Consider the following 50,349-nt stretch of genomic DNA (forward strand, 5'->3'; position numbering starts at 1 on the left):
GGACGGCGCCGTCCCCGTGCAGATCCACTCCAGCGGTTACCGCAACCCGGAGCAACTGCCCGAGGGCGCGGTCCTCGTGGTCGGGGCCGGCTCCTCGGGGGTCCAGATCGCCGACGAGCTGCGCCGGTCCGGTCGCAGGGTCTTCCTCTCCGTCGGTCCGCACGACCGTCCTCCCCGCGAGTACCGCGGACGTGACTTCTGCTGGTGGCTCGGTGTGCTCGGACTCTGGGACGCGGAGACGCCTCCCCAGGGTGCCGAACATGTCACCATCGCGGTCAGCGGCGCCCGCGGCGGCCACACCGTGGACTTCCGCGCCCTGGCCGGCGCCGGCATCGAGCTCGTCGGCCTGACCGCGTCCTACGACGACGGCGTACTGCGCTTCGCGCCGGATCTCGCCAAGAACATCGCGGTCGGAGACGCCAAGTACCTCGCGCTCCTGAGGGCGGCCGACGAGTACGTCGAACGCAACGGGCTCGACCTCCCCGAGGAGCCGGAGGCCCACGTCCTCGGGCCGGACCCCGAATGCGTGGCCGACCCCCGACTGGAGCTCGACCTGGCCGAGGCCGGAGTCACCTCGATCGTCTGGGCGACGGGCTTCGCCGCCGACTACAGCTGGCTCGAGGTCGACGCGTTCGACGAGAACGGCCGGCCGAACCAGCGACGAGGAGTGTCCTCCGAGCCCGGCGTCTACTTCCTGGGCCTGCCCTGGCTGTCCCGCCGCGGGTCGAGCTTCATCTGGGGCGTCTGGCACGACGCCAGACATGTGGCCGACCACATCGTGACCCAGCGGGGCTACCTCGCCTACGGCACCCCCGACCGGCCCGGCGCCGCGCCGGCGACCCAGAAGAACTGAGGAGCAGATGATGACCTCCACCAGCGAGGGCCGACCCGTGAAGGCCCCGATCGTCACCGGCGGGCACACCCGGATCCGTCCGTTCAACACACGCGACACCTATCCCGAGCAGAACCTGGACAACGACCTCTGCCAGGCCGTGGTCGCCGGCGACACGGTGTACGTCCGGGGCCAGATCGGCCAGGACCTCGACACCAGCGAGTCCGTGGGCATCGGTGACGCCGAGGCCCAGGCCGAGCAGGCGATGGCCAACATCAAGATGCTGCTCGAAGAAGCGGGCAGCCGCATGGAGCACCTGGTCAAGCTCACCATCTACCTGATCGACCCCCGTTACCGCGAGGCGGTGTACCGCACCGTGGGCCGCTGGACGAAGGGCGTGCACCCGATCTCCACCGGACTCGTGGTCTCCGCTCTGGCCCGCCCGGAGTGGCTGTGCGAGATCGACGCGATCGCGGTGATCCCCGAGGAGGCGCGGCGATGACCTTCTCCCTGGTGGTCCGGGACGGCGAGCGCTTCGGCATCGCGGTCAGCTCCTCGAGCCCCGCCGTCGCGGCCAGGGTCGCGCACCTGCGTCCAGGGGTCGGTGCGGCGGCCTCGCAGAACGTCACCGATCCCACGCTCGGCACGAGGCTGCTGGAGCGGCTGGCGGAGCACGGCGACGCCGAACGCGCGCTGGCCGACGTCATCGGTGCGGCGCGGGACGCCGACGACGCCGGAAACATCGACTACCGGCAGCTGACCGTGCTCGGCCGCACCGGATGCGGATTCGCCTTCAGCGGCACCCGCACTCTGGGCAAGCACGCGTCGGCCACCGCGGACGGCGCGGTGGCGGCGGGCAACATGCTCGCCGGCGAGCACATCCCCGGGGTGCTGCTGGACGCCTACTTCGCGGCCGGCGGCCACCTCGAGGAGCGCCTGCTCGCCGCGCTGCGGGCGGCCCTCGCGGCCGGCGGCGAGGAAGGACCGGTGCACTCCGCGGGCCTCGCGGTCGTCGCGGACGTGGACTGGCGGGTGACCGACCTGCGCGTGGACTGGGCCGACGACCCCATCGACCGGCTCGGCGAACTCCTCGCCGTCTGGCTGCCGCAGCGGGACGACTACGTCCGCCGCGGACTCGATCCCGCGGCCTCCCCCTCCTACGGCGTTCCCGGCGATCTGTGATGGCGTCGCTGAAAGAGGGCGCCCGGCGCGAGGTGGAACGCCACGCCGAGGAGCTGATCTCTCTCTCCGAGCGGCTGCACGCCGACCCGGAGACCGCCTGGGAGGAACACCGGGCCGCGGCCTCGGTACCGGAGTCGCTGGACCGTGCCGGGTTCGAGGTGACCTCGTCCTACCTGGGGCTGGAGACGGCGTTCCGCGCGCGGTTCGGCAGCGGTCCCACCCGGATCGCGCTGTGCGCCGAGTACGACGCGCTGCCGGGGCTGGGCCACGCGTGCGGGCACAACCTGATCGCGGCGAGCTCGATCGGTGCCGCGCTCGGCCTGGCCGCCGTCGCGGACGACGCCGGCCTCACCGTGGAGGTCTACGGCACACCGGCCGAGGAAGGCGGCGGCGGCAAGATCGAGATGCTCGACCGGGGTGCCTTCGCCGGGGTCGATCTCGCGATGATGGTGCACCCGGCGCCGGTCGACGTCGCCGAGGCCCGGCCGTTCGCGGTCAGCCACTCCAAGATCACGTACACCGGGAAGTCCGCGCACGCCGCGGCCTACCCGGAGGCCGGGGTCAACGCGGCCGACGCGTTCACCGTGGCCCAGGTCGCGATCGGGCTGCTCCGCCAGCAACTGCCCGCCTCGGCCCGGGTGCACGGTGTGGTGACGCACGCCGGGGACGCGCCCAACGCCATCCCGGAGCGGACCACCGGCCGCTGGTACGTGCGGGCGGAGACGCTCGCCGAACTGGCCGAACTGGAGCCACGCGTCGTGCGGGCCTTCGAAGCGGGAGCCCTCGCGACCGGATGCGAGCTGGCGATCGAGGCGGAGAGCAAGCCGTACGCCGAGTTCCGCACGGACGAGACCGCCCTCGCGCGCTACCGCGCCAACGCGCTCGCGCTGGGACGTGAGTTCGCCCCGCCCGGTCAGGCCGCACGGATGAACCGGGCCTCCACCGACATGGGCAACGTCTCCCAGGTGGTGCCGGCCATCCACCCCTACATCGGGATCGGTTCGCTGCCCGCCACCAACCACCAGCACGAGTTCGCCGCGTTCTGCGTGGGGGGCACGGCCCAGCGCGCACTGCTGGACGGGGCCGTGGCGCTGGCCTGGACCGGAGTGGACCGGAGCGTGCCGAGCGGGGGAGCGGCGGAATGACCGGGGCCCGCACCGCTCTGGCCCCGGGGCCACGCCGCGTACTGCGGCCGGACCCCGGCGGGATCCCGCCCGGGTCCGGCCCGGCGGCCGTGATCCTCGACCGGTCCGCGGTCGAGACCCCCGGCCGGTGCGACCGGCTGCGCCGCGGGCACCAGCGGCTGCTCGCGGCCTGCCGGCGCAGCGCCGACGCCCTGGGCGTGCCGGTCGGCGCGCCGTCGCTCACCGGCACCCCCGACCCTCGATGAACCGGAGGACACCGATGTCCCGATCTTCCGCGCCGCAGCACAGTGCCGCAGGTATCGGACCGAGCGGCGGGCTGCGCACCGAACACGACATGCTCGGTGACGTCGACGTGCCCGCGGACGCCTACTTCGGGGCGCACACCGCCCGGGCGGTGGCCAACTTCCCCATCACCGGCGAGACCCTCGCCGCACGGCCGCATCTGATCAACGCGCTGGCGGCGGTCAAGCAGGCGGCGGCCGTGGCGAACGCCGAGATCGGCGCGCTGGACCGGGAGAGGGCGGACGCGATCACGGCCGCCTGCACCGAGATCCGCCACGGCGCACTGCACGAGCAGTTCGTGGTCGACCTCATCCAGGGCGGCGCGGGAACGTCGACCAACATGAACGCCAACGAGGTGATCGCCAACCGGGCGCTGGAACTGCTCGGCCGGCGCCGCGGGGAGTACTCGGCCCTGCACCCGCTCGACCACGTCAACCTGGGCCAGAGCACCAACGACGTGTATCCGACCGCGGTGAAACTGGCACTGGACGGGCAGATCGCCGAACTGCTCGGCGCGCTGGGCCCGCTGCGCGAGGCCTTCGAGGGCAAGGCGGCCGAGTTCGCCGACGTGCTGAAGATGGGGCGCACCCAGCTCCAGGACGCGGTGCCCATGACGCTCGGCCAGGAGTTCGGCGCGTTCGCCGCCACCCTCGCCGAGGACGAGCAACGGCTCGCGGAGGCCCGGCTGCTGCTGCACGAGCTCAACCTGGGCGGCACGGCGATAGGCACCGGCCTCAACGCCCGCCCGGGCTACCGGGAGCGCGCCGTGGAGCAGCTGCGCCGGCTGACGGGCATCCCCACTCTGGTGTCCTCGCCCGATCTCATCGAGGCGACCCAGGACGTGGGTGTGTTCGTGCAGCTGTCCGGGGTGCTCAAGCGGGTCGCGGTGAAGCTGTCCAAGATCTGCAACGACCTGCGCCTGCTGTCCTCGGGGCCGCAGGCCGGGCTGGGCGAGATCACGCTCCCGGCACGGCAGGCCGGATCGTCGATCATGCCCGGCAAGGTCAATCCGGTGATCCCCGAGGCGATCAACCAGATCGCATTCGAGATCATCGGCAACGACGTGACCGTCACCCTCGCGGCCGAGGGCGGCCAGCTGCAGCTCAACGCGTTCGAACCGATCATCGCCCGGAGCCTGACCGCCGGCCTCGACCACCTCACCGCGGGCATCGGCGTACTCACCGAACACTGCGTGCGCGGCATCGCCGCGAACCGGCCGAGGCTCGCGGAGATCGTCGCCACCTCCACCGGTCTGGTCACCGCGCTCAGCCCCACGATCGGCTATGAGACCGCCTGCGCGATCGCGCTGGAATCGCACCGCACCGGCCGGCCCGCGCTCGACCTGGTACGCGAACGCGAGCTGCTGACCGAGGCGGAACTGCGTGCGCTCACCAGCCCCGCGTCCCTGACCGGCCGGCCGGCGACCTGAGTGACGCAGACATGCCGTTAGGCCCTGTCGTCGAACTCCCGTCCGCCCCGCGACGACAGGACCCAGCCGCATCCCCACAGCTCCGGTTTCTTCCGCTCACCTGCCCGAGGAGGGGCGCATGCCCACCCGCAACACCGAAGTCACCACGGCCCAGGAGTCCACCGACCTCGTCACCCTGCGCAGAAGCGTCGCCGCCGGAGCGGTCGGCGTGTTCGTGCACTGGTTCGACTGGGCTGCCTACGCCTATCTCGCCGGCACCGTCGCGTCGGTGTTCTTCCCGTCCGAGAACGGCACCACCGGACTGCTCGCCGTGTTCGCGGTGTTCGCCGTGTCGTTCGGCATCCGCCCGATCGGTGCGCTGGTGTTCGGGCCGCTCGGCGACAGGATCGGCCGCAAGCGCACACTGTCCCTCGTCATCTTCATGATGTCCGGCGCCACCCTGACGATCGGCCTGCTCCCCGGCTACTCGTCGATCGGGGTCGCCGCCCCGACGCTCCTGGTGGTCCTGCGCCTGCTCCAGGGGTTCGCGGCCGGCGGCGAGTTCGGCAGCGCGGCGAGTTTCCTCGCCGAGAGCGCCCCCCGGCGCCGCCGCGGATTCGGGGTCAGCTGGCTGGAGGCCGGCTCCCTGCTGGGCTTCCTCGCCGGATCGTTCGTCTTCCTGCTGCTGTCGACGGCGCTCAGCGACGACCAGCTGTCGTCCTGGGGCTGGCGCATCCCCTTCCTCGTCTCCGCGCCGCTGGGAGTCATCGGATTCGTCATCCGCACCAAGATCGAGGACACGCCCGAGTACAAGGCGCTCGAAGCCAACGACGCCGTCCCGAGCAGCCCCGTGAAGGAGCTGCTGCGCTGCAACAAGAAGCAGCTGCTCCAGGCGGCGGGCCTGATGACGGCCATGCACGTGCCGTTCTACGCCGTGCTGACCTACCTGGTCACCTACGAAACCGATCACCTGGGGCACTCGGCCGGCAACGCCGCCCTGCTGTCCACGGTGATCTCTCTGCTGGGGCTGGTGCTCGTGCCCGTCTTCGGCCTGCTGTCCGACCGCGTGGGACGCAAGCCGGTGTTCGTCGGTGCCACGGCCGCCCTGCTGGTCGTCTCGACCCCCGCGTTCCTCCTCATGCGCACCGGCCTGGTCGGCACCTGGATCGCCGGTCTGCTGTTCGGCGTGATCCTTGCGGCGATTCTCGGCACCTACGCGGTCTGGTCTGCGGAGATCTTCCCCACCCGGACCCGGCAGTCCGGACTGTCCATCGCCTACAACGTCACCGCCGCGCTGTTCGCCGGCACGGTTCCGTACCTGATGACCGTACTGATCTCGGCGACCGGCAGCACGTTGGTACCGGGCCCGTACCTGATGGTGGTCGCGGCCGGCGGACTCGTCGCCGCACTGTCCCTGCGCGAAACGGCCGGCGATCCCCTGCTGCGGGCGGAGGACCTGCCCGCCGCGGATGCCCGGCCGGTTCCGGCCCGCACCGAATAGGGTCTGGCCAGAACACGAATGATCAGGTGCAGGGGTTCGACATGACATCGCCGGTGGGCTTCACGCTGGTTCAGCTCCGCTACTTCCTCGTCGCCGCCGAGTGCGGTTCGATGACGGAGGCGTCGGCGGAGCTCCACATCGCGCAGTCCGCCGTGTCCGCGGCCGTCTACAACCTGGAGCGGGACCTGCACGTGCAGCTGTTCATCCGCCGCAGGGGCCGGGGCCTGACCCTGACGCCTGCGGGGGAGAGGCTTCGGCAGCAGGCGCGCGAGCTGCTGGCCCGCGCACGCGAGGTCGAGAGGGAGGCCCGGGGAGACGGCGAGACCATCTCCGGGCCGGTGGCCGTCGGCTGCTTCGTGACCCTCGCCCCGCACTACCTGCCGGCCCTGTTCGGCGAATGCACCAGCCGCTATCCGGGCATCGAGATCGACGTCGCGGAGTCGGAGACGGATCAGCTCATCGATGCGCTGCGCGCGGGACGCATCGACTTCGCCCTCACCTACGACCTCGGTCTGCCCGGCGACCTCGAACTACGCAGCGAGACGATCGCCCGGGCCCCCGCCTACGTCATCGTCCCGGCCGACCACCCGCTGGCCGGCCGGGACTCCGTGGAGCTGACCGAGCTGGCCGCGGAGCCCCTGGTCCTGCTCGACCTGCCCCACAGCCGCGACTACTTCCGCTCGCTGGTGGCCGCCACCGGCACCGCGCCCGACGTGCGCTACCGCACCCAGAGCTATGAAACCGTGCGCTCCCTGGTGGCCCGAGGACTCGGATACTCCGTGCTGAACCAGCGCCCGGCGACCAGCCAGACGTACGGCGGCGGCGAGATCGCGGAACTGGAGCTGCGGGACGAAAGCCCCGCGCTCGAGGTCAAGCTGGCCTATGTGGAGGGCATGACCCAGACCGCCCGCGCCCAGGCGGTCATGAGGCTGCTGCGGGAGATCGGCGCCCGCCGCGCCGCGGCCTGAGTATCGGCGCTGCCCGCGCCGCGGGCCTGGGTATCGGCGTTCGCCGCACCACGGCCTGAGCGGGGACCGTCTCACGCCCACGCCGCTCCACGCGCCCACAGCTCCACGCGCACACCGCCCGAGCCGCCTGCCTCGCGCCCTCTACAGCTCGGCGCAGCCCGTCACAGCACGCGCGTGGGCCAGGATCAGCTGACGGGCTCTGTCGGGCCGCAGCGCCGCATTGTGGCTGATGATGTGCAGGCCGTAGCCGTCCTCCATGGCCACCAGTCCGTGCGCCAGGTCGTGCGCGCTCGCGGCGAGGGCGAACGCGCCGGTCGCGGCGCCGACCTCGAGCGCGGTCGTGTAGAGGGCGACCTCCCGGGCGAAGAGGGAGGTCATCAGTTCGGCGTGGCCGGGGCTGCGGCCGGCGCGCCGGTGCAGCTCGTAGAGCAGCCCGTGGACGGGGTCCTCCGTGGTGCCGGGCAGGCCGCTGTCGAGGAGAGCGCGCAGTCGCCCGGCGGGATCCTCGGCGGGCGCCCCGTCGTAGGCCCGCTGCCGGGCGGTCAGAAAGCTCTCCACCGCTTCCCGGTGCACCTCCAGCACGAGATCGCCGAGCTCGGGGTAGTAGTACAGCACCGAGCCCTGTGAGACGCCCGCCGCGTCCGCGATGTCCTTGATGCGCAGTCCCTCGAGTCCGCGCTCGGCGATGGCACGCCCCGCCGCGAGGACGAGCGCCTCCCTGCGAGCCGTCTGGTTGCGTGGTCTGCCAGCTTTCCCCATGACGGTCGATTCTCTGTTACTCGGACCAGTTTCAGCAAGAAGTTTCTGTCGAGAGCATTGACGGCCGGTTCACCAATTGTTTGAATCTCGACTCAAAGAAACCGGCGCGAACCTCGCTGCGGGCCGCATCGCCCGCTCCCGCGCCCACTGTTTCGACCCCAGCCCTCTGTCTGAGACGGCCCAGGCCGCACGCGATCCCGACGGGCATCAACGCACCCACGTCACACCACGCAATCGAAGGCCACAGCATGACGACGTACTCCCACTGGCGGCAGCGCGCCGCCGACCTCGCGCCACGCACGCGCCTCTTCATCGACGGAAAGTGGACCGATCCCGCCGACGACACCTGGTTCCCCACGGTGAACCCGGCGACCGGCAGGACCACCGCCCATGTGGCGGCGGGCTCGGCCGATGACGTCGACCGCGCCGTGAGGGCCGCCCGCGCCTCCTTCGAGGACGGCCGCTGGTCGCGCACCGCGCCGGCGGAGCGCAAGCGGGTCCTGCTGGAACTGGCCCATCTCATCGAGGCCCACGGCGAGGAGCTCGCGCTCTGCGACACCCTCGACATGGGCAAGCCCATCGCCGAGTCCCACGGCACGGACGTGCCCGGTGCGGCCGGCGTGTTCTCCTGGTACGCGGAGGCCGTCGACAAGCTCTACGACGAGGTCGCCCCCGCACCGGCCGGCAACCTCGCCCTGGTGCGCCGTGCCCCGCTGGGCGTCGTGGGCGCGGTGGTGCCCTGGAACTTCCCCCTGGACATCGCGAGTTGGAAGCTGGCACCCGCCCTCGCCGCGGGCAACAGCGTCGTACTGAAGCCGGCCGAGCAGTCACCGCTGTCGGCGCTGCTCCTGGCCGAACTCGCCGCGCAGGCCGGCCTTCCGGACGGCGTGCTGAACGTCGTCCCCGGCCCCGGCGAGGTGACCGGGCGGGCCCTCGGCCTCCATCCGGACGTGGACACCCTGGTGTTCACCGGCTCCACCGCCGTGGCCCGGCACTTCCTGGCGTACGCGGCCGAGTCGAACATGAAGCAGGTGTGGCCGGAGGCCGGCGGCAAGAGCCCCAACCTGGTCTTCGCCGACGCCGACCTGGAGGCCGCCGCGGAACGCGCCGCCTGGGGCTTCGTCTACAACTCCGGGCAGGTCTGCTCGGCCAACACCCGGCTGCTCGTCGAGGCCTGTGTCGCGGAGGAGTTCACGGCCAGGGTGGCCGAGCACGCCCGCACCTGGCTGCCCGGCGACCCGCTCGACCCCGCGACCCGCCTCGGACCACTGGTCGACGAGGCCCAGGTGGAACGCATCCTCGGCGCGCTCGCGACGTCCGGCGGCACACTCGTGTGCGGCGGTACGCGCCCAGGCCGTGAGGGCGCCTACCTCGATCCGGCGGTCGTCACCGGTCTCGGACCGGACGCCCCGCTCGTACGGGAGGAACTGTTCGGGCCCGTGCTCACGGTGCTGCCCTTCCGGGACGAGGCCGATGCGGTCCGGTTGGCCAACGACTCCGCCTACGGTCTGGCCGCGTCCGTGTGGACCCGGGACCTGGGCCGGGCGCACCGGGTCGCCGACGCCCTGCACGCCGGCACCGTGTCGGTCAACACCGTCGACGCGCTGAGCCCCTTCACCCCCTTCGGCGGTTTCAAGCAGTCCGGCCACGGCCGCGACCTCTCCCTGCACTCCTTCGACAAGTACACCGGCCTCAAGACCACGTGGATCGCCTACGGCTGACCCGCGCGGGCGGTGCACAGCCACCGCCGGCCACAGCACCCGCCATCGGCACACACCAAAGGACCCATCACCCATGACACTCAACGCCGCAGACCTCACCCGCCTGGACCGAGCGCACATCATCCACCCCTACCTGCCCGGCAGTGCCACGGAGCGGGTCGTGATGACGGAGGGCTCCGGCTGCCGGCTCACTGACTCCGAGGGCCGCAGCTACCTGGACGCCACCGGCGGCCTGTGGCTGGCCCAGATCGGGCACGGACGCACCGAACTGGCCGACGTCGCGCACGAGCAGATGAAGAAGCTGGAGTACTTCACCAGCTTCTGGGAGTTCTCCAACGACCGCGCCATCGAACTCGCCTCCAGGCTGGCCTCCCTCGCCCCCGAGCCCCTCAACCACGTCTACTTCACCTCCGGCGGCTCGGAGGGCAACGAGGCCGCCATCAAGATGGCCCGCTACTACCACCACCGGCGCGGCGAGAGCAGCCGTACGTGGATCCTGGCCCGCCACAAGGCGTACCACGGCATCGGCTACGGCGGCGGCTCGGCCACCGGCTTCCCGGTCTACCACGAGGGCTTCGCCCCGATGATGCCGCACGTCTCCCACCTCACCCCGCCGTGGCCGTACCGCTCCGAGCTCTACGGCGACCGGCCGCTGAGCCCCGAGCAGGTCACCGACTTCCTCGTCCGGGAGCTGGAGGAGCGCATCGCGGAGATCGGCCCGCAGAACATCGCCGCGATGATCGGTGAGCCGATCATGGGCGTCGGCGGCATGCTGGTGCCGCCCGCCGACTACTGGCCGCGCGTGCGCGAGGTCCTCGACCGGCACGGCATCCTGCTGATCTTCGACGAGGTCGTCACGGCCTACGGGCGGGTGGGGGAGTGGTTCGCCGCCCAGTACTTCGGCGTCACCCCCGACATCATCGTCACCGCCAAGGGCATCACCTCCGGCTACGTCCCGCTGGGTGCCCTTCTGGTGGGCGACCACGTCGCCGAGGTGCTGCTGCGCGAGCACGGCTTCCCCATGGGCTACACCTACAACGGCCACCCGGTGGCCACGGCGGTCGCCGCCGCGAACCTCGACATCATCGAGAGGGAGGGCCTGCTCGCCCGCGCGACCAGCGTCGGCGCCGTCCTGCACGCCGAACTGCAGGCCCAGCTCGGCGAGTTGCCGATCGTCGGCGAGATCCGCTCCGTCGGCATGATGCTCGCCGTCGAGCTCGTCGCCGACCGCGCCACCCGTGCCCCCCTGCCCCTGAACCCCGACCGCATGCCGCACGACGTGATCCGGCAGGAGACCGGCGTGATCGTCCGCGACTCCGCGCACAGCCTGGTGCTGTCCCCGCCGCTGATCATGACGGAGGCCGAGGCCAAGGAAGCGGCCGCCGCCCTGCGCGCCGTCCTGGAACGCACCGAGCCCACCGGCGAGATCCGCGGCGCCTGATGTCTCCCGGGAGGCCCGGCCGACGCCGGGCCTCCCGCCCAGCACCACCCGACACGGACCCCACACCGTCGCGGCGCCCCGCACGCGCCTTCTCGCAGTGCACCCTCTCCCCTCCTAGGAACTGCCCGTGTCCTCCAACCTCTCGTCGACCGACCAGCGCGCATCCGACACCGAGACCGCTCTGCGGCGCAGTCTCAGACGCTTCGACATCACCGCCATGGGCATCGCCGCGGTCATCTCCTTCGACACCGTGGGACAGATCGCCACCGGCGGCGGGGAAGCCGCCACCTGGACCGCGGCCATCGCGCTGCTCTTCCTCGTCCCCTACGCCCTGCTGTTCGCCGAGACCGGCGCCGCCTTCCCCCAGGAAGGCGGTCCCTACGTCTGGGTCAGGCTCGCCCTCGGCCGCCCCGCGGCCGCTCTCACCACGCTCTTCTACTGGGTCACCAACCCCGTCTGGCTGGGCGGTTCCCTGGTCTTCCTCGCCGCGGACACCTGGGACCGCTTCGTGTTCCACCTGGGATCGGGAACCTTCGCCGACTACGCCTTCAAGCTGCTGTTCGTCTGGGCCGCCATCCTCACCGCCGTCGTCTCCCTGCGCCGCGGCAAGTGGATCACCACCGCCGGCGCGGCGGTCAAGGTGTTCGCCCTCGCCCTGTTCACCGGCACAGCCGTGCTGTACGGGCTGCGGCACGGCTTCCAGGGCCTGCACGACGCGCACTTCGCGCCGACGACGGCCGGCTTCCTCGCCCTGGTGCCGGTACTGCTGTTCGCCTACGTCGGCTTCGAGGCACCCAACGCGGCCGGCGAGGAAATGCACGACCCGCAGCGCGACGTCCCGGCCGCCCTCGGGCGCTCCGCCGCCGTCGCCGCCTGTTGCTACCTGCTGCCCGTCCTCGCCCTGCTGGCCGTCGTACCGGCACACCAGGTCACCGGCATCGGCGGATTCATGGAGGGGGCCCGCCTCGTCTTCGGCGTCTACGGCCCGGCCGCCGGCACATTGCTGGAGGTCACCGCGGTGATGTTCGTCCTCGCCCTCCTCACCCAGGGCAGCGCGTGGATGATCGTCAGCGACCGCATGCAGGCGATGGCCGCCGCCGACGGCGGCTTCTTCTCCCGCTCGCTCGGTGCCTTCCACCCCCGCCTGGGCACCCCGGTGCGCACCAATCTGCTGTCCGGCGCGGTCGCCACGGTGTTCATGCTCGCCGCCATGCAGCTAGCGGACGGGGACGCCGGCGCGGTGTTCTCCGTCGTGCTCACGGTCGCCGTGACCACGCTGCTGCTGTCGTACCTCGTGATCGTCCCGGCGCTCGTCCTGCTCCGGCTGCGCCGTCCCGACGTGAACCGGCCCTACCGCGTGCCCTTCGGCAACCCCGGCTTCCTGGTGTGTGCGGCCCTCGTCTACGCGTGGATCGTGATCGGGTCGTGGTCGGCGCTCTTTCCCGGCGTCCTGGAAGGGCTGTTCGGGATCGGCTACGTCTTCCACGACGTCTGGGGCGTCTCGCGGCTGTCGTTCGAGGCGTTCACCCTGGGCACCGTGGCCGTGCTGCTGACTGTCGGCGCCCTCGGTGTGCGAGTGGCCCGCAGGAAGGACACCGCGCCGCCGGAAGCGGGCGAAGCCGTTTCATGAGACGGCCGGCGGCCGGTGCCCGGCTCACCGGCCGCCCCTCGGCGTACTCGCTCGAAGCCGCGGCTGTGTCGACGATGTCCCGCACACCTCGATCTGACGCACATTCGCCTCACAGCGGCCACGGTCGCGAGCTGAGGAAACCGACAGCGGCGAGCTTTCGTTCGGGCACGAGGAGGTAACAAGGGGTGTCTACGGTCTCGGCATGACTTTCGACCCCGCTCTCATCGCCGCCAGTTTCGCCCTCGTCGAACCCCACGGCTCCAAGGTGACCAAGTACTTCTACGAGCACCTGTTCCAGAACAATCCCGGTGTCAGGGGCCTGTTCTCCCAGCACATGGAGGAGCAGGAGGACCGTCTCTGGGGTGCGCTCGGCGGCCTGGTGGCCAACCTCGAGGACACCGAGGTGGTCACCCGTATCCTGCGCGGTCTCGGCGCGCGACATGTCGGCTACGGCGCGCTGCCCGAACACTTCCCGGCGATCGGCGCCAGTCTGATCGCCGCCCTCGAACACTTCGCGGGCGAGGCCTGGACCGTGGAGATCGAGAGGTCGTGGACCGCCCTGTACGGGGTTGTCAGCGCCACCATGAGCGAGGCGATGACCGGGGCGGCCCACGGCGTGGCCGACGTGTCCCACGGCACCTGACGACCGAACCGGTGGCCTTCGGCCACGCCGCATCCGCTCGCCCGGCGACCCCGCCCGCAGTGGCGTTCACCAGGTCTCAAGGCCCACTTCGCCGGGCGGTGTGGGGGCGCCCGGAATCTGCACGACGGCCTCGGTCCCCTGGGCGGCGGCGGCCCGCAGTGTCACGGTGCCGCCCGCTTCCTGGACAGCCTTGGCCACAATAGCCAGCCCCAGGCCGCTTCCCGGCAGGCTCCGAGATGTCGGCGAGCGCCAGAAGCGATCGAACACGTGCGGCAGTTCATCGGCGGCGATCCCCGGCCCCTGGTCGCGCACCACGAGTCGGCCGTTGCTGAGCTGGAGGTTCACGACTGCTCCAGGCGGTGAGAACTTCACCGCGTTGTCCAGCAGGTTCACGACGGCCCGCTCGAGAGCGGCGGCATCAGCGAGGACGTACCACTCTTCAAGACTGCTGGTGAACCGGACCTCACTTCCGCGGGGTCTCACACGTTCCATGGCGCGCCGAGCCACCTCATGAAGCGGAACGACACGACGCGTGGCCTCGTCGTGCTTGACGTCGAACCGGGAAAGCTCCTGCAGGTCAGCTATGAGAACGGCGAGTTCCCCGGTTTGTGATTCCACGGAATTGAGCAGGTCCTCCAGTGCCTTCTCCGGGAGCTTCCGGCCCGACCTGAAGCTCCTTGCCAGAAGCTGGATGTTCGCCCGCAGGGAGGTCAGCGGCGTGCGCAGTTCGTGGCCCGCGTCGGCAATCAGTTGCTGCTGACTCTCTCGCGAGAGCGCCAGGGCTTCCGTCATGTCGTTGAAGCTCCTGGAAAGCCGGGCGATCTCGTCAGTGCCCTCGACAGGTATCCGAACGGTCAGGTCCTGAGTGTGAGCGATGTGCTCCGCCGCACGGGTCAGATGCTCCACCGGCTTCAGGCCGCCGCGGCTGACCGCGACACCGGCGGTGGCCGCACCGACGACGCCGAGACCCGCAAAGCCCGACAACCACAGAGCGAGGTTCTTCAGAGGTTTTTCCACAACAGTGAGGGACTGGGCGATCGATACGGCGTATCCCTCGGAAAACCTCGGGGAGGTGTTGGGGCGCGTCGTCGAAACACGCATCTTCCGCCCGTCCTCGGACACCGTTTCGTGTGTCGCCGACCTGAGGAGTCCCCGTGCTACAGCGATGTCGGTCGAGCGAACCTCCAGTTTCCTGTTGCCGGGCGCGACGCACACCGTTCCGTCAGATGTGACGACCTGCACCACATAGGGGGTCGGTGTCTCGTTCCCCTGTTCCGGCGCCGGTAGTTCAGTACCGCACAGGCTCAGCAGTTCCTGCACATATCCGGGTGACGCCTGAACGTTCTTCAGGTTGGAGTCGAGTTGGTCGATCAGCTGCTGCTCGGTGACCAGCCATGACGCTATCGCGACAGCACTGACGGCCAAGGTCACCGCCACAGCGGCGGACAGCCCGAGCCTCAGTCGCAGGCTCAGGCGCCTGAACGCGTTCTTCACGTCTGGTGGCCCCCGGAGGTTCCTCGGTGGCCCCTCGCCCTCGGGCAAGGGGCCACATCGTGACAGTCACCCACTGCGACAGATCGCCGCGACTGCCGGCGCTCGTGCCGGGCGACTCCTGTCTGCACCACGAGTGTGCGCACTCATGATGAGAATCAGCTGAAGTGCCCCGGCCGACCGAGCCGGCTGAGGGCAAGGGCTTCCCGCTGCGACCACCCGCGGACCTGGCGACGTACTTCTGACCTGCTGGCGGACGTCCTGGCCGACCTGCTAGATTTTCGCAGCGCACAAGCCTTCTCGTACGGATTCCGATCCGCCGGGGAGGCTTTACTCATGCCCGGGGCCGCCTCAGCCCGGGCAGTGGTGAACCAGTTTCCAGGGTGCGATACCCGCCACGCCGGGCGAGCCGAACGCGCCGCGGTTCCCCGTTTCCCAGCCCGCAGGAGGAGAGCCGTCTCATGAGCCCACGGACGAACGTCGCAGCAGCCGCCGGTACCTGGCGACTCGGTGACCTGACCGTCAACCGTGTCGGGTTCGGCGCGATGCGCCTGACCGGTACCGCACCCTTCGACCACGGCGTGCCGCGTGACCGCGAGCAGTCGATCGGCGTGCTCCGACGGGCGGTCGAGCTCGGCGTGAACCACATCGACACCGCCTCGTTCTACTTCTCGGCGACGCGCTCGGCGAACGAGCTGATCAACCGGGCGCTTGCGCCGTACCCGGAGGATCTGGTCATCACGACCAAGGTCTGGCCGGGCCGCGATCCCTCGGGCGAGTGGTGGTGGGCCACGCCGTCGCAGTTGCGCGGACAGGTGGAGGAGAACCTTCGCCAACTCGGCCGCGATCACCTGGACGTGGTGAACCTGCGTGTGCCACCGAGCCGCCGGACCGGCTCGATCGGCGAGCACTTCGGCGCATTGGCCGAGCTGCGCGATGCCGGGCTGATCCGGCACCTCGGCGTCTCCAACGTCACGTCCGAGCAACTGGCCGAGGCCTTGGGCATCGCCCCGGTGGTCTGCGTGCAGAACCCCTACGGGATCGGTGCGTCGGAGCAGGAGCGGGCTCTCCTGCGGCTCTGCGGTGAACTCGGCCTCGCCTTCGTCCCGTTCTTCGCGATCGCCGGCTCCGGGCGCGAGGCGGGTGCGGCGGCCCGAGACGGCGAGGAGGCGCACGCCGTCGCCCGCGCGCACGGTGTGTCCGTCGCACAGGTCCGCCTGGCCTGGACCCTGCACCAGGGGCCGCATGTGCTGGCCATCCCGGGGACCGCTGATCCGGACCACCTCGCACAGAACGTGGCAGCCGGCGCGCTGCGGCTGACGGAGGAGGAGATGGCACGCCTCACCTCACCGCAGCCGGCCGGCGACGCTGCGTAGGCCGTCACCTGGTCGCGCCGATCGCCTCGAGCGGATTGCACAAGCCGTTCGTGAGACGTCGTGTCATGCTGTCCCTGCCGGAACAGTGGGAGGGGCGGATGGCGGGGGACATCGGTGGTGCGGCCGGGCTCGGTGCGCGGCCCTGGTACGCCGTCAACGAGGGCCTGGCGTTTCTGCTTGAGCTTGCAGCGCTGGGGTTCCTGAGCTGGTGGGGATTCGGGGCAGGTCATGAGGGCGCCCCCAGGATCCTGCTCGGCGTGGGAACACCCCTGCTGGCCATCGTGGTCTGGGCGTTGTTCGCCGCGCCCCGGGCACGGCTGCGGCCGCGGCTTGCGCTGGTCCTGGTGGTGAAGGCGCTGGTGTTCGGCGGTAGCGCCGCCGCTCTGTACGGAGTGGGTCACGCCGTCGCAGCGGTTGCCATGGCCCTCGTGACGGCGGCCAACACGGCGGTGGCCGAGATCTTCCGTGCCGACCCGCCGACCGCGGGGCGGCACGGGCTCGACGGGCCGGGCGATCACGACTGACCATCCGGTGGCCGGGCGGTTCACGCAACGTCCGGCCGTCCGGCCGGAGTCACGTGAACGGCGCGTCAGGTGGGCAGGGCGGCGAGCCAGTCGGTGAGGAGACGGTTGACCTCGTCGGGGCGTTCCTGCTGGATCCAGTGGCCACAGCCGTCGAGGACGTGGGAGGAGACCAGGCCCGGTAGCGTGACCGGGTACGCCTTGATCGCATCGGTCAGCCATGTCGTCGAAGCGTCCGATCCGCCACCGGCGAACAGGGAGGGCTGGGGGATGGGTGCACCGCCGAAGGCGGCCAGGTCCTCCCAGTCGCGGTCCATGTTCCGGTAGCGGTTGAGCGCTCCGGTGAGGCCGGTGCGTTCGAACTCCCCGGCATAGACGTCGAGGTCGCTCTCGCTGAGCCAGGCGGGCAGCCGGCCGACGGGGAACCGGTCACGCAGCGTCCCACCCTTGCTGACGAAGTGCGGATCGGGGGCGCCGGACGGGGGCATGGTGTCGGCGGACAGGGCGGCGTAGAAGCCCGCGAGCCAGCCGCGTACATCGGGTTCGATCTCGGCCTCGGCGCGACCCGGCTCCTGGAAGTACGAGACGTAGAACTCCTCGTCCCCGCCCATCTGCGCGAAGATGTCGCTGGGGCGGGGCCCGCCGGGCGGGGTGTAGGGAACGCTCAACAGCCCCACCGCCCTGAACACCTCCGGCCTGAGCAGGGCCGAGTTCGCGGCGATGGCCGCGCCCCAGTCGTGCCCGACGACCACTGCCGACTCCTCGCCCAGGGCGCGCACCACCGAGACGTTGTCGTCCACCAGGTCGAGCATCCGGTACGCGTCCCTTGGAGCCGGCTTGGAGGAGCGGCCGTAGCCGCGGACGTCGATGGCGACCGCGCGGTATCCCGCGGCGGCGAGCACCGGCAACTGGTGGCGCCAGGAGTACCAGGATTCCGGGAAGCCGTGCACCAGCAGCACGAGCGGCCCGGTTCCCTGCTCCACGAGGTGGATCCGGCCTCCCGGCGAGGTGACCAGCCGGTGTGTGATCTCCGTGACCTGCTGCGACATGCGCCCTCCTCCAGGACGATCGGCCTGCCGTGGGCCGGGAGGGCGGCCTTCCGCCCTCCCGATGGCTCAACTGCCTCCACGCCGATCATCCGGAAGACCGTGCACGGAGGACGAGCCCGTTTGCCGATTCAGCAAGTCGCCGGCAGTCGGCTCACCCGTCATACATACGAAACGAGCCGTCGCTTCGCGAGAAGGGGCTTTCCGCCCACGGCGCACGGCGAAGAACACGAAAGACATGCCCGAAAGACATGAAAGGCCACAAAAAGCAAAGGCAAGGAGGTTCCTCTCCTTGCCACTCTCAACCTATAGCACAGCGGGGGGCTTGCGGCAAGACCCGTGTCATGCCTCAGGATGGTCGGCCGACCCAAAAAACTGTGGAAATGGGGGGTTTGCCACATGCGTGTGGTGTTGTCGACGTGGGGATCGCGCGGGGACGTCGAACCGGTGGTGGGACTCGCGGTGAGGTTGCGGGAACTCGGGGCCGAGGTCCGGGTGTGCGCACCTCCGGATCAGGAGTTCGTGGCGCTGCTGGCTCGTGTCGGCCTGTCACTGGTGCCCCTCGGCCCGACGGTGCGCTCGGTGGTGGGCCGCGAGCGGCCGCCTTCGGCGGAGGACGCGTTCCGGCTCGCGGCCGAGCTGGTCGCCGCGCGCTTCGACTCGCTCGCCGCGGCGGCAGAGGGATGTGACGCGCTGCTGGCGACCGGCCTGATGCCGGCCGGCGCACGCTCGGTGGCCGATAGCCTGGGCATCCCCTACGTGTTCGCGTGCTTCCATACGCTCGGCCTGCCCTCGCGGCACTTCCCGCCGGGACGCCGGCCGGGCCGGCAGTCCGCACCGGATGAAACCGACCTCGAGGTGCTGTGGGAGCAGGACGCCCAGCGCGTGAACGAGCTGTACGGCGCGGCGGAGAACAGCCACCGGGCGGCAATCGGCCTGCCGCCGTTGGACAACGTCCGGGACTACGTGTTCACCGACCGGCCGTGGCTGGCGGCGGACCCGAACCTGGTCCCGTGGCAGGACATGACCGACCTGGACCTCGTGCACACCGGACCGTGGCTCCTGCCGGACGAACGCCCGCTGCCGGAAGACCTGGAGGCGTTCCTGGACGCCGGCGAGCCACCCGTGTACGTGGGCTTCGGCAGCATGGCCATGCACACCTCGACGGACCTCGCCCGGGCGGCCATCGAGGCGATCCGCGCACACGGCCGCAGGGTCCTCCTCGGCCGCGGCTGGGCCGGCCTGGCCCTGATCGACGACCGGGACGACTGCTTCGTCGTCGGCGAGGTCAACCATCAGGCGCTGTTCGGCCGGGTGGCCGCCGTGGTGCACCACGGCGGCGCCGGCACCACGACGACGGCGGCTCGTGCCGGCGCACCCCAGCTGGTGGTGGCTCAGATCGCGGACCAGCCGTACTGGGCCGCCCGGGTGGCCGAGCTGGGCATCGGCGCGGCGCACGACGGTCCGAGGCCGACCTTCGACTCCCTGTCGGCCGCGCTCACCACGGTCCTGGCCCTTGAGACCCGAGCGCGGGCGAAGGCCGTGGCCGGCACGATCCGCACCGACGGGGCGGCGGTGGCCGCGAAGCTGCTGCTCGACGCGGTCGGCTAGGGTCTTTCGTCTGGATCAGGCCGGATCAGGGAGCGGGGTCTGGTGCGTGCGGCTGCCCAGGGGCGGAAGGCCCGCGCCGCCGACGGCCCTGACGGCTCCGGCGAGGGCTCGGTGGCTTCGGGAAAGCCCAACTCGTCCAGCAGCGCGCTGAAGAGATCCTCCACGAAGAGCTCCCGCGAGCGCAGCAGTTCCTCGACCCGGGGCTGCTGCGCTGGGGCAGGCAGGTCCGCCGCCGCAGCCCAGGCGAGGGCGGCTTCGGCGTCGGCGGGAACCGCCGCCTCGAGCTCCGCGCGCTTGCGCCGTACGGCCTCGTCGAACTCGGGTGTGCCCACCCACAGGCTCACGTCGTCCACGTCCTCGGGCTGCTCGGCGAGAAGCGCCGCGGCGTTGCCCAGGTTGAGCCACGCCTGCCAGCGCCGCCCGTCGGTGCCCAGCCCGGTCACGAGGGCGACGCTGCTGTCGGACACGTCGGCGGCGCACGCCGGTGCACCGGTCCATTCGACCAGGGGGAGCAGGCAGTCGTTCTCCCATATGCCGAGATCGAACTCGAGAGTCTGCCAACCGCCGGGTCGCGGCCACCACGCATGCACGGTGCTCTTCAGTTCCTGATCGAGACTGTCGAACACAGGTGCTTCCAGCAGTGGACGCCCGCTACGGGCAAAGACCAGGTGACCGGAGAATCCCACGCGACTTCCTCCCTCGAGACGTTGCGGGCACCTTATGGGCCACCACCGACACAAAGGGCCCGAGTGCCTGTCGGCATGGGGTTCCGCCGGTCGTCGGTGCCGCGGCGCAAGGAAACGGCGTCCTACTTGCCGCCGGCCTCCGCGAGGGTGTGTGCGACGAGGGCGTTGGCATGGCCGTGACCCAGGCCGTGCTCGGCCTTGAGCCAGTTCACGAGCTCCATGTGTTTGGTCAGCGGGGAGGAGCGGATGAGGTCCTTCCACTCCGCTATCGGGCGACCGTACTTTTTCTCGATGGACGGAAAGTAGCTGGCAGGGCCCTTGACGGTGTCCGTCATGTCGGCTGTGTCCCCTCTGTTCGTGCCCGCTGTTCCTGGACTGCCGGCCACCCGGACATCCGTGCGGCGCACTGCGGTGTCGTCGCATGTATGACGCGTGGGCGCGACTGGAGTCATCGGTCGGCGAAGGTGTCCTGCGTCACACTTCGGATCTTCGACAGCCCTGCCGGTTCACCCGTTCGAGGCAGACGGTGGGGCGGCGGCTCGGGCGGGCGCGCCCAACGTCCGCCCCGGCAGCGCCGGCTGGGCCGTTCGGAGGCACTGTGGTGGCGGCTGCCGCGGTCGGCGCGCACGCTGGAGCCGGATTGCACGCGCCGCCGCGCACCGTGCGGCGGTCATGCGCTGGGAGGACCGTGTGACCGTTTCGTCGCCCGCCGCCGACGTACCGCCGGCCCGGTATGACGACCTGCGCGCCCTGGTGATCAACTGCACCCTCAAGCGCTCGCCGGAGACGAGCAACACCCAGGGGCTGATCGACCGGAGCACCGCCATCATGGGTGCGCAGGGAGTGCACGTCGATGTCGTACGCGCCATCGACCACGACATCGCCACCGGTGTGTGGCCCGACATGACGGAGCACGGCTGGCGTACGGACGCCTGGCCGGATCTGTACCAGCAGGTCCTGGCCGCCGACATCCTCGTGCTGGCGGGCCCCATCTGGCTGGGCGACAACAGCTCGGTGATGAAGCAGGTGATCGAGCGCCTCTATTCCTGTTCGAGCCTGCTCAACGAGGCGGGGCAGTACGCCTATTACGGCCGTGTCGGCGGCTGCCTGATCACCGGCAACGAGGACGGCGTGAAGCACTGCGCCATGAACGTGCTCTACAGCCTGCAGCATCTGGGATACACGATCCCGCCCCAGGCGGACGCCGGGTGGATCGGCGAGGCAGGCCCCGGCCCCTCCTACCTCGACCCGGGCTCGGGCGGCCCGGAGAACGACTTCACCAACCGCAACACCACCTTCATGACGTGGAACCTGCTGCACCTGGCCCGGGCGCTGAAGGACCTCGGTGGCATCCCCGCCTACGGCAACCAGCGCACGGCCTGGGACGCCGGCTGCCGCCGCGACTACGAGAACCCCGAGCACCGGTGAGCGGCGCCACCCCAGTATGGGTGGTGCGTAGACAGGACGGGGGTTAGCATTCGTGCTCCCGTGGCGTTGGTCCTGCCGCTCCCGTGAGGCGGTCCTGCGGCCGTAGCAGCTCCGCAGCGCGCTCGGCGACGGCGTCGATGGTGGTGACACGGTGTTGGCCGTGGGGATGGACGGCAGGACGGAGGCGTCGGCGACGCGGAGTCCGGCGATGCATGGACAACGCAGCTCACCGTCGACGACGGCCGGCGGGTGGTCGCCGATGCGGCGGGTGCCGACGGGATGCATGTACGAGGCCAGGTTCCGGCGCAGGCTCGACCGGATGGCCGACGCTCCCGCGCACTCCTTCTGGAGATGATCTCCGGCAGCGCGGGACAGGGTTCCCCGCACCGGCCATCCGCGCGCGTGCGCCCCACCGGTCCGCACCCGCTTCGGCCGCTCCCGCGGGCGCCTACGCGCCGCTACGGTTCGCGCTCTCCTGACACATACCGGCACAGCGGGGGCTCCTGGGCCAGTACCGCTCCGCATGTCACCGCGAAAGTGGCCGCGGCGGACAGGACGATCAGCCAGGACAGCAGGGGGAGGAGCATGCCGAGGGCCCCGTACTCCGCCAGGGACCTGTTGAGCGCGCCGGGCATGTACAGCCGTGCGGTCAGGCTGAGCGTGGTCGTGGCCGCCGCGGCCAGCAGCGCTCCCGGCAGGAGGGGCGGCCAGTGGACGCGAGCGGCCAGCAGGAGGTGCTGCGTCCACAGCCAGACCCCGATGCCCACCAGGAAGACGAGCGGAGTGCCGAGCCAGAGGCCGACGCCGAATCCGTCCCGCACCGGGCCCTGCAGAATGATGACCGGCACCAGCGTGAGCAGCCAGACCACCCATCGCCAGGCGGCGATCCGGGTGCCGGTCTTCGGCAGACGCCACGCGCGCTCGCAGACCCGGGACATGGCACGGCTGAAACCGGTCGCCGAGATCAGGGCGATCAGCAGGCCGACGACTCCGCTCGTCTCCCGAAAGGTCGTGTCGGTGGACTCGGTGAGGACCTGTCGCACCTGCTGGTCGGCAGCGCCGGTCAGGCCGAACAGGGCGCGCAGCGAATCGCTGAGCTGCTCGCGCACGCTCTGCGGGGTGAACGCCGCGATGGCGAACAGCAGAGGTACGCAGGCCACGAATGCCTGCGCGGCCACTCTGGTGGCCGCGTCCACGAGGTTCGCGGACAGCAGGCGGCCCGTCAGCTCGGTGAGGACGGGAGACGCCGTCCCGAGGTGGCGCGCAGACGTTCCAGTCGCGCCGTCCACGACATGCCGCCTCCCGACTGTGCTCCGTCTCGTCGTACGACAGTCAAAGCGGCCCGCCGCGGGTGGGGCGAACCGGGCTGGACCGATCGGGCGCTCAGGGGGCTGCGGGTTCCGGGATGGGCATACGGCGTGGGTGGTCAGGCCGGACTGGATCCGCCGGGCGCTACGGCCTGGGAACGCCTCCGGTGATGCCGTCAGGTCCGGTCCCGGTCCCCGGCCGACGCGCGCAGACGCTCGATGCAGTCGTCCAGCGCCGCCCTGAGGTGGGTGGAGTCGCCCGTGGACATCATGATGGAGACGCCGCCTTGGATTCCCGCCAGCAGAGCGGCGGAGGCACGCTCGACGTCGAGGGCCGGCGACACCAGGCCGCCCGCCTGGAGCGCGCGCATACCGTCGGCGAGCTGCGCCTGCCACTGCCGCATGAGTTCCGCCACGATGGCGCGGGCCCCGGTACGGGACCGGCCGACCTGCAGGAACAGAGAGCCCAACGGACACTGGTCGCCCTGGCGCTCGTACCGCTCCACCACGACGTCCCGCCACTTCCGCCAGGACTCCCAGGAGTCCAGGCACCCCAGATGCGGCTGCTGGTCCGCCAGGACGCGGTCCGCCTCGAACTGGGCCACCGCCAGCAGCAGTTCGTCCTTGCCTTCGGGGAAGTAGTGGAAGAGCTGGCTCTTGCTCGTACCGGTGCGGGCACGGATGTCGTCGAGTGTCGTGAAGGTGACACCCTGCTCCCGCAGCACCCCGGCCGCACCCTCGACGATGCGCGCCCGGGTGGCCCGGCCCTTGGCGGTCGGCGCGTCCCGCATCCCGGCACCTCCCTCAGTGGACTGAGAGGTCCACTCTAGTCGCCCGGGGTCGTGGACAGGCCCTATCGCCGGCACACCGAGACGTCACCGGTGCGGAGAGCGAGGGCGGAGGCCCAGCACTTTGGACTTGCCGGTCCATTTCTGGTGGCGCACAGTGGGTCCCGCGGTTCCGGCGTGGGGCCGCGGACCGAGCGCGGCCGGCTGTGCCGACCGTCGGGTGCGAGAGAGGAAGTCCACGACATGAGTGAGCGACTGCGCAACAAGACGGCACTGGTCACGGGGTCGACCAGCAACATCGGGCAGGCCATCGCCGAGGCGTTCGCCGCCGAGGGGGCACATGTCGTCGTCTCGGGGCGCGACCGGGAGCGGGGCGCGCGGGTGGTCCAGGGCATCCGGGCGTCCGGCGGGCACGCCGACTTCGTGGCCGCGGACCTCGACGGCAGCGCACAGGCCTCCCAGGACCTCGCCGCACGGGCCCGTGCGGCTCTGGGCGGTCGGATCGACGTCCTGGTCAACAACGCCGGCGTCTACCCCGCCGCCGAGACCGCCACGACCGACGAGAAGACCTTCGACCAGGTCTACGCGGTCAACGTCAAGGCGCCCTTCTTCCTCACCGCCGCCGTCGCCCCGGCCATGACGGAGTGGGGTGGCGGGGTGATCATCAATCTCGGCTCGTGGATCGCCCGCCTCGCGGTCCCGGTCGGCGCGCTCTACAGCTCCACCAAGGGGGCCATGGAGACGCTGACCCGGGCCTGGGCCGCCGAGTTCGGACCGAAGGGGGTGCGGGTCAACGCCATCTCGCCCGGCGTGATCCTTCCTCCGGCGCCGGAAGGGAGCGAGCCCCACCCGGGCCTGGTCATGATGAAGGGCACACCGGCCGGCGACGTCGGCACCCCGGACGCCATCGCGCACGCCGCCGTATGGCTGGCGAGCGACGAAGCCGCCTTCGTGCACGGGACCGTGGTCGACGTCGACGGCGGCCGCACAGGCGTCGCCGTCATCGCCGCCTGACCACGCGCCCGCCCCGGGCGTCGGCACGCTCCGCATGGGAATCGACACCGGCGTCGCCATGCGGGACGACCACTGCGCTCGCCGGATTCCCTCGACGTCGCCGCCCACCCGTATCCGGCCTTCACCGGCAGCGACTTCGTGCACCGCGGCGGCTCCCACCGGGAGGTGACCGAGGTTGGAACCGCACGACGTCGCCCGCACCGTGAAGCTGGACACCACTTAGCCGGGCCTGGGAGCCGGCATGACGGGCGAGTCCCGCGCGGCCTGCAAGGCCGTCACCGAACTGCACCGCGAGGACCTCGCCCTCACCCGGCAGCAGATACTCGCCCACGTCATCGCGGCCATCGGCACCGCCATCCGCGTCGAGCCGGACAACCAGGTGGTCCGGCCGGCGCAGACGGACGGCCCACCCCCGGTCGCGGAGGCCCGTCGGTGCCGCAACCGGTCATGCAGGTCGGTCGTCGACCGGTGATGCGGGCCATCGTCGTTGGGCGCGGGCGCGACGAGGGTGGTGTCCTCGAGGGCCGCCGTCAGACGGACTCCGCCGAAGCCTGCTCGCCGTGTGCAGCCGTCTCGGCGGTGTAGAAGACGGACGTGCCCTGCTTGGTGCGCTGCGCCTGCTTCTTGGCCACGAGCCCTTCAAGGGTGGTGCGCACCACGGTCGTCTTGACGGTGCGCTCGGGGTACTGCCGGCCCAGCGTGGTGGTGATCTCGGCGGCGGAGCGAGGTTCGCTCTGGCCGGCCAGGTGTTCGCGGACGAGGTCGACGAGCTTGGGCTGGGCCGCCTGTGAGCCGGTTGCCGCGTCCGCCTTCTTCTTGGACGGGCTCTTCGCGGGAGCGGACCCGCGGCTCGGCGCGGCGGACTTCTTGGCCCGCGTCTGCTTGCTACGGCTGGGTTCGGTGGCTGCCTTCTTGCGGGGATTGGGGACCGTCACGGCCGGAACATCGGCCGTGGGCTTATGGGGCGCCGAGGTCACGCCGAGCGCCTGCTGAACGCTCTGCAGAACGGCATGGTCATGCTGAAGAGTGGCCAACTGCTCCTGGAGCAGCGCGATTTCACCGGTGATTCGTTCTTGTTCCTTGAGATTGCGCTCGAGGTCGGTGGCGACCTGTGCGGCGTACTGCGTTGTCAGGCCGGTGGCCGTGACGTCGGTCTCGGACATGATCACAACTCCTTCCAGGGGTGCAGCCCATATGCTGCAAGCCCCGCAGAACGTTTGGGGCGCCAAAGGCGGATGCTCTTTTGTACTGGTGCCCGTGCATGCCGCAGCGGTTGCTGCTGCAAGCCCTGTTCCAGTGATAGTACGGAACAAAGCCATGTGGTGCTCTTATTGAGTGGACCTGGTGACCAACTGCCGGAACATGAAAAGGCGATTACGCGCACCTCGAAGTGCGAAACGATGCCGACACCTCAAAGGGTGAGGACCATGTCCTCACCTGCTGCCAGGATCTCGCCGCTGTACGCGGCACCCGCCTCCGCGACGGATCGACGGCGCTCGGCGCCGGGCCAGAAGTGTGTGAGCATCAGGCGCTTCGCTCCAGCGCTCGCGGCCCACTTTCCGGCCTGCGCCGCGCTGAGCAGGTACGGATCGGCAGCCTGGCCCTGGAGCGTCGACCCGGCGACCAACAAGTCCACCCCTGACGCCAGTTCGCCGAGGACCCGGCCGGGACCGGCATCACCGCTGTAGGCCACGGTCAGTCCGGGCGCCGACAGCCGCACGCCCGCGTGCGGCACATGATGCGGAAGGAAACGCCCGTCCAGCCGGAAGGGACCGACGTCGTAGCCGCCAGGCAGCGGATGCGGCCAGAAGACCTCTCGCAGGTCCTCGGTCGGCTCCATCGCCTGTACCCGCTCGAGCACCCCCGGGGGGCAGTACAACGGCACGCGTCCGTCGCGCCCGTCGCCGAGGAGGAGCGCCCTGCACAGCGCGCTCAGATCCGCGCAGTGGTCGGGATGCTCATGGGTGATGACCACGGCGTCGAGCTCGCCGGCCGCGCACCGACCCAGTAGCCGGGGCAGCGTCGCGTAGCCGAGGTCCAGGACCAGGCGGAACCCGTCGGCCTCCAGAAGGAAGCCGCTTGCCGCCCGGCCCGCCTCCGGCCAGGCGCCGCACGTCCCCAGCACAGTCAGCTCACGCACCGGCGCATGCTTGCACACAGGCGGTCGCCCGGGCCATCAACCACAGACCCAGGCCCACGACGGGCGCACCCTCCCGTGAACGCCGTGCGCCGCGGCCCGGCGACTCACTTGCCGTCCGGCGCACCGGCAGACGACGCGGAGGTCCCTGCGGCGGTGACGGCCTGCCGCGGGAGCGGCAGGACCTCACAACAACCGTTTCCTCGCCCGCCTTGGCGATGGCCTCGACCCGGTTGCGGGCGCCGAGTTTGTGCATGGCGGCCTGCAGGTAGGTCTTCACGGTGTTGCGCGCCAGGTTCAGTTCCGCGGCGATCTCCGGGTTCGTACGGCCCATGGCGACCAGGCGCAGCACGTCGTACTCGCGGCGGGTGATGCCGGCCTCCCCCAGGTGGCGGCGCAGGTCGACGTCGTCGGGTGCGGAGAGCCGTGGGTCGAGGAGCCGACGGTGAAGAGCATGGCGCCGACGGAGTCGTGCAGGGCGACGGCTATGCGGCGCCGTTCCGCGTGGGTGTCCGCCTCCCGCCGGGCCTCCACCAGATCGGCGACGGCCAGGGAGAGCGCCGTGGCCTCGGCGATCTCAGTGAGGGCGGCCGTGGCGTCGCCGCCGAAGTCGCCGGGGCCACGGTGTGCGGCGTAGATCATCCCCAGCACCTCGTCGCCGCGCTGGATGGGCGCGCCGAGCATGGCCCGGATGCCCTCCGCGTTGATCGGGTCGTCGAAGTCGTGGGTGATGCTGGGCGACCGTGCGTAGTCGCGGACGCGGCACGGCCGGTTCGTGGCGAGAACCTTGCCGCCCAGACCGAGTCCCTCGGGCACGAGGAGGTTGTGCAGGCCGGCGTGGTGGGTGCCGGCCCAGGACCGCAGCACCGCGACGCCCGGGTCCTCCGGCCGGCCGACCAGGGCCACGTCGGCGCCTGTCAGGGCGCAGACCTGGCGTGCCGCCTCGCGCAGGGCGGCCCCGCTGTCCAGCAGGGCGACCAGGCGCGAGGGCGCCCAGTCGGCTCCGCGGGGTCCGCGCCTGCTGGCGCTCATGCCAACACTGTCGCGCTCAGACTGGCGAAAACGCGAGGAGGGTCTCCAATTGGAGGTGGTAGGCCGTGCGCCGCGGCCCGATGATGACTCCCACCTCCCAAGTCCCCGCACAACGCAGAGCCGCGGAAGGCCCGGACACGGCACGATCGCGCTCCCTTCGCAGGACAGGCGGGCTGTCCACGCGTGCTACCCCGAGGAGTGAGGACGCAGATGGGCGTCTACAGCGAGCAGTACCGGCGCAGCATGACCGACCCCGAGGGTTTCTGGGGCGATGCCGCCGAAGCACTGACCTGGTACGAGGAACCGGTGCGGGCCCTGGACGACGCACAGGCGCCCTTCTACCGGTGGTTCCCGGACGGACGGATCAACACCTGCTTCAACGCGCTGGACCGGCACGTCGCCTCGGGCAACGGCGCCCGGACCGCGTTGATCTACGACAGTCCCGTCACCGGCACCCGCGCCACGTACACCTATGTCGCGCTCCAGCAGCACACGGCTCGTTTCGCGGGGGTGCTGCGAGCTCTGGGCGTCGGCCGGGGCGACCGCGTGGTGATCTACATGCCGATGATCCCCGAGGCCGTCGTCGCGATGCTGCCTGCGCGCGTCTGGGCGCGGTGCACTCCGTCGTCTTCGGCGGCTTCGCGCCACGTGAACTGGCCCTGCGCATCGACGACGCCCGGCCGAAGGCCGTGGTGTCCGCCTCGTGCGGCATCGAGGGCACACGCGTCATCCCCTACAAGCCCCTGCTCGACGAGGCGCTTTCGCTGGCCCGGTACAGGCCTGACATCAGCGTGGTCCTCCAGCGCCCCCAGGCCCACGCCGAGCTGTCCGGGCGCGACGTCGACTGGGACGCCGCGATGGCCTCCTCCGAACCGGCCGACTGCGTGCCGGTCGCCGCCACCGACCCGCTCTACGTCCTGTACACCTCGGGCACCACGGGCCGCCCCAAGGGCGTGGTGCGGGACAACGGCGGCCACGCGGTCGCGCTGGCCTGGAGCATGGCCAACGTCTACGACATCGGTCCGGGCGACGTGTGGTGGGCCGCGTCCGACGTGGGCTGGGTCGTCGGGCACTCCTACATCGTCTACGCCCCGCTGCTCGCCGGCGCCACGACCGTGCTGTACGAGGGCAAGCCGGTGGGCACCCCGGACGCGGGCGCGTTCTGGCGGGTCGTCTCCGAGTACGGTGTGAAGGCGCTGTTCACCGCTCCCACCGCGATGCGCGCGATCAAGAAGGCGGACCCGGAGGCGGCGCTCCTGGCCGGGTACGACCTGGAGAGGTTCCGCTGCCTGTTCCTGGCCGGCGAACGCCTGGACCCGGACACCTACGCCTGGGCCCGCAGGGTCCTCGACGTGCCCGTGATCGACAACTGGTGGCAGACCGAGACGGGCTGGCCGATCGCCGCGAACCCGCGGGGACTGGAGCCGATGGCCGTCAAGCCCGGCTCGCCGAGCGTGCCCATGCCGGGATACGACCTGCGGATCCTCGATCCCGACGGAGGTGAGTGCCCCGCGGGGCAGGAGGGTGCCATCGCCCTGCGGCTGCCGTTGCCGCCCGGCACGCTGACGACCCTGTGGCAGGACGACGACCGCTTCGTGGAGTCGTATCTGTCCCGTTACCCCGGCCACTACCTCACCGGCGACGGCGGATACGTCGACGAGAACGGTTACGTGTTCGTCATGGGGCGCATGGACGACGTGATCAACGTCGCCGGGCACCGTCTGTCCACGGGGGCGATGGAGGAAGTCGTCGCGGCCCATCCCGATGTCGCCGAGTGCGCGGTCATCGCGGTGCACGACGCCCTCAAGGGTCAGGTGCCCCGGGCCTTCGTGGTGCTCAAGGTCACGGCCACGTGCGACACCGACCGGCTGGAGGCGGAGATCGTCCGCGAGGTCCGCCACCGGATCGGCGCGATCGCCTCGCTCAAGGACGTCACGGTCGTGGCGGCCCTGCCCAAGACCCGCTCCGGAAAGATCCTGCGCGGCTCCATGCGCGACATCGCCAACGGGTACGACGCCCCGCCGCCGGCCACCATCGACGACCCCGAGGTCCTGGAAACACTGCGCCGCGCACTGCGCAAGGAGACATCATGCTGAGAGACGACCGGATCCGTGACACCGCTGGGGCGCCGGGCGGCGGGAAGCCCGGCGCACGCGCCGCCACGGCCGCGCACCCCGCGGCTTCGCGGGTACACGACGCGAAGCCGGCGGGCCGGATCATGTCGGCCGAGGAGGCGGCGGCGCTGATCCCGGCCGGCGCGACGGTCGGCATGAGCGGTTTCACCGGTGCCGGCTATCCGAAGGCGGTGCCCCAGGCCCTGGCGGATCGCATCGCCGCCGCCGACGCGGCCGGCGAGCGGATGCGGGTCAATGTGTGGACGGGCGCCTCCACCGCCCCCGAACTCGACGGCGTGCTCGCCGAGGCCGAGGGCATCGAGCTGCGGCTGCCCTACCAGTCGGACCCCACCACGCGCCGGGAGATCAACGCGGGGCGCATGGAGTACCTCGACATGCACCTGTCCCACGTCGCCCAGACGGTCTGGCAGGGCTTCCTTGGGCCGCCGGACGTGGCCGTCGTCGAGGTCAGCGGCATCACCGAGGACGGCCGCCTCGTCCCCTCCTCGTCGGTGGGCAACAACAAGACCTGGACCGAGCGTGCGGGCGCGGTGATCCTGGAGGTCAACTCCCGCCAGCCGGCCGAGCTGGAGGGCATGCACGACATCTACTACGGCACCGCCCTGCCGCCGCACCGCACGCCCGTTCCCATCGCGGGGTGTTGCGGTCGGGGGCGTCGGTCGGCACGACCGCGATGACCTTCTCCGGTCATCCCGGACGGCATGCTGCACCTGATCGACACCGGCAAGACGCCCGGGCGGGGGAGTACCGCGACAAGATCGTGCTGCGGCCGCAGGAGATCAGCAACCACCCCGAGGTCGTCCGCAGACTCGGCTGCCTGGCGATGAACGGCATGATCGAGGCGGACATCTACGGCAACATCAACTCCACCCACGTCATGGGCAGCCGCGTCCAGAACGGCATAGGCGGCTCCGGCGACTTCGCCCGCAACGGTCTCATCTCCTTCTTCCTCAGCCCCTCGCAGGCCAAGCAGGGCGCGATCTCGTCGATCGTGCCGATGGTGTCGCACGTGGACCACACCGAACACGACGTGGACGTCGTCGTCACCGAGCAGGGCCTGGCAGACCTGCGCGGGCTGTCGCCCAAGCAGCGGGCCCGCCGGATCATCGAGAACTGCGCGCACCCCGACTTCAGGCCCGCCCTGGAGGGCTACTACGAGCGCGCCCTCCACTCCTCCTACGGCCGCCACACCCCGCACCTGCTGGAGGAGGCCTTCTCCTGGCACACGCGCTTCCTCACGACCGGTTCCATGCGCTGAGGGCCATCGGCTCCGACCGTGTCCGTCACGGTCGGGGCCGGCACGGCCAGGCAACCTCAGCCGGGCAGCTCCGAGTCGGAGCGGCCTCGGCTTGCACCTGGCCCTCTGCTGGGGCGTGCGCAGTTCACGTGGCGGGCCAGGTGCCGAGTGCGTGGGCCAGTCGGTCGCTCTGCTCGCGGGTGATGCCCTGGGCGAGGCGGACGCCGCACCGGGGACTCATCGGCTCATCGCAGTGCAGGATCCCGGGGAAGGGCTCCTGGCTGCCCGAGAGAGGGGAGGCCGCGGGGAGCGTCCACTCAGCAGGTTCCCACAACGGGTGGTCCGCGAGGAGCGCCTCCGCGAGGCCCGAAGCGAGCGCGGCGGGGACACCCGCCCGCGCCAGCGCGTCACCGACGACGTCTGCGGCCTCCTCGGGCATGTCCTGGTCACCGAGGGTGGGCAGCAGGAGGAGCAGGCGTGCGTGTTCGGCGTGTACTCCCGGGGCGTTGTGGTCGGGCGTTCGGGCGATATGGGTGAGCTCTCTCCAGGAAAGTCCCGGGCCCGCGTGGTGGCCGCCGACGGTGGCCAGGTGGCCGTGTCGTTCCCACTCGGGATGGGTGATGAAGTACTCCGTTCCCGGATCGTCGGGAAGGTTGTAGCCGAGGACCACTGCGGTGTGGCCGCCGGCGAACGGGATTTGGAAGACAGGCCACCGGTTCTCGTCGCTCAGCGCGTCCCAGGCAGCGTCGGCATCGGCCCCGTCGACACCGAACCATTCCGGAACGGGGTCGTACTCCTCCGTCTGGCTCAGCCACATCAGGTACGCCGCCCAGAACCCCGGCAGCGCCAGCAGCTCCTGCCCGGCAACGAGGGGTGCGTCCTCAAATCCGTTTGTCAGCACCGGTCCAGACTGTCAGGCGCCTACGACAGTGCGCGCACGGCCTGGCCGCTCCGCCCCGGCGTTGCTGCTTCTCATCGACACCCCCATGGCTCTGTTCGCGAGTGCCGAACGGGCTTGACCGAGGCCGGGGTGCGCCCTCACCGACCCTGTCAGACCAGGCAGAACTCGTTGCCTTCCGGGTCCGCCATCACCACGTGATCCGGCCTGCCCCGCAACTCCTCCTCGCGGACCACGGTCGCGCCCGCAGCGGTCAACCGCTCCACCGCCTCGACCACGCGCGGCCAGCGCACCTCCCACGGTGTTTCACGGCCGCCACCGACTTGCACGTCGACATGCAGCCGGTTCTTCACCACCTTCGGCTCCGGCACCTTCAGGAAGGACAAGGTGGGGCCCACGCCGTCCGGATCCGAGAGGTACGCCCCGTCATCCCACTCGTCCTCCGGAACCCCATGATGGGAGAACCACTCCTCCCAGCTCCCGAACCCCGCGGGCGCGGGCTTTTCCGCATAGCCCAACGCCAGCGCCCAGAACGCGGCCAGCTTCGCCGGGTACGCGCAGTCGATCGTCAAGCTCCACTTGGTCGCCATGACCCCTCCCCAGTCGGAGGAACGGACTGTACCGCGCGGCTCCGACACCTCCCGCGCGTTACCACGCGCGAGCACCCGCGGCCTGACGAACGGTATGAGGAGTCCCTGACACAGAACAGGCGTCCTGTGTCGTCGAACCTCGATCGATGACATCGGTGACGTGCTGCACCGCCTCGGCGTCGACCCCGCACCGTCTGACCCCGGCGCCGGCCGGGTCCACCGGGATGCGCCGGCATGTGTCGGGCGGGCCCCGCGCCCGTGCGCGGGCCGCGGTGGCAGGGCCCGCGCGACGAGTCCTGCGGCGATTCGGCCTGGCAGTGCCCCGGCAAAGGGATTAGCGTAATCAACAGAGCAGTCGTGGTTCCGAAGTCGTTCGCCCGCGGTCACTTTGCCCGCGGGCGCTTTGCTGCGCAGCCCTCTCCGGACCAGGGCGATCACCTCCGGATCCGCAGCACCGTGCGGGCCCGAACACCCTCGAAGGAGACAGGAATGACCAAGGGCACTGTGAAGTGGTTCAACGCGGAGAAGGGCTTCGGCTTCATCGCGCAGGAGGGCGGCGGCCCGGACGTCTTCGCCCACTACTCCAACATCGCCGGTCAGGGCTACCGCGAACTGCAGGAGGGCCAGCACGTGGAGTTCGACGTCACCCAAGGTCAGAAGGGCCTCCAGGCGGAGAACATCCGCGTCATCTGAACCCGGCACCCCAACAGGCCCGGCACCGTGGTGTCCGGTCACCGTGTGACACGGAGTGCAGCCTGGCGCCCGCGGCAGGGGGCGGGGCTCTGTCCAGCGGGCGCGCTGCACCCGTCGCGGCGCCGAGACCGGCCTCAGCCCCGCCGCCCCTTCGCCTGTCCGGCCTTCACGTCGGCCGCGTACCGGTCCACGTACTCCTGGCCCGACAGGCGCAGGACCGCGTACGTGATCTCGTCGGTGACGGCCCGCAGCACCGTCTTGTGGTGCGCCACGCCCGCGAAGCGCGAGAAGTCCAGCGGTTGCCCGAAACGGATCACGACCGGCCGGAGCCTGGGCAGCAAGCGTCCCGGGGGCCAGATCCCGAAGGTCCCCACCATCGCGCACGGAACCACCGGAACCTGCGCAGCCAGCGCCATCACCGCCACCCCCACCTTGCCCTTGTACAGCCGGCCGTCGGGGGAACGCGTGCCCTCCGGATAGATCGCGAGCAGCTCTCCCTTCGCCAGTACCCCCAGCCCCTCCCGGAGCGCCGCCTGCGCCGCGGCCCTGCCCGACCTGTCGACCGAGATCTGCCCGGCACCGCGGAGAACGAGCGCGGTCAGTCGGCCCTTGAGGCCCGGCGCCGTGAAGTACTCCGCCTTGGCCAGGAACGTGATGCGCCGCTTCAGGACCGCCGGCATGAGGAGGGGGTCTGCGAAGGACAGGTGATTCCCGGCAACGATCGCCGCGCCCTCGGCCGGAACGTGCTCGATCCCCTCGGCCTGCGGCCGGAACAGCAGCCGCAGCAACGGCCCCAGCAGGACGTACTTGAGCACGTAATAGAACACGGGCGGCTCCCCACTGCCGAAGCTGCTTCCCCTCATGTCCGCGTATGTCCGTACCGGGCCGGCAGGCCGGATTCCCGGCCCCTGAACACCGGACACCCGGCCGGCCCACTGCTCACGGTGTGATCCGCACGGCCCACATTGTGCACCGCCTGGGGCCGGAGTCATCCAGCCGGGGCAAGGTGCTTGATCTTGATCCAGTCGCGGGTGCGCCGCCCGGGAAGGTAAGGGCTGGTGAAACGCTTGGCGACGATCCCGTCGAATCCCTCTCGCCGGCTGTTCTCCATGGCTTCGTCGGCCATGGAGGGCCAGGCTGCGGGGACGATGACGCCATGGGCGGGAAGGCCCAGGTCGTCCAGGAGGTCACGGCGGGCGGTGTAGGGCAGCTGGATGACGGGTTCGCCCAGGTAGAGGACGTCGTAGATCACCATCCAGGCGGGAAGGTCCTGGCGGGCCCGGTCGACGGCGGCCGGGTGGTGGAGACTCATGCGCTGCTGCAGCCGTTCCACCGAGGGACGCCCTTGATCGTCGAGCACGACGATCTCCCCGTCCAGTACCGCCTCCGGCGCCGGCAGCAGTCCCGCGAGGGCCCGGAGTTCCGGGTACTGGCTGGTGGTGTCCAGTCCGGTGGCGGACACCAGCCGCACCGTACCGTCGGCGGGCAGGTGGACGAGGGTGCGCGCCCCGTTCCACAACGTTTCGTACGCGAACTCGCCCTCGGTTTCCGGTGGGGGGAGCGATCCGATCATCGCGAGCATGGGTGACAGCGGCGGCAGCTCACGCGCCTGAGCCGGTCCGGCCAGCGGGTATGTGCTCATGTCTCCCAGCGTGACGCCCGCATCATGCGAAAGCGACTTCGATGCGATGCCGGTTGCGGCGCCGTGCGGTGCCTTCGCCCGCGTCGGCGGCGGTTCCCGGCGCCCGACCTGGCCGGCCCGCTCCCTGTAGGGGATCCGATCGGGGGGCAGCCGTCGACGGCTGCCTCACGTAAGGCCATGGACGCGACCCACGACCTCATGTGTTGGTGGAAGGATCAACGACCGGACGGGGTGCGTACCCCGACGCGGATCCCGGACGAACGCGTCGGCCGTGGAGGGGAGAGGCAACATGCTGGAGACGGTGGGTCTCACGGCCGCCGAGGGCGATGTCTACCGCCTGCTGATCGTCACCGAGACGGCGTCCGCCGAGGACATCGCCGGCCGATCGGAGCTCAGCGTCCCGGCGGCCCGGCAACTGCTGCTCGCCCTGGAGGCCAAGGGACTGGCGTACGAAGTGGAGGACGGCACCGGCTGGTTCGCTGCCGTCTCCCCGGAGGACGCCCTCGTGCCGCGGCTGCAGCGCCGGCGCGACGACCTGGAGCAGACGCGGGCGGCCGTGTTCGACCTGGTGGAGACCTACCGGCGCAGCGCTCGCACCCCCGGGGCGGGCGAGGCGGTCGAGATCGTCCGCGGCGCGGCGGCGCTGCGGCAACGCCTGCGGCAGCTCCAGGACGGTACCCGTCGCGAGATGCTGTGGTTCTGCAAGGCCGGCTATGTGGCGATGCCTCCGGAGAGCAACCAGGAGCAGTTCGCGGCGCACGCCCGGGGCGTGCTCTACCGCACCCTGTACGAGCAGGCGTACTTCGACGACCCGAACGCGGTGGACAACGTCGTGAAGGGGGTGCTGGTCGGCGAGGTCGCCCGGGCGGTGCCGCAGCTGCCCCTGCGCATGGCGATCGCCGACCGGTCGGTGGCCGTCCTGCCGCTGAACTCCTCGGGCGCACCCGGCAACCCCCGCGACCTCAGGGCGGCCGTGGTCCGGCGGAGCAGCCTGCTGGAGGCGCTCATCGCCCTGTTCGAGCACTACTGGGAGGTCGGCGCCCCGCTCCGGGTCACCGAGGAGGGCCGCATCGGTGGCGCCGGCCCCACTGATCCGGCGGCGCCCGTGGCGGAGGACCGGCACCTGCTGTCCCTGATGGTCGCCGGCATGACGGACGAGGCGATAGCCGGGCAGCTGCGGGTGAGCAAGCGCACGGTCCAGCGGCGCATCCAGGGACTGATGAGCCTCGCGGGCGTCGCCACCCGCATGCAGCTGGGCTGGCACGCGGCCCGCAGGAACTGGCTCTGAGCACGGCAGCCGACACGCGGGACGGCGGACGGGCCCGCCCGGATGCTGGAGGGGCCCGCCGGACGGATCCGGCGGGCCCCGTACCGACGGCCTGCGCTACTTGAGGAGGTAGGCCTTGATCACGGTCTGCTTGAAGGAGTTGCCGGCGGCGTCCTTGAGATAGGTGCGCAGGCTGACGGAGCCGCCCGAGGAGCGGCGCGGGTGCTCCACGGTCGCGGTGCGCTCCATGCCGGAGCCTTTCACCTCGGCCGTGCGCCAGGTCTTGCCCTCGTCGTAGGAGACCTCGACGGTGAGGGTGCGCACAGGTGTCGCGGCGGCGCCGACCGGGCGCTGGATGAGGACCGGTATGTCGAGCTTGCGTCCGGCCTCGGCCCGGTTCCACTCGTCCAGTTCCGGTGACATGCGCACCGCGTACAGCGGCAGCGTCTGCCGTTCCGTCGTGGTCTGCGACCGGAACCACCACTCGGCCCGCAGATGTGTGGAGATGGAGCTGCCGGGCGCGAGGTCTCGGTCCTGCTCGAGCGTGGCGTGGTAGTCGGCGGGGCCGGCGTCGGCCGGAACCGCGGCGTAGCCCTGGTAGTCGGCGACGATTTCACCGTTGCGTCGCAGCTCCCAGGTGGGCCGGCCGCTGGTCGACGTCGCGGCCACCAGGTCCATCCCCCCGTTGGCGGCGTCCTCGAGGGCGAACCACATGTCGTTGCCCTCCCGGAAGGTGTTCATCCCCTCCGGTGAGAAGCCCATGGCCTGGACGCCCTGGTTCCAGCGCTCCTCGACCCTGGCCCCTGTCCGGTAGGCGCGGATGGTGCTGAGGTAGCTCTGTCCGCGCGGGCTGTCGGGGTCGAAGAAATTCCACTGGTCGAAGGCGGTCTGCCAGCGCAGGCCGTCGGCCGCCGAGAAGTAGTCGACGCGCCGGTTGGGGACCGGAAGACCGTCCATCCGCTGCACGGTGAACCGGACGTTGTCGACGTACATGTAGATGAAGCGGGAGGCGGTGGTCTGCGGAGCGGTGGCGGCGAACGTGGTGGTCACCGCGGCCAGTTCCGACTTGCGGGGACGGTAGCCGGGATCGGCCGGGATGGCGCCGTGCACCGGCCGGGTCAGGTAGTAGACGGACGGGGGATGGGTGCCGTCGGTGGGCGGCTCACCCCAGACGGTGCTGACCAGGTAGGTGAACTTCGAGTGCTTGTACCGCGCCGTCGGCGTGGCGTACAGGCCCTCGATGCGGTCTCCGCCGACCGCGTTGTTCATGACGACGGACAGAAGCTGGTCGGCCAGGCTGATGGTGCCGAACTCGGCCGACATGATGCGTGCCGAGCGGCTGGGGGCGGAGACCGTGACGGGCTTCGCCGTCCGGGCGTCGATGGTCGCCTTCTGGTCGGTGCTCGTGACGACCTTCGGCACGCCGACCACTGTGCCCTCGGTGAAGTCTGCGTCGAAGAAGAAGCCGCTCACGGAGTAGGTGTCGTTCGGCAGCCGCAGCACGGTGCTGCTTCGGCCGAGCACTTCCTGCTCGTAGCTCTTGCCGTCAGCGGAGTCGACGAGCAGGTAGGCGTACTCGGGAGCGGTGCCCGAACGGCTCTTCAGGTTGATCCGCAGATCGTGGGAAGGCTGCTCGACGTCGGCGCCGAACGGGACGCGCACCGAGACGTGGTTGTCCGCGGTGGTCGCGCTCACCACGCCGCTGAAGGCGGTGTAGAGCGTGGTGGCCTCTGCGTCGAGGGTGAGGGTGACGTCCGCGGTTCCGTGTGCGGGCACGGTGACCGTGTCGGCGCTGAGGCGGAACAGGCCCTCAGGCGCGGGCTTTTTGCCGGCCTGGTAGCCGGCGTTGTGCTTCAGGTGGAGGGTGACCGGCTCGCCGCCGGGGTTGCGGTAGGTGATGGTCCGGCTGACCGGCGGGCGCGCGCCGTCACTCCAGCGGATCAGTCCGAAGTCCAGCCCGGTGGGCTCGGCGGTGACCTGCTGGTCGACCGCCCGGGCGATGTCCACCCGTCCGGCGCCCTGATAGTAGGCGCCGTGCTCGAGGGCACCGGTCGTCGTGTGCATCAGCTGGCGCTTGACCTGTTCCGGGGTCCAGTCGGGGTGCTGCTGGAAGAGGATGGCGGCGGCGCCGGTCACGTGAGGCGTGGCCATGGAGGTGCCGCTCATCTCGGTGTAGCCGTCGTCGGCGGTGGTGCCGCCGGCCCGGGCGGCGACGACCCCGACGCCGGGGGCGACGAGGTCGGGCTTGAGACCGGAGTCGCCGACCCGCGGGCCGGTCGCGCTGAAGCCGGCGAGCTCGTCGTTGATCTGGGTGGCGCCTACGGCCAGGGCGCTGTCGGCGGAGGCGGGGGTGGCGACCTTGCCGGGGCCGTTGTTGCCGGCCGCGGCCACGACCAGGGTGCCGTAGTCACGGGTGACGGTCTCGACCATGGCCTCGATGGCGTCGGTCCCAGGGGTGTCGGTGTCACCGAGGCTGAGGTTGATCACCTTGGCGCCGTGCTGGGCGGCCCAGGCGAGTCCCTCGACGATGGCGGAGTCGTCGCAGTTGCCGTCCATGGTGCAGACCTTGCCGGACAGGATCAGGGCACCTGGTGCGACGCCCTTGTACCGGCCGTCGGAGGCGGCGCCGGAACCGGCGACGATCGATGTCACGTGGGTGCCGTGACCCATGAGGTCGTCGGTGGTCGGCTCGCTGGTGAAGTTCGCCGATTCGGTGACGAGGCCCTTGAGGTCAGGGTGCCGGGGGTCGAACCCGGTGTCGAGCACCGCGACCTTGACGCCGTCGCCCCGGTAGCCCTGTTCCCAGGCGTGGGGGGCTCCGACGAGCGGCACTGTCTTGTCGAGCTGCACCCTGGCGTGTCCGTCGAGCCAGACCCGGCGGATGCTCGCGCCGAAGGACGCGGTGCCCGCCTTGGCGGCGGCGATGCCCCTCCAGAACTCGGCGGCGTTCCCGCGGTCTTCGCTGAGCGTCGCGAAGGAAGTACCGGAAACGGCGCGGACCCCGTCGGCTCCGGCCGTGGCGAGCCGGCGCTCGGCGGTGTCCGCCCCACCCGCGTACTGGACGATCAGCGGAAGGCCCGACCGGTCGGCGTACTTGTTCCTGACCAGGGCGGAAACGTTGAACAACGCGCGGTCGAGACGGTCCTTGGCCAGCAACGGAAGAGCGTCGGCGGGTATGACGGTCCAGTCCCGGCCGTCCTGGCGCTTGATGAACGTGAGGTGCTCGCGGCCCTCGGCGGGCTCGACCGACACGCTCTGCTTGCCCGACGGATCCTGCGTCAGCGTGACCCGGTCGCCCGTGATCAGGGTGACCTGGTGCCGGACGATCGCCGGCGACTGGTCCGCCCCGCCCTGCACGGACACGCCTGCGCGGGGCGCACCCGGATCGAAGTCCCGGGCGGCGCCGGGAGGAGCGGTCAATCCCGCCAGAAGTGCGGCCAGGGCGGCAACGGCGGCCACATGCGGCGACCGGGATCTGTGGACACCCGCCCGCCACCTGATGTTCCTGTGTCTCATGGTGGGACAGCGTGACGCCCGCGAAGAGCGTAGGTCAGCCCCCGGCGCTGTCCAGCAAGCGCCAAGTCACCTTTGCGCCAAGGCCAATTGTTCGCAAATCTCGCCAAAAGAATCAGTTGTTCGGGCAGTTGGACGTCCCTGAGGATCTCCTGGCGCGACCTGGTGGCCCGGCCCGTGCGGGCCGTGGCGGGAGCCGGTCACCGGGCCGGGTCCCGCGAGGCCGGTGGACGGTCCGCCTCGTCCGCGACGGTTCGAGCGCCGGCGCCGCGGTCGGCCAGGGCCGGAACGAGGGCGCCGAGCATCGCGACGCCGGTCAGGGCGAAGGCCCAGGGGTAGCCGGTCGCGGCGGCGAGCCAGCCGAAACCGATGGCGCCCACGCCCATGCCGGCGTCGTAGGCGAAGTTCCACAGCGCGCTGACCGCGCCGAAGCCGGCCGCCGACACCCGCGCGTACATCAGCGACAGCGTGGCGTTCTGGGCGACGCCGAAGCCGATCCCGAACAGGCCGACGGCGACCACCACCGCCACCGGACTGCGGGTCAGCGCCATGAGTGACGTGCCGGCGGCGGACAGCAGCAGACCGGGGAGGACCAGCCCGGCGGAGCCGTGGCGGTCCCCGCGCCGCCCGGCGAGCCAGCGCGCCAGGGTGGCCGCCGCCGGCTGGACGAACAGTGCCGTGGCGACCAGGCCGGTGGCCGACGCAGGGACGGCGAGTGGCAGGAAGGTGACGACGATCCCGGCAGCGACGGCCGATACCGCGAACACCACGGCGGGCCGCAGCAGTTCGGCCGTGCGCAGTGCCTCGGTGATGCCGACGGACCGCCCGGAGTTGCGGATCCTGTCGGGCAGGCCGGGCACGGTGGGGATCGCGGCGAGCGCGGCCACCGCGCCGGCGGTGAAGACGACCCCGTAGCCCGCGTGCGCGGCCAGCCACACCCCCAGCGGCAGCGCCACCAGTGAGGGCACCCCGCTGACGAGGCCGGTCACGGCCAGGCCCTCGCTGCGCCGCTCGGCCGGGATCAGGGAAGCGGTCAGCCCACCCCCTGCGACCACGGTGAACGCGAAACCGAGTCCGCGCAGCAGACAGACCGCGACGATCCACCCCGGCTCCCGGGAGATCGGCAGCGCAAGTGCGGGGGCGCCCATCAGGCCCAGGCCGACAGCCAGCACCACGCGATAGCCGAAGCGGCGTACCAGGACCGGCGTGGCCAGCTCGCCCGCCACAGTGGCCAGCATCAGGGCACCGGTGGCAAGTCCGGCGGCCCCGCCGCCCCCGCCCCGGTCGCCCGTCGAGGCGTAGCGCGGTACGGCGGACAGGAGCAGGTAGAAGCTCGTCGAGCCGCCCAGGATGGACACGAAGCGCAGCAGCAACGGCCGTGTCAGCAGAGCCGGGCGGGCGACGAGTGCCGAGGGAGTGGAGTCGAGAGGTTCGGTCACGGCAGGACGCTAAGGGATCGACCGGATGGGCGATAAGCTCCGGTTCCGTGACTCCGGAGTGGTCCAGTTCCCCGCCCGAGCTACTGCTGGCCGTCGACCGGACCAGTGGCCGGCCACTTCACGCCCAACTGCAGCACGGGCTGAGGGACGCCATCCGCACCGGCCGCCTTCAGGTCGGCGAACGCCTGCCGTCCTCCCGGGAACTGGCCCGCGCGCTCGGCGTCTCCCGCGGCCTGGTGCAGGAGTGCTACGCCCAGCTGCAGGCCGAGGGTTACCTCGCCACGCGTCCCGGCTTCGCCACCCGGGTCGCGGCCGGCGCGGCAGAGCCGCCGGGCGACCCGCAGCCGCGAAGCACCGCGCCCCGGCTGCTGGCCGACTTCCGCTGCGGAGTGCCGGACCTGGGCTCCTTCCCGGTCCACGACTGGCTGCGGGCGCTGCGCGAGGCGGCCCGTGCCATGCCGACCGCCGAGTTCGACTACGGCGACCCACGCGGCAGTGCGCGCCTGCGGGAGATCTTGGCCGCCTATCTGCGCCGGGTCCGGGCCGCCGCGACCGACCCGCGGCACATCGTCGTCTGCAACGGCTACGCCCAGGGCCTCGGCCTCGCGTTCCGCGTCCTCGCGGACATCGGCGTGCACACGGTGGCCTTCGAGGACCCCGGTTCGCCCGACACCGTCGCCGCCGCAGCCGCCACGGCCGGCCTGCGCGCGGTGCCCGTGCCGGTGGACTCGGGCGGCATCGACGTGCGGGCGCTGGCCGCGACCGACGCCCGCACGGTCGTGGTCACCCCCGCCCACCAGTGGCCGACCGGCGTCGCGCTCGCCCCCCAGCGCCGACTGGCCCTGGTCCAGTGGGCCCGCGACCGCGACGCGGTGGTCATCGAGGACGACTACGACGCCGAGTTCCGCTACGACCGCGAGCCCGTGGGCGCGCTCCAGGGCCTGGCCGCCGACCGGGTCATCTCGATCGGCACCGTCAGCAAGTCCCTCGCCCCCGCCTTGCGCATCGGCTGGATGGTCTGCCCGCCGGAACTGGCCGACCCGATCGCCGAGCAGAAGCACCGCAGCGACCGCGGCACGCCCACACTCGACCAACTCGCCCTGGCCGAGCTGATCGAATCCGGACGCTTCGACCGCCATCTGCGCCGGATGCGGACCACCTATGCGGCTCGCCGCGCCGTGCTGCTCGCCGCGCTCGCCGAAGACGCGCCCGTGCTGCGGGTCACCGGCCTCGCCGCCGGGTTTCACGCGGTCACCCACCTGCCCACGGGCGTGGTGGAGCAGGACGTCGTCACCGTCGCCCGAGAACGGTCCGTCGGCCTGTACGGCATGAGCGCCTACCGGGCCTCACACGCCGCCGAACCCGCGCAACTCGTCCTCGGCTTCGGCAATGTCGGTGAGCGGGCCGTCGCCGCGGGCATCGCGGCCGTCGGCCGGCTGCTCATGGGGTGGTGAACTCCGGGATTCGTGCCGGTCGGCGCGGCGGAACGAGCGACGCAGCGGGGCCGCGGTGGCGAAGACGAAGAGCCCGAAGAGCGTGATCGGCGTCAGCCCGACGGGCTGGAGGTAGTCGAGCGGGTGGCGCACCACGCCCGCCCAGTTCCCCCACCAGTTCGCCGTGAGGTCGGCCGCTATGACGGCCGCCCCCAGGACCGGACCGGCCGGGCGGACCAGGGCGATCCACGCCGCGGCCAGCGCGTCGAGCACCAGCAGGGAATGGAAGAGGAGTTGACTCGGCATCGGCCAGTCGCGGTAGGCGTGGATGCCGCCGGTGGCGGCGAAGTAGGCGTGGGCGCCAGTCCCTTCGAGGAACCCGATGACGTACACCACTGCCACCCATCGAGCCCAGTGCGGCTGCGCCCCCCATCGCATACGACCGACTCTATAGGTGCCGGTCGAACGCGGGGGAGGAGCTCTCCCGCACGAGAGCCCACCCACTCGACGGTTCCGTACCGTATGGCAGCGCCGACTCCACCCTCGCCCTCCCCACCGCCGGGCTTTCGGCCGCTCACCGGTCTCCATCTCCCGCGCGGACGCTCCCGGCGCCGCTCGGCAAGCGTCAGTCGGCCGCGGCGACCGCGGCCTTGATGAGCCGGCGAGCGGCCGCGTCGGTACGGGCGACGTCGTGGGTGACCAGGCGGTCCTGGCACAACCCGCGCAGACCGGAGACCAGCAGTGTCGCTTGTGCCCGTGCCTGCTGGGGCGGGAGGCCCAGCCGACCGTAGGCAGAGGCGATCGGACCGATCATGACCTCCACGGTGTCGGCAGCGAGGCTGCCGTACTGCTCCGGATCGGTGGCGGCCAGACTGAGCAACTGCAGAAGCATGCGGATCGACCTGGACTGCTCCCCGACGGTGATCGCTTCCCACAGGGCGTCGGCGGCCTGGCGCAGGCCGGCGGTGTCGCGGACGCCGTCGAACATCGCGTGGGCGTCGGGACGGCTGACGGCCAGCGCCTGCGCCAGCAGGTTCTCGCGACTGCCGAAGTAGTACAGAAGCATGCGCTTGGTGGTTCCGATGGACTCAGCGAGCGGGCTCAGCGACATCTGCGCGAGGCCGTGGTGCTGGAGGTAGTGCACGACCTGCTTCAGCAGCTCGACACGTTTTTCGGCGTTGATGGGACGAGGCACCTTTTGACTGTACCGGTCGGTACGTGTAAATTCCATGGAACATAAATGTTCCGATCGGTACGTTAACCATGTACGGCCATGGCGACGGCTCGGTGAAGAACGGAGAGGGATGCCATGGAGATGGCCGCATCGCGAGCGGCAACCACGGGAGGCCGGTTCGGACAGCCTCTGGTCAGGACCCTGGCCGGGGCCCTGTGGTTCCCCGCGGCGCTCTTCCTCGGTTTTCTGCTCTGCTTCGCCCCCGCCCTGCACGCGCCTCAGCCTCACCACGCAAAGCTCGTGGTCGCCGGGCAGAGCCTGGAACCCGAGGTCGACACCGCTCTGCAGCGGCAGCATCCCGGCGGTTTCGACGTCACCGCCGTGGCCAACGCCCGAGAAGCCCGTCAGAAGGTACTGGACCGGACCGCTGTGGCCGGCTACGTCGCCGGCCGCCGGCATCCCGTGCTGTACGTGGCCAAGGCCAACGGGATGTCCCTCGAGCAGACGCTGACCAAGGACTTCACCGCACTCACTGCTCACCATGAGGGGCTCACGGTCGAGGAGGTGGCACCCACCGTGAGCAAGGACCTGATGGGCACGACCGTGGTCTACTTCGCGACCGCCTGGAGCGTCCCCGGCTACATCCTCGCGACGACCCTGCTGCGTGCGGTCTCCTTCAACCGCCGCAGGAAGCTGATGACCATTGCAGGCGCCGCCGCCCTCTTCAGCGCCGTCGGCTTCCTTCTGGGCGTGGGGCTGGGCTATCTCCCCAACGACCCCTCGGCCCTGCCTATCGCCTTCCTGCTCACCACCGCAGTAGCCACGTTCGCCTCCGGTGTGGCGCCTTTCACCAGGCAGTACTTCCCCGCGATAGGCATGGGCCTGTTCATCGTGCTGAGCATTCCCACCAGCGGCGTGACGCCCGCCTCGATGCTGCCACCGTTCTTTCAGTACGTGCATGCCGTCATGCCGTTGGGCAACGCGGTGGACGCCCTGCGGGGAGTCTTCTACTTCGACGGCGCCGGGGTGCTCAAACCGGTCCTCGTGCTGTGTGCGTGGATCACGGCGGGTGTCGCCCTGCTGGGCCTGGACACCTGGCTGCACCACCTCAAGGCCGCCCGACGGGCCGAGGAAGAGGTGCAGGAGGACGTCGAGGAGCCGCCGGTGGAAGACCCGTCCCTGGAGACGCCTACGCCCACTGCGCTTCCGGTCCACCCCCACCACTTCGGCGAGCCGGTGCCGATGCTGGTGGGCACTGTCCAAGACGGCGATCAGGAACCCGTCCGCCACGCCGCGGTGACCGTCATGGACGCCGGCGGTCGACAACTGGTGCGCACTACGACGAACGCGCAGGGCGAGTACGCCGTGGCTGGTCTGCCCGAGGGGTATCTCAGCATCGTGGTCTCCTCCCTCGGTCGGAATCCGGTGGTCCACCGGAAGCTGCTGCAGTACGGCACGGTCGTTCGGGCCGACTTCACCCTGCGCGGCCGACGTAACGAGGCGTCAGCTCGTGTACCAGAGGTCCAGGGCAGTCAGACATGACCGTGCCCCTCTTGTGCGACGCGACTCAGGCGGACCGGGTCAGGCGGGCCGTCAGGACACGGGCGCGGGCCTGCTGGACCGCTCTGGCCTGGGAGGCGGCGAAGCGCAGCAGGCCCGGGGGTGTCCGCAGGTGCAGGGTGTCGGTGACGACGCTGCCGACGTCGTGGCGGGCGATGGAGAAGCGGTAGCTCATGCGGACACGGGCTGGGCTGCGGACCTCGCCGGAGATCTCGGCGGAGTGGGGGAGACCGTCCGGGACGGCGACGAGCGTGACGTCGATGATGTTGTCGTGCCGCAGGACGCCCAGGTACCGGAAGCGCTCCACGGCCGTGTAGTTCACGGTCCCGCCGCTGCGGCGCACGTCGTGGACGGCGACGAGGAGCGGTGACAGGCCGATGTAGTGCGACGGTTCGGCCAGGTGCGCGAAGACCTCCTCCGGTGATGCGGCGATCTCAAACGTGTGCGTCAGCTCTGGGGACGGCACCTCGGGCCCCTCCTCGATACGGCGCGGTGGCAGGAAGCCTGGCCGGGCTGCCGGTGCTTCCGGCCGGCATGGCCGGCGACCTGGTATACAACGTCGCCCCGCCGGACGGGAAGGGCTTGTCGATCACGGGCATATGCTCCGCGTGCCCGCATGCGAGGCAGACCTCCGATTCCCGGCCCGCGCCGCGGTCACCTACGACCTCCGCTGACGGGCACGGTGTGGACGAACGCACGCAGGCGTCGCCCCGCTGCCGCCGCCGAGCGGTGTCTGTTCGGCAAGGCGCTGGTGCCCGTCGCCGTGGCACTTACCGAGAAGTCCGGGAGCCTGTCCGGCGGAACGTCCCGAGAGGAGGCCTCGCGGTTCCAGAGGTTATCGATGGCCGAGGTCACTGCGACGGGCGGCGACTCATCCCAGAAACGCCACGGTGGCTGCCACGAACCGGTCCGCGTCGTCGAGCCACGGGAAGTGTCCGGCTCCGGGCTGGACGGCGAATCCGGCGTTCGGGAACAGCCTGGCGAACTCGGCCACCGTGGGCGGAGGGGCGCCCGGATCGACCTCCCCGGCCAGCAGGAGCACCGGTGCCTCGAACCGGGCGAGGGCCGCGCGGGTGGCGTCCGGGTCGTAGGCGCCTTCGGCGTTGAAGGCGGCCACGACCTCCATGTTCAACTGCTCGTCCTCGGCAGCCCTGTGAGCCCGAGCCGCCTCGTCCCAGCGGCCGTAGGAGAAGGGCGCGATGGCCCGCCAACTGCCGGCGGTGGCCCGGCCCGCCCCGATCGCCTCCAGGGCGGTGAGCGCCTCCGGGAACCACGGCTCGTCCCGGCGCAGCTGAACGGTCTCGCGCCGCAGCTCTCCGCTGATCGCGATCCCGACGGCCCGGACGCTCGGCGTGATCAGAGCGAGCCTGCCCACCCGTTCCGGACGGCGGCCCACGTACTGCACGGCCAGATTCGCTCCGCCTGAATGCGCGAGCAGATCCACCCGATCCAGGCCCAGATGCTCGCGAAGGGCCTCCACGTCGTCGACCAGCCGGTCGCAGCGGCAGGAGGCGATGTCCGTGGGCATCGCGGACCGCCCAGTGCCACGAAGGTCCAGCATGATCAACTGCCGGCGCGCGGACAGGCCGCCGAGCTCCCCCAAGTAGGCCGACTCCTGCGGTCCGCCGGGTAGGCAGATCACAGGCGGGCCGTTGCCGACCACGCGGTAGGCGAGCTTGGTTCCGTCGTACGAGGTGAAGAATTCCATGCCGGACAGCCTGGGGCGACGACGGACGGCGGCCTATCGTTCAGCTATAGCTACATGATTGGGCGGCACGGATGGCGGTCGAGATCAGGTTCACCGCGGCGTCGGTCGCGAAGGTGCGGTTCGCCGTCTCGCCGCTGGGCGAGACGGTGCTGGCGCTACGGATCCTGTTGGGTACGGCCGGACACGCGGTGCATCAGCCGTGGGTGCGCACGACACGGCCGCTGCTGGCAGGCGAGCGCGAGTTGCCGCTGCTGCGGGCGCTCATCGCTGGGGCGCTGCCGTCGTTCCTGTTCCCGGTGCCGGAGGAACGACTGCCTTCTTTGTCGACAGAGCTGGATTTGCTGCGGGCCACGGGAGGGGATTTCTTCCGGCGGGAGTACGGCGCGGTTCTGGGCGTGGCAGGCGAGGACGTCCCCGAGCCGGCGGCGGTGCTGCCGCGGCTTGCGGAAGCGCTCCACCGTTGCTATGAGCTGCTCATCGCTCCGCGGTGGGGCCGGATGCGCGCGGTACTGGAAGCCGACGTCGGCAGACGGGCGCTCACCCTGGTGGACGGCGGAGTCCAGGCGCTGTTCGCCGAGCTGCACCGGGACATCGCCTGGGACGGTGGCCAGTTGGTGGTGCACGGCCGGCGCAGCCCGCACTCTGTCTACACGGTGGACGCCGGCGGGCATGGCCTGGTCCTGCTGCCCAGCGTCTTCAACTGGCCGCACGTGGGCGTCGACAAGTCCCCGGTCGCAGCCGCGTCGATCCGCTACCCGGCGGTGGGTGTCGGCCTGCTCTGGGAGCCGCCCCCTCAGGCGCCGGCCGGTCTCGCTCCGGTGCTGGGCCGCACGAGAACGGCGATGCTCGCCGCCTTGGCCGAACCTCTGACGACGGCGGCCTTGGCAAGTCGGCTGGGCATCACCCCGAGCGCGGTCTCTCAGCACCTGGGTGCGCTGCGTGGGGCGGGCCTGGTGTCGACACAACGCAAGGGCCGCACGGCGCTCCACCTGCGCACGGAACGAGCGAACCACCTGTTGGGTGACTCGGCCCCGTGAATCGCGGTGTGCCGGGGGGACGAGCCGTCCCGAGGGCGGCGGGCTGACGACCGAGGAGCGTGCTCGCTGTGAGCGGGTGCGATCGGCGGCTGCCGAACCGATCGAGGAAGCGGCCACTGGCTCCGGGAACCGCGGCGCGCGCCTCGATGATTCACCATGAGCCGTCGAGCTGTGCTACGGTGTGCTTGTTGCAGTTGTGGTACCCATGAACCTATGTGCGCCTGACGGGAATGTTTCTCCTTCAGGCGCATTATTTGTTTTCCGGCATCTCCGGATGGGGCCTCTGCCTACAGAAGGAGAAAGTCATGGCACAGGGAACCGTGAAGTGGTTCAACGCCGAAAAGGGTTTCGGCTTCATCGCGCAGGACGGCGGCGGCCCCGACGTCTTCGCCCACTACTCGAACATCGCGACCCAGGGCTTCCGTGAGCTCCAGGAGGGCCAGCGGGTCACCTTCGACGTCACGCAGGGCCAGAAGGGCCCGCAGGCGGAGAACATCGTCCCCGCCTGATCGCCGGACGCGTATCCGCTCACCGGGGTCCGCACCGTCATGGTGCGGACCCCGGTTTGTGCTGTTTCCAGGAAGGCAGACAACCGCATGGCCCGCAAGCCCCAGAAGCCGAACCGGCGCACCTCGTCACCCTCACCGTCGGCCTCGTCACCGAGGGAGTTCCGGCTGCCGGAAAGCACCACACCCGCACTTCCCGCCGTCGAGGACTTCGCCGGTCTGGACATGCCTGCGGGGCTGCTGAAGACCCTCACCGCGCAGGGCGTGACCACCCCTTTCCCCATCCAGGCCGCAACGCTGCCCAACTCGCTCGCCGGCCGTGACCTGCTGGGACGGGGACGCACGGGCTCCGGCAAGACTCTCGCGTTCGGGCTGGCGCTCCTGGCCCGCACGGCAGGACTGCGTGCGGAGCCCAAGGCCCCCCTCGCCCTCGTGCTGGTGCCCACCCGTGAACTCGCCCAGCAGGTGGCGGACGCGCTGACCCCGTACGCGACGGCGGTGAACCTCCGGCTGGCCACCGTGGTCGGTGGGCTGTCCATCACCAGGCAGGCCAGTGCGCTGCGGCGCGGCGCGGAGGTGGTCGTGGCGAGTCCCGGCAGGCTCAACGACCTTGTGGAACGCGGGGACTGTGTGCTGGACCACGTACGCATCACGGTGCTGGACGAAGCCGACCAGATGACCGACATGGGTTTCCTGCCGCAGATCACCAAGCTGATCCGGCAAGTACGGCCCGACGGACAGCGCATGCTCTTCTCGGCCACCCTGGACCGCAACATCGACCACTTGGTGCAGCGGTTCCTGACCGACCCCGTGGTGCACTCCGTGGACCCGTCCGCGGGGGCGGTGACCACCATGGAGCACCACGTGCTCCACGTCCTGGACGAGACCGACAAGAAGGCCGTCACCACGCGCATCGCCGCCCGTGACGGCCGGGTCATCCTCTTCCTCGATACCAAGAGGTCCGCTGACAGGCTCGCCAAGCGGCTCCTGGCCGTCGGTGTCCGCGCGGCGGCACTGCACGGGGGCCGCTCCCAGCCGCAGCGCAATCGCACCCTGGAACAGTTCAAGAACGGCCAGGTCACCGCCTTGGTGGCGACGAACGTCGCGGCCCGGGGCCTGCATATCGACGACCTCGACCTCGTCGTGAACGTCGATCCCCCCACCGATCACAAGGACTATCTCCACCGGGGCGGCCGCACGGCCCGTGCCGGCGGCTCCGGCAGCGTGGTCACGCTGGTTCTGCCGGCCCAGAAGCGAGACGTCACCCGGCTCATGTCGGATGCGGGCATCCGCCCCCGGACCGCCCGCATCACCTCCAGCGACGCGGAACTGGCCACCATCACCGGGGCCCGCGAGCCTTCCGGCGTGCCCGTCGTCATCGAGGTCCCCCAGTCGGCGACACCGACGGCGTCGCGCCCGAACCGGAAGACCGGCACCGAGGCCGGCAGGCGGTCCGGCCGCCGCCGAAGCGGTGGCAGGGCCGCAGCGGCAGCAGGTGCTGCCACCGGGACGGGGGGCCGGGGCTCGGACCGCCGTCCCGGTGGCAGCACCTGCTGCCGCTGCGGCCC

48 protein-coding genes and 2 pseudogenes are annotated in these 50,349 nt (G+C 70.9%); 28 read left to right on the forward strand and 22 right to left on the reverse strand.

The features are described 5' to 3' along the window. The 8 genes from BZY54_RS30735 to BZY54_RS30770 all read left to right on the forward strand — a co-directional run. The coding region (locus tag BZY54_RS30735; protein WP_107419864.1) for an NAD(P)/FAD-dependent oxidoreductase at positions 1-853 on the forward strand (853 nt) is incomplete at its 5' end. A gap of 10 nt (positions 854-863) precedes the next feature. After that, positions 864-1,334 (forward strand): RidA family protein, encoded by a 471-nt coding sequence (locus tag BZY54_RS30740; protein ID WP_086728638.1) that lies wholly within the window; start codon positions 864-866, stop codon positions 1,332-1,334. Continuing rightward, entirely contained in the window at positions 1,331-2,014 is a 684-nt protein-coding gene (locus BZY54_RS30745; RefSeq protein ID WP_086728599.1) for a DUF1028 domain-containing protein, read from the forward strand. Before BZY54_RS30740 ends, BZY54_RS30745 begins: the two co-directional genes overlap by 4 nt. Then, positions 2,014-3,159 (forward strand): M20 family metallopeptidase, encoded by a 1,146-nt coding sequence (locus BZY54_RS30750; RefSeq protein WP_086728600.1) that lies wholly within the window; start codon positions 2,014-2,016, stop codon positions 3,157-3,159. Before BZY54_RS30745 ends, BZY54_RS30750 begins: the two co-directional genes overlap by 1 nt. Then, positions 3,156-3,404: a hypothetical protein gene (locus tag BZY54_RS30755; protein WP_086728601.1), complete on the forward strand. Its 249-nt coding sequence runs from the start codon at positions 3,156-3,158 to the stop codon at positions 3,402-3,404. The genes BZY54_RS30750 and BZY54_RS30755 overlap by 4 nt, the downstream gene beginning before the upstream one ends. A 14-nt stretch (positions 3,405-3,418) precedes the next feature. Further along, positions 3,419-4,870: an aspartate ammonia-lyase gene (locus BZY54_RS30760; protein WP_086728602.1), complete on the forward strand. Its 1,452-nt coding sequence runs from the start codon at positions 3,419-3,421 to the stop codon at positions 4,868-4,870. Positions 4,871-4,988: 118 nt separating this feature from the next. Then, positions 4,989-6,350, forward strand: coding sequence for an MFS transporter (locus BZY54_RS30765; protein WP_086728603.1), 1,362 nt, complete (start codon positions 4,989-4,991; stop codon positions 6,348-6,350). Positions 6,351-6,391: 41 nt separating this feature from the next. Continuing rightward, complete coding sequence (locus BZY54_RS30770; protein ID WP_086728639.1) at positions 6,392-7,318, forward strand: LysR family transcriptional regulator; 927 nt, start codon at positions 6,392-6,394, stop codon at positions 7,316-7,318. A gap of 141 nt (positions 7,319-7,459) precedes the next feature. Here BZY54_RS30770 and BZY54_RS30775 read toward each other — a convergent pair whose 3' ends face one another. Continuing rightward, a complete protein-coding gene (locus BZY54_RS30775; RefSeq protein WP_086728604.1) occupies positions 7,460-8,077 on the reverse strand; it encodes a TetR/AcrR family transcriptional regulator in 618 nt (205 codons plus the stop codon). Positions 8,078-8,325: 248 nt separating this feature from the next. Here BZY54_RS30775 and BZY54_RS30780 point away from each other — a divergent pair, with 248 nt between their 5' ends. The 4 genes from BZY54_RS30780 (at position 8,326) to BZY54_RS30795 (ending at position 13,512) form a co-directional block, all read left to right on the forward strand. Continuing rightward, complete coding sequence (locus BZY54_RS30780) at positions 8,326-9,798, forward strand: aldehyde dehydrogenase family protein (protein WP_086728605.1); 1,473 nt, start codon at positions 8,326-8,328, stop codon at positions 9,796-9,798. A gap of 73 nt (positions 9,799-9,871) precedes the next feature. Further along, positions 9,872-11,239, forward strand: a complete 1,368-nt coding sequence (locus BZY54_RS30785) for an aminotransferase family protein (RefSeq protein ID WP_086728606.1) — start codon at positions 9,872-9,874, stop codon at positions 11,237-11,239. 127 nt (positions 11,240-11,366) lie between these two features. After that, positions 11,367-12,869, forward strand: coding sequence for an APC family permease (locus BZY54_RS30790; protein WP_244217421.1), 1,503 nt, complete (start codon positions 11,367-11,369; stop codon positions 12,867-12,869). A gap of 202 nt (positions 12,870-13,071) precedes the next feature. Beyond that, on the forward strand, positions 13,072-13,512 hold the full coding sequence (locus tag BZY54_RS30795) for a globin domain-containing protein (RefSeq protein ID WP_086728607.1): 441 nt from the start codon (positions 13,072-13,074) through the stop codon (positions 13,510-13,512). Between the two features lie 66 nt (positions 13,513-13,578). Here BZY54_RS30795 and BZY54_RS30800 read toward each other — a convergent pair whose 3' ends face one another. Further along, the gene (locus BZY54_RS30800) at positions 13,579-15,006 is read right to left on the reverse strand and encodes a sensor histidine kinase (RefSeq protein ID WP_086728608.1); all 1,428 of its coding nucleotides are present in this window, start codon (positions 15,004-15,006) and stop codon (positions 13,579-13,581) included. Between the two features lie 458 nt (positions 15,007-15,464). Here BZY54_RS30800 and BZY54_RS30805 point away from each other — a divergent pair, with 458 nt between their 5' ends. Together BZY54_RS30805 and BZY54_RS30810 are read left to right on the forward strand one after the other, a co-directional pair. Continuing rightward, the gene (locus tag BZY54_RS30805) at positions 15,465-16,379 is read left to right on the forward strand and encodes an aldo/keto reductase (RefSeq protein ID WP_086728609.1); all 915 of its coding nucleotides are present in this window, start codon (positions 15,465-15,467) and stop codon (positions 16,377-16,379) included. Positions 16,380-16,429: 50 nt separating this feature from the next. After that, the gene (locus tag BZY54_RS30810; protein ID WP_425276333.1) at positions 16,430-16,903 is read left to right on the forward strand and encodes a YrdB family protein; all 474 of its coding nucleotides are present in this window, start codon (positions 16,430-16,432) and stop codon (positions 16,901-16,903) included. A gap of 65 nt (positions 16,904-16,968) precedes the next feature. On the opposite strand, the gene BZY54_RS30815 is transcribed toward BZY54_RS30810, so the two are convergent. Then, positions 16,969-17,949 (reverse strand): alpha/beta fold hydrolase, encoded by a 981-nt coding sequence (locus BZY54_RS30815; RefSeq protein WP_086728611.1) that lies wholly within the window; start codon positions 17,947-17,949, stop codon positions 16,969-16,971. Between the two features lie 396 nt (positions 17,950-18,345). Here BZY54_RS30815 and BZY54_RS30820 point away from each other — a divergent pair, with 396 nt between their 5' ends. Next, complete coding sequence (locus tag BZY54_RS30820; protein WP_086728612.1) at positions 18,346-19,557, forward strand: glycosyltransferase; 1,212 nt, start codon at positions 18,346-18,348, stop codon at positions 19,555-19,557. Here the strand turns inward: BZY54_RS30820 and BZY54_RS30825 are convergent. Next, positions 19,554-20,183 carry a hypothetical protein gene (locus BZY54_RS30825; protein WP_244217422.1) on the reverse strand — a complete coding sequence of 210 codons (630 nt, stop codon included), beginning with the start codon at positions 20,181-20,183 and terminating at the stop codon, positions 19,554-19,556. The genes BZY54_RS30820 and BZY54_RS30825 overlap by 4 nt on opposite strands. A 182-nt stretch (positions 20,184-20,365) precedes the next feature. Beyond that, positions 20,366-20,578: a DUF4287 domain-containing protein gene (locus BZY54_RS30830; RefSeq protein ID WP_107419866.1), complete on the reverse strand. Its 213-nt coding sequence runs from the start codon at positions 20,576-20,578 to the stop codon at positions 20,366-20,368. A 337-nt stretch (positions 20,579-20,915) separates the two neighbouring features. Here BZY54_RS30830 and BZY54_RS30835 point away from each other — a divergent pair, with 337 nt between their 5' ends. Continuing rightward, on the forward strand, positions 20,916-21,671 hold the full coding sequence (locus BZY54_RS30835; protein ID WP_086728614.1) for a flavodoxin family protein: 756 nt from the start codon (positions 20,916-20,918) through the stop codon (positions 21,669-21,671). 207 nt (positions 21,672-21,878) lie between these two features. Here BZY54_RS30835 and BZY54_RS30840 read toward each other — a convergent pair. The 3 genes and pseudogenes from BZY54_RS30840 to BZY54_RS30850 all read right to left on the reverse strand — a co-directional run. Beyond that, positions 21,879-22,196 (reverse strand): annotated as a pseudogene (locus BZY54_RS30840) (hypothetical protein); the annotation flags it as partial. Then, complete coding sequence (locus tag BZY54_RS30845; protein WP_244217423.1) at positions 22,130-22,960, reverse strand: YhjD/YihY/BrkB family envelope integrity protein; 831 nt, start codon at positions 22,958-22,960, stop codon at positions 22,130-22,132. The gene BZY54_RS30845 and the pseudogene BZY54_RS30840, both read right to left, overlap by 67 nt. A 194-nt stretch (positions 22,961-23,154) precedes the next feature. After that, positions 23,155-23,769 (reverse strand): TetR/AcrR family transcriptional regulator, encoded by a 615-nt coding sequence (locus BZY54_RS30850; protein ID WP_086728615.1) that lies wholly within the window; start codon positions 23,767-23,769, stop codon positions 23,155-23,157. A gap of 240 nt (positions 23,770-24,009) precedes the next feature. Between BZY54_RS30850 and BZY54_RS30855 the strand changes: the two genes are divergently transcribed. Both BZY54_RS30855 and BZY54_RS30860 read left to right on the forward strand, forming a co-directional pair. Further along, positions 24,010-24,780: an SDR family NAD(P)-dependent oxidoreductase gene (locus BZY54_RS30855; RefSeq protein ID WP_086728616.1), complete on the forward strand. Its 771-nt coding sequence runs from the start codon at positions 24,010-24,012 to the stop codon at positions 24,778-24,780. A 241-nt stretch (positions 24,781-25,021) separates the two neighbouring features. Next, positions 25,022-25,252 carry a hypothetical protein gene (locus BZY54_RS30860; RefSeq protein ID WP_086728617.1) on the forward strand — a complete coding sequence of 77 codons (231 nt, stop codon included), beginning with the start codon at positions 25,022-25,024 and terminating at the stop codon, positions 25,250-25,252. 58 nt (positions 25,253-25,310) lie between these two features. On the opposite strand, the gene BZY54_RS30865 is transcribed toward BZY54_RS30860, so the two are convergent. The 4 genes from BZY54_RS30865 to BZY54_RS30880 all read right to left on the reverse strand — a co-directional run bounded on the left by BZY54_RS30865 (position 25,311) and on the right by BZY54_RS30880 (position 27,949). Then, positions 25,311-25,943, reverse strand: a complete 633-nt coding sequence (locus BZY54_RS30865) for a hypothetical protein (protein ID WP_086728618.1) — start codon at positions 25,941-25,943, stop codon at positions 25,311-25,313. A gap of 248 nt (positions 25,944-26,191) precedes the next feature. Next, positions 26,192-26,920: an MBL fold metallo-hydrolase gene (locus tag BZY54_RS30870; protein WP_086728619.1), complete on the reverse strand. Its 729-nt coding sequence runs from the start codon at positions 26,918-26,920 to the stop codon at positions 26,192-26,194. Then, positions 26,913-27,251 (reverse strand): response regulator transcription factor, encoded by a 339-nt coding sequence (locus BZY54_RS30875; RefSeq protein ID WP_208640826.1) that lies wholly within the window; start codon positions 27,249-27,251, stop codon positions 26,913-26,915. The genes BZY54_RS30870 and BZY54_RS30875 overlap by 8 nt, the downstream gene beginning before the upstream one ends. Continuing rightward, on the reverse strand, positions 27,215-27,949 hold the full coding sequence (locus tag BZY54_RS30880) for a GAF domain-containing protein (protein WP_086728621.1): 735 nt from the start codon (positions 27,947-27,949) through the stop codon (positions 27,215-27,217). The genes BZY54_RS30875 and BZY54_RS30880 overlap by 37 nt, the downstream gene beginning before the upstream one ends. A 210-nt stretch (positions 27,950-28,159) precedes the next feature. On the opposite strand from BZY54_RS30880, the pseudogene BZY54_RS30885 reads away from it, so the two are divergent. From BZY54_RS30885 to BZY54_RS30895, 3 genes and pseudogenes are all read left to right on the forward strand, one after another. After that, positions 28,160-30,045: pseudogene (locus BZY54_RS30885) on the forward strand (propionyl-CoA synthetase). Then, entirely contained in the window at positions 30,039-30,761 is a 723-nt protein-coding gene (locus tag BZY54_RS30890; protein WP_086728622.1) for a hypothetical protein, read from the forward strand. Before BZY54_RS30885 ends, BZY54_RS30890 begins: the two are co-directional and overlap by 7 nt. An 83-nt stretch (positions 30,762-30,844) precedes the next feature. After that, a complete protein-coding gene (locus tag BZY54_RS30895) occupies positions 30,845-31,342 on the forward strand; it encodes an acetyl-CoA hydrolase/transferase C-terminal domain-containing protein (RefSeq protein WP_279634717.1) in 498 nt (165 codons plus the stop codon). A 124-nt stretch (positions 31,343-31,466) separates the two neighbouring features. Here the strand turns inward: BZY54_RS30895 and BZY54_RS30900 are convergent, their stop codons facing one another. Next, positions 31,467-32,222: a hypothetical protein gene (locus BZY54_RS30900; protein ID WP_086728624.1), complete on the reverse strand. Its 756-nt coding sequence runs from the start codon at positions 32,220-32,222 to the stop codon at positions 31,467-31,469. A 149-nt stretch (positions 32,223-32,371) separates the two neighbouring features. Next, positions 32,372-32,809, reverse strand: coding sequence for a VOC family protein (locus BZY54_RS30905; RefSeq protein ID WP_086728625.1), 438 nt, complete (start codon positions 32,807-32,809; stop codon positions 32,372-32,374). Between the two features lie 489 nt (positions 32,810-33,298). On the opposite strand from BZY54_RS30905, the gene BZY54_RS30910 reads away from it, so the two are divergent. Then, the gene (locus BZY54_RS30910) at positions 33,299-33,502 is read left to right on the forward strand and encodes a cold-shock protein (protein ID WP_086728626.1); all 204 of its coding nucleotides are present in this window, start codon (positions 33,299-33,301) and stop codon (positions 33,500-33,502) included. Positions 33,503-33,636: 134 nt separating this feature from the next. Here the strand turns inward: BZY54_RS30910 and BZY54_RS30915 are convergent, their stop codons facing one another. Continuing rightward, positions 33,637-34,329 carry a lysophospholipid acyltransferase family protein gene (locus BZY54_RS30915; RefSeq protein WP_086728627.1) on the reverse strand — a complete coding sequence of 231 codons (693 nt, stop codon included), beginning with the start codon at positions 34,327-34,329 and terminating at the stop codon, positions 33,637-33,639. A gap of 161 nt (positions 34,330-34,490) precedes the next feature. Further along, positions 34,491-35,144 carry an ATP-dependent DNA ligase gene (locus BZY54_RS30920; protein ID WP_086728628.1) on the reverse strand — a complete coding sequence of 218 codons (654 nt, stop codon included), beginning with the start codon at positions 35,142-35,144 and terminating at the stop codon, positions 34,491-34,493. A gap of 289 nt (positions 35,145-35,433) precedes the next feature. Between BZY54_RS30920 and BZY54_RS30925 the strand changes: the two genes are divergently transcribed. After that, a complete protein-coding gene (locus BZY54_RS30925; protein WP_086728629.1) occupies positions 35,434-36,432 on the forward strand; it encodes a helix-turn-helix domain-containing protein in 999 nt (332 codons plus the stop codon). Positions 36,433-36,528: 96 nt separating this feature from the next. Here the strand turns inward: BZY54_RS30925 and BZY54_RS30930 are convergent, their stop codons facing one another. Together BZY54_RS30930 and BZY54_RS30935 are read right to left on the reverse strand one after the other, a co-directional pair. Then, positions 36,529-39,831, reverse strand: a complete 3,303-nt coding sequence (locus tag BZY54_RS30930; protein WP_158103938.1) for a S8 family peptidase — start codon at positions 39,829-39,831, stop codon at positions 36,529-36,531. Positions 39,832-40,124: 293 nt separating this feature from the next. Next, on the reverse strand, positions 40,125-41,363 hold the full coding sequence (locus tag BZY54_RS30935) for an MFS transporter (RefSeq protein WP_244217424.1): 1,239 nt from the start codon (positions 41,361-41,363) through the stop codon (positions 40,125-40,127). A gap of 47 nt (positions 41,364-41,410) precedes the next feature. On the opposite strand from BZY54_RS30935, the gene pdxR reads away from it, so the two are divergent. Beyond that, complete coding sequence (gene pdxR / locus BZY54_RS30940) at positions 41,411-42,817, forward strand: MocR-like pyridoxine biosynthesis transcription factor PdxR (RefSeq protein ID WP_086728631.1); 1,407 nt, start codon at positions 41,411-41,413, stop codon at positions 42,815-42,817. Here pdxR and BZY54_RS30945 read toward each other — a convergent pair. Together BZY54_RS30945 and BZY54_RS30950 are read right to left on the reverse strand one after the other, a co-directional pair. Beyond that, the gene (locus tag BZY54_RS30945; protein ID WP_208640827.1) at positions 42,710-43,234 is read right to left on the reverse strand and encodes a hypothetical protein; all 525 of its coding nucleotides are present in this window, start codon (positions 43,232-43,234) and stop codon (positions 42,710-42,712) included. The two genes, pdxR and BZY54_RS30945, sit on opposite strands and share 108 nt — an antisense overlap. 187 nt (positions 43,235-43,421) lie before the next feature. Next, positions 43,422-43,991: a TetR family transcriptional regulator gene (locus BZY54_RS30950; RefSeq protein ID WP_244217425.1), complete on the reverse strand. Its 570-nt coding sequence runs from the start codon at positions 43,989-43,991 to the stop codon at positions 43,422-43,424. A gap of 120 nt (positions 43,992-44,111) precedes the next feature. Here BZY54_RS30950 and BZY54_RS30955 point away from each other — a divergent pair, with 120 nt between their 5' ends. Further along, a complete protein-coding gene (locus BZY54_RS30955; RefSeq protein ID WP_244217426.1) occupies positions 44,112-45,512 on the forward strand; it encodes a carboxypeptidase regulatory-like domain-containing protein in 1,401 nt (466 codons plus the stop codon). 25 nt (positions 45,513-45,537) lie between these two features. On the opposite strand, the gene BZY54_RS30960 is transcribed toward BZY54_RS30955, so the two are convergent. Together BZY54_RS30960 and BZY54_RS30965 are read right to left on the reverse strand one after the other, a co-directional pair. Continuing rightward, positions 45,538-45,996: an SRPBCC family protein gene (locus BZY54_RS30960; RefSeq protein ID WP_086728633.1), complete on the reverse strand. Its 459-nt coding sequence runs from the start codon at positions 45,994-45,996 to the stop codon at positions 45,538-45,540. Positions 45,997-46,401: 405 nt separating this feature from the next. Beyond that, positions 46,402-47,238, reverse strand: a complete 837-nt coding sequence (locus BZY54_RS30965; RefSeq protein WP_086728634.1) for an alpha/beta fold hydrolase — start codon at positions 47,236-47,238, stop codon at positions 46,402-46,404. A 71-nt stretch (positions 47,239-47,309) separates the two neighbouring features. Between BZY54_RS30965 and BZY54_RS30970 the strand changes: the two genes are divergently transcribed. From BZY54_RS30970 to BZY54_RS30980, 3 genes are all read left to right on the forward strand, one after another. Further along, entirely contained in the window at positions 47,310-48,275 is a 966-nt protein-coding gene (locus tag BZY54_RS30970; RefSeq protein WP_086728635.1) for an ArsR/SmtB family transcription factor, read from the forward strand. Positions 48,276-48,580: 305 nt separating this feature from the next. Further along, positions 48,581-48,784, forward strand: coding sequence for a cold-shock protein (locus BZY54_RS30975; RefSeq protein WP_086728636.1), 204 nt, complete (start codon positions 48,581-48,583; stop codon positions 48,782-48,784). Positions 48,785-48,871: 87 nt separating this feature from the next. Further along, positions 48,872-50,349: DEAD/DEAH box helicase (locus BZY54_RS30980; protein ID WP_086728637.1), on the forward strand; the 1,478-nt coding region annotated here is incomplete at its 3' end.

It is taken from the genome of Streptomyces carpinensis (assembly GCF_002154505.1).
In the GTDB taxonomy this organism is placed as follows: domain Bacteria; phylum Actinomycetota; class Actinomycetes; order Streptomycetales; family Streptomycetaceae; genus Streptomyces; species Streptomyces carpinensis.

Coding starts and splice junctions, on each gene's coding strand:
- BZY54_RS30780 (WP_086728605.1), top strand. CDS start 8,326: ATGACGACGTACTCCCACTGGCGGCAGCGCGCCGCCGACCTCGCGCCA.
- BZY54_RS30775 (WP_086728604.1), bottom strand. CDS start 8,077: ATGGGGAAAGCTGGCAGACCACGCAACCAGACGGCTCGCAGGGAGGCG.
- BZY54_RS30925 (WP_086728629.1), top strand. CDS start 35,434: ATGCTGGAGACGGTGGGTCTCACGGCCGCCGAGGGCGATGTCTACCGC.
- BZY54_RS30975 (WP_086728636.1), top strand. CDS start 48,581: ATGGCACAGGGAACCGTGAAGTGGTTCAACGCCGAAAAGGGTTTCGGC.
- BZY54_RS30910 (WP_086728626.1), top strand. CDS start 33,299: ATGACCAAGGGCACTGTGAAGTGGTTCAACGCGGAGAAGGGCTTCGGC.
- BZY54_RS30770 (WP_086728639.1), top strand. CDS start 6,392: ATGACATCGCCGGTGGGCTTCACGCTGGTTCAGCTCCGCTACTTCCTC.
- BZY54_RS30905 (WP_086728625.1), bottom strand. CDS start 32,809: ATGGCGACCAAGTGGAGCTTGACGATCGACTGCGCGTACCCGGCGAAG.
- BZY54_RS30805 (WP_086728609.1), top strand. CDS start 15,465: ATGAGCCCACGGACGAACGTCGCAGCAGCCGCCGGTACCTGGCGACTC.
- BZY54_RS30755 (WP_086728601.1), top strand. CDS start 3,156: ATGACCGGGGCCCGCACCGCTCTGGCCCCGGGGCCACGCCGCGTACTG.
- BZY54_RS30955 (WP_244217426.1), top strand. CDS start 44,112: ATGGCCGCATCGCGAGCGGCAACCACGGGAGGCCGGTTCGGACAGCCT.
- BZY54_RS30785 (WP_086728606.1), top strand. CDS start 9,872: ATGACACTCAACGCCGCAGACCTCACCCGCCTGGACCGAGCGCACATC.
- BZY54_RS30765 (WP_086728603.1), top strand. CDS start 4,989: ATGCCCACCCGCAACACCGAAGTCACCACGGCCCAGGAGTCCACCGAC.
- BZY54_RS30855 (WP_086728616.1), top strand. CDS start 24,010: ATGAGTGAGCGACTGCGCAACAAGACGGCACTGGTCACGGGGTCGACC.
- BZY54_RS30750 (WP_086728600.1), top strand. CDS start 2,014: ATGGCGTCGCTGAAAGAGGGCGCCCGGCGCGAGGTGGAACGCCACGCC.
- BZY54_RS30875 (WP_208640826.1), bottom strand. CDS start 27,251: ATGGGCCGTACGAACCCGGAGATCGCCGCGGAACTGAACCTGGCGCGC.
- BZY54_RS30965 (WP_086728634.1), bottom strand. CDS start 47,238: ATGGAATTCTTCACCTCGTACGACGGAACCAAGCTCGCCTACCGCGTG.
- BZY54_RS30890 (WP_086728622.1), top strand. CDS start 30,039: ATGCTGAGAGACGACCGGATCCGTGACACCGCTGGGGCGCCGGGCGGC.
- BZY54_RS30920 (WP_086728628.1), bottom strand. CDS start 35,144: ATGAGCACATACCCGCTGGCCGGACCGGCTCAGGCGCGTGAGCTGCCG.
- BZY54_RS30850 (WP_086728615.1), bottom strand. CDS start 23,769: ATGCGGGACGCGCCGACCGCCAAGGGCCGGGCCACCCGGGCGCGCATC.
- BZY54_RS30860 (WP_086728617.1), top strand. CDS start 25,022: ATGACGGGCGAGTCCCGCGCGGCCTGCAAGGCCGTCACCGAACTGCAC.
- BZY54_RS30740 (WP_086728638.1), top strand. CDS start 864: ATGACCTCCACCAGCGAGGGCCGACCCGTGAAGGCCCCGATCGTCACC.
- BZY54_RS30820 (WP_086728612.1), top strand. CDS start 18,346: ATGCGTGTGGTGTTGTCGACGTGGGGATCGCGCGGGGACGTCGAACCG.
- BZY54_RS30745 (WP_086728599.1), top strand. CDS start 1,331: ATGACCTTCTCCCTGGTGGTCCGGGACGGCGAGCGCTTCGGCATCGCG.
- BZY54_RS30945 (WP_208640827.1), bottom strand. CDS start 43,234: ATGCGATGGGGGGCGCAGCCGCACTGGGCTCGATGGGTGGCAGTGGTG.
- BZY54_RS30835 (WP_086728614.1), top strand. CDS start 20,916: ATGCGCTGGGAGGACCGTGTGACCGTTTCGTCGCCCGCCGCCGACGTA.
- BZY54_RS30880 (WP_086728621.1), bottom strand. CDS start 27,949: ATGAGCGCCAGCAGGCGCGGACCCCGCGGAGCCGACTGGGCGCCCTCG.
- BZY54_RS30795 (WP_086728607.1), top strand. CDS start 13,072: ATGACTTTCGACCCCGCTCTCATCGCCGCCAGTTTCGCCCTCGTCGAA.
- BZY54_RS30815 (WP_086728611.1), bottom strand. CDS start 17,949: ATGTCGCAGCAGGTCACGGAGATCACACACCGGCTGGTCACCTCGCCG.
- BZY54_RS30865 (WP_086728618.1), bottom strand. CDS start 25,943: ATGTCCGAGACCGACGTCACGGCCACCGGCCTGACAACGCAGTACGCC.
- BZY54_RS30970 (WP_086728635.1), top strand. CDS start 47,310: ATGGCGGTCGAGATCAGGTTCACCGCGGCGTCGGTCGCGAAGGTGCGG.
- BZY54_RS30830 (WP_107419866.1), bottom strand. CDS start 20,578: ATGACGGACACCGTCAAGGGCCCTGCCAGCTACTTTCCGTCCATCGAG.
- BZY54_RS30760 (WP_086728602.1), top strand. CDS start 3,419: ATGTCCCGATCTTCCGCGCCGCAGCACAGTGCCGCAGGTATCGGACCG.